General features: G+C 72.0%; 51 protein-coding genes (1 of these 51 cut by a window edge). 31 read left to right on the top strand and 20 right to left on the bottom strand.

Annotated features, from left to right (window positions below):
• The first annotated feature begins 83 nt into the window (after positions 1-83).
• Entirely contained in the window at positions 84-812 is a 729-nt protein-coding gene (locus ABZ098_RS11550) for a response regulator transcription factor (protein WP_356589661.1), read from the top strand.
• 3 nt (positions 813-815) lie between these two features.
• Complete coding sequence (locus ABZ098_RS11555) at positions 816-1928, top strand: HAMP domain-containing sensor histidine kinase (RefSeq protein WP_356589663.1); 1113 nt, start codon at positions 816-818, stop codon at positions 1926-1928.
• Between the two features lie 77 nt (positions 1929-2005).
• Here the strand turns inward: ABZ098_RS11555 and ABZ098_RS11560 are convergent, their stop codons facing one another.
• The 3 genes from ABZ098_RS11560 to ABZ098_RS11570 are packed head-to-tail and all read right to left on the bottom strand — an operon-like array spanning position 2006 to position 5194.
• A complete protein-coding gene (locus ABZ098_RS11560) occupies positions 2006-3007 on the bottom strand; it encodes an NAD-dependent epimerase/dehydratase family protein (protein ID WP_356589665.1) in 1002 nt (333 codons plus the stop codon).
• A 52-nt stretch (positions 3008-3059) separates the two neighbouring features.
• Positions 3060-4508 carry a HAMP domain-containing sensor histidine kinase gene (locus tag ABZ098_RS11565; protein WP_356589667.1) on the bottom strand — a complete coding sequence of 483 codons (1449 nt, stop codon included), beginning with the start codon at positions 4506-4508 and terminating at the stop codon, positions 3060-3062.
• Positions 4505-5194, bottom strand: coding sequence for a response regulator transcription factor (locus ABZ098_RS11570; RefSeq protein ID WP_356589669.1), 690 nt, complete (start codon positions 5192-5194; stop codon positions 4505-4507). The genes ABZ098_RS11565 and ABZ098_RS11570 overlap by 4 nt, the downstream gene beginning before the upstream one ends.
• 152 nt (positions 5195-5346) lie before the next feature.
• On the opposite strand from ABZ098_RS11570, the gene ABZ098_RS11575 reads away from it, so the two are divergent.
• From ABZ098_RS11575 to ABZ098_RS11590, 4 genes are all read left to right on the top strand, one after another.
• Positions 5347-6687 (top strand): ferredoxin reductase family protein, encoded by a 1341-nt coding sequence (locus ABZ098_RS11575; protein WP_356589671.1) that lies wholly within the window; start codon positions 5347-5349, stop codon positions 6685-6687.
• Between the two features lie 10 nt (positions 6688-6697).
• A complete protein-coding gene (locus ABZ098_RS11580; RefSeq protein WP_356589673.1) occupies positions 6698-7387 on the top strand; it encodes an FMN-binding protein in 690 nt (229 codons plus the stop codon).
• 7 nt (positions 7388-7394) lie between these two features.
• Positions 7395-8117: an FAD:protein FMN transferase gene (locus tag ABZ098_RS11585; RefSeq protein WP_356589675.1), complete on the top strand. Its 723-nt coding sequence runs from the start codon at positions 7395-7397 to the stop codon at positions 8115-8117.
• A gap of 349 nt (positions 8118-8466) precedes the next feature.
• Positions 8467-9264 (top strand): zeta toxin family protein, encoded by a 798-nt coding sequence (locus tag ABZ098_RS11590; RefSeq protein ID WP_356589677.1) that lies wholly within the window; start codon positions 8467-8469, stop codon positions 9262-9264.
• Here the strand turns inward: ABZ098_RS11590 and ABZ098_RS11595 are convergent.
• Positions 9257-9571, bottom strand: a complete 315-nt coding sequence (locus ABZ098_RS11595) for a hypothetical protein (RefSeq protein ID WP_356589679.1) — start codon at positions 9569-9571, stop codon at positions 9257-9259. The genes ABZ098_RS11590 and ABZ098_RS11595 overlap by 8 nt on opposite strands.
• Positions 9572-9957: 386 nt before the next feature.
• Here ABZ098_RS11595 and ABZ098_RS11600 point away from each other — a divergent pair, with 386 nt between their 5' ends.
• The 4 genes from ABZ098_RS11600 to ABZ098_RS11615 all read left to right on the top strand — a co-directional run bounded on the left by ABZ098_RS11600 (position 9958) and on the right by ABZ098_RS11615 (position 15255).
• Complete coding sequence (locus ABZ098_RS11600; protein WP_356589681.1) at positions 9958-12624, top strand: ATP/GTP-binding protein; 2667 nt, start codon at positions 9958-9960, stop codon at positions 12622-12624.
• A 149-nt stretch (positions 12625-12773) separates the two neighbouring features.
• Complete coding sequence (locus tag ABZ098_RS11605; RefSeq protein WP_356589683.1) at positions 12774-13904, top strand: ABC transporter ATP-binding protein; 1131 nt, start codon at positions 12774-12776, stop codon at positions 13902-13904.
• A complete protein-coding gene (locus ABZ098_RS11610) occupies positions 13901-14590 on the top strand; it encodes an ABC transporter permease subunit (RefSeq protein ID WP_356589685.1) in 690 nt (229 codons plus the stop codon). The genes ABZ098_RS11605 and ABZ098_RS11610 overlap by 4 nt, the downstream gene beginning before the upstream one ends.
• A complete protein-coding gene (locus ABZ098_RS11615) occupies positions 14587-15255 on the top strand; it encodes an ABC transporter permease (RefSeq protein WP_356589687.1) in 669 nt (222 codons plus the stop codon). The genes ABZ098_RS11610 and ABZ098_RS11615 overlap by 4 nt, the downstream gene beginning before the upstream one ends.
• 83 nt (positions 15256-15338) lie before the next feature.
• On the opposite strand, the gene ABZ098_RS11620 is transcribed toward ABZ098_RS11615, so the two are convergent.
• The 4 genes from ABZ098_RS11620 to ABZ098_RS11635 are packed head-to-tail and all read right to left on the bottom strand — an operon-like array spanning position 15339 to position 19488.
• Positions 15339-15941: an ATP/GTP-binding protein gene (locus ABZ098_RS11620; RefSeq protein WP_356589689.1), complete on the bottom strand. Its 603-nt coding sequence runs from the start codon at positions 15939-15941 to the stop codon at positions 15339-15341.
• Positions 15928-16344: a DUF742 domain-containing protein gene (locus ABZ098_RS11625; protein ID WP_356589691.1), complete on the bottom strand. Its 417-nt coding sequence runs from the start codon at positions 16342-16344 to the stop codon at positions 15928-15930. The genes ABZ098_RS11620 and ABZ098_RS11625 overlap by 14 nt, the downstream gene beginning before the upstream one ends.
• 19 nt (positions 16345-16363) lie before the next feature.
• Positions 16364-16840 (bottom strand): roadblock/LC7 domain-containing protein, encoded by a 477-nt coding sequence (locus tag ABZ098_RS11630; protein ID WP_356014048.1) that lies wholly within the window; start codon positions 16838-16840, stop codon positions 16364-16366.
• Positions 16837-19488: an ATP-binding protein gene (locus tag ABZ098_RS11635; RefSeq protein ID WP_356589693.1), complete on the bottom strand. Its 2652-nt coding sequence runs from the start codon at positions 19486-19488 to the stop codon at positions 16837-16839. Before ABZ098_RS11635 ends, ABZ098_RS11630 begins: the two co-directional genes overlap by 4 nt.
• Positions 19489-19855: 367 nt before the next feature.
• Here ABZ098_RS11635 and ABZ098_RS11640 point away from each other — a divergent pair, with 367 nt between their 5' ends.
• Entirely contained in the window at positions 19856-20821 is a 966-nt protein-coding gene (locus ABZ098_RS11640) for an ABC transporter substrate-binding protein (protein WP_356589695.1), read from the top strand.
• Positions 20822-21554: 733 nt separating this feature from the next.
• Here the strand turns inward: ABZ098_RS11640 and ABZ098_RS11645 are convergent.
• The 5 genes from ABZ098_RS11645 to ABZ098_RS11665 all read right to left on the bottom strand — a co-directional run bounded on the left by ABZ098_RS11645 (position 21555) and on the right by ABZ098_RS11665 (position 26664).
• A complete protein-coding gene (locus ABZ098_RS11645) occupies positions 21555-22148 on the bottom strand; it encodes an ATP/GTP-binding protein (protein WP_356589697.1) in 594 nt (197 codons plus the stop codon).
• Positions 22135-22494 carry a DUF742 domain-containing protein gene (locus tag ABZ098_RS11650; RefSeq protein ID WP_356589699.1) on the bottom strand — a complete coding sequence of 120 codons (360 nt, stop codon included), beginning with the start codon at positions 22492-22494 and terminating at the stop codon, positions 22135-22137. Before ABZ098_RS11650 ends, ABZ098_RS11645 begins: the two co-directional genes overlap by 14 nt.
• 1 nt (position 22495) lies before the next feature.
• The gene (locus tag ABZ098_RS11655; RefSeq protein ID WP_030313681.1) at positions 22496-22918 is read right to left on the bottom strand and encodes a roadblock/LC7 domain-containing protein; all 423 of its coding nucleotides are present in this window, start codon (positions 22916-22918) and stop codon (positions 22496-22498) included.
• A gap of 10 nt (positions 22919-22928) precedes the next feature.
• Positions 22929-25550 carry a nitrate- and nitrite sensing domain-containing protein gene (locus ABZ098_RS11660; RefSeq protein ID WP_356589701.1) on the bottom strand — a complete coding sequence of 874 codons (2622 nt, stop codon included), beginning with the start codon at positions 25548-25550 and terminating at the stop codon, positions 22929-22931.
• A 100-nt stretch (positions 25551-25650) separates the two neighbouring features.
• A complete protein-coding gene (locus tag ABZ098_RS11665) occupies positions 25651-26664 on the bottom strand; it encodes a substrate-binding domain-containing protein (protein WP_356589703.1) in 1014 nt (337 codons plus the stop codon).
• 358 nt (positions 26665-27022) lie between these two features.
• On the opposite strand from ABZ098_RS11665, the gene ABZ098_RS11670 reads away from it, so the two are divergent.
• Positions 27023-27754, top strand: a complete 732-nt coding sequence (locus ABZ098_RS11670) for a peptidase E (protein WP_356589705.1) — start codon at positions 27023-27025, stop codon at positions 27752-27754.
• A gap of 81 nt (positions 27755-27835) precedes the next feature.
• Here the strand turns inward: ABZ098_RS11670 and ABZ098_RS11675 are convergent, their stop codons facing one another.
• Positions 27836-28363 carry a DUF6114 domain-containing protein gene (locus ABZ098_RS11675; RefSeq protein ID WP_356589707.1) on the bottom strand — a complete coding sequence of 176 codons (528 nt, stop codon included), beginning with the start codon at positions 28361-28363 and terminating at the stop codon, positions 27836-27838.
• Complete coding sequence (locus ABZ098_RS11680; RefSeq protein ID WP_356589708.1) at positions 28363-29028, bottom strand: DUF6230 family protein; 666 nt, start codon at positions 29026-29028, stop codon at positions 28363-28365. The genes ABZ098_RS11675 and ABZ098_RS11680 overlap by 1 nt, the downstream gene beginning before the upstream one ends.
• 663 nt (positions 29029-29691) lie before the next feature.
• Between ABZ098_RS11680 and ABZ098_RS11685 the strand changes: the two genes are divergently transcribed.
• A complete protein-coding gene (locus ABZ098_RS11685; protein WP_356589710.1) occupies positions 29692-30354 on the top strand; it encodes a Tat pathway signal sequence domain protein in 663 nt (220 codons plus the stop codon).
• A gap of 18 nt (positions 30355-30372) precedes the next feature.
• Here the strand turns inward: ABZ098_RS11685 and ABZ098_RS11690 are convergent, their stop codons facing one another.
• On the bottom strand, positions 30373-31311 hold the full coding sequence (locus tag ABZ098_RS11690) for a lytic polysaccharide monooxygenase (RefSeq protein WP_356589712.1): 939 nt from the start codon (positions 31309-31311) through the stop codon (positions 30373-30375).
• A gap of 374 nt (positions 31312-31685) precedes the next feature.
• Between ABZ098_RS11690 and ABZ098_RS11695 the strand changes: the two genes are divergently transcribed.
• Positions 31686-33470 (top strand): S8 family serine peptidase, encoded by a 1785-nt coding sequence (locus tag ABZ098_RS11695; RefSeq protein WP_356589713.1) that lies wholly within the window; start codon positions 31686-31688, stop codon positions 33468-33470.
• Between the two features lie 93 nt (positions 33471-33563).
• Here the strand turns inward: ABZ098_RS11695 and ABZ098_RS11700 are convergent, their stop codons facing one another.
• The gene (locus tag ABZ098_RS11700) at positions 33564-34226 is read right to left on the bottom strand and encodes a ScbR family autoregulator-binding transcription factor (protein WP_356589715.1); all 663 of its coding nucleotides are present in this window, start codon (positions 34224-34226) and stop codon (positions 33564-33566) included.
• A 146-nt stretch (positions 34227-34372) separates the two neighbouring features.
• Between ABZ098_RS11700 and ABZ098_RS11705 the strand changes: the two genes are divergently transcribed.
• The 4 genes from ABZ098_RS11705 to ABZ098_RS11720 all read left to right on the top strand — a co-directional run bounded on the left by ABZ098_RS11705 (position 34373) and on the right by ABZ098_RS11720 (position 38099).
• A complete protein-coding gene (locus ABZ098_RS11705; RefSeq protein WP_356589717.1) occupies positions 34373-35299 on the top strand; it encodes a ScbA/BarX family gamma-butyrolactone biosynthesis protein in 927 nt (308 codons plus the stop codon).
• A gap of 70 nt (positions 35300-35369) precedes the next feature.
• The gene (locus ABZ098_RS11710) at positions 35370-36020 is read left to right on the top strand and encodes a ScbR family autoregulator-binding transcription factor (protein ID WP_356589718.1); all 651 of its coding nucleotides are present in this window, start codon (positions 35370-35372) and stop codon (positions 36018-36020) included.
• A 101-nt stretch (positions 36021-36121) separates the two neighbouring features.
• Complete coding sequence (locus ABZ098_RS11715; RefSeq protein ID WP_356589720.1) at positions 36122-37273, top strand: damage-control phosphatase ARMT1 family protein; 1152 nt, start codon at positions 36122-36124, stop codon at positions 37271-37273.
• 73 nt (positions 37274-37346) lie between these two features.
• Complete coding sequence (locus ABZ098_RS11720) at positions 37347-38099, top strand: class I SAM-dependent methyltransferase (RefSeq protein ID WP_356589722.1); 753 nt, start codon at positions 37347-37349, stop codon at positions 38097-38099.
• Here ABZ098_RS11720 and fxsT read toward each other — a convergent pair.
• Positions 38057-41260 carry an FxSxx-COOH system tetratricopeptide repeat protein gene (fxsT, locus tag ABZ098_RS11725; protein ID WP_356589724.1) on the bottom strand — a complete coding sequence of 1068 codons (3204 nt, stop codon included), beginning with the start codon at positions 41258-41260 and terminating at the stop codon, positions 38057-38059. The two genes, ABZ098_RS11720 and fxsT, sit on opposite strands and share 43 nt — an antisense overlap.
• A gap of 226 nt (positions 41261-41486) precedes the next feature.
• Here fxsT and ABZ098_RS11730 point away from each other — a divergent pair, with 226 nt between their 5' ends.
• The 7 genes from ABZ098_RS11730 to ABZ098_RS11760 all read left to right on the top strand — a co-directional run bounded on the left by ABZ098_RS11730 (position 41487) and on the right by ABZ098_RS11760 (position 49327).
• Positions 41487-42353: a TIGR03619 family F420-dependent LLM class oxidoreductase gene (locus ABZ098_RS11730; protein ID WP_356589726.1), complete on the top strand. Its 867-nt coding sequence runs from the start codon at positions 41487-41489 to the stop codon at positions 42351-42353.
• Positions 42354-42409: 56 nt separating this feature from the next.
• Positions 42410-43393: an ABC transporter substrate-binding protein gene (locus ABZ098_RS11735; RefSeq protein ID WP_356589728.1), complete on the top strand. Its 984-nt coding sequence runs from the start codon at positions 42410-42412 to the stop codon at positions 43391-43393.
• A gap of 53 nt (positions 43394-43446) precedes the next feature.
• Entirely contained in the window at positions 43447-44241 is a 795-nt protein-coding gene (locus tag ABZ098_RS11740) for an ABC transporter permease subunit (RefSeq protein ID WP_356589730.1), read from the top strand.
• A gap of 56 nt (positions 44242-44297) precedes the next feature.
• The gene (locus ABZ098_RS11745) at positions 44298-45254 is read left to right on the top strand and encodes an ABC transporter permease subunit (RefSeq protein WP_356589732.1); all 957 of its coding nucleotides are present in this window, start codon (positions 44298-44300) and stop codon (positions 45252-45254) included.
• A 132-nt stretch (positions 45255-45386) separates the two neighbouring features.
• Positions 45387-46256: an ABC transporter ATP-binding protein gene (locus tag ABZ098_RS11750; RefSeq protein WP_356589734.1), complete on the top strand. Its 870-nt coding sequence runs from the start codon at positions 45387-45389 to the stop codon at positions 46254-46256.
• Between the two features lie 147 nt (positions 46257-46403).
• Positions 46404-48563 (top strand): germacradienol/geosmin synthase Cyc2, encoded by a 2160-nt coding sequence (gene cyc2 / locus ABZ098_RS11755; protein WP_356589736.1) that lies wholly within the window; start codon positions 46404-46406, stop codon positions 48561-48563.
• A 173-nt stretch (positions 48564-48736) separates the two neighbouring features.
• Complete coding sequence (locus tag ABZ098_RS11760) at positions 48737-49327, top strand: PDZ domain-containing protein (RefSeq protein WP_356589738.1); 591 nt, start codon at positions 48737-48739, stop codon at positions 49325-49327.
• A gap of 15 nt (positions 49328-49342) precedes the next feature.
• On the opposite strand, the gene ABZ098_RS11765 is transcribed toward ABZ098_RS11760, so the two are convergent.
• A complete protein-coding gene (locus ABZ098_RS11765) occupies positions 49343-50098 on the bottom strand; it encodes a metallophosphoesterase (RefSeq protein WP_356589740.1) in 756 nt (251 codons plus the stop codon).
• Positions 50099-50226: 128 nt separating this feature from the next.
• Between ABZ098_RS11765 and ABZ098_RS11770 the strand changes: the two genes are divergently transcribed.
• The 4 genes from ABZ098_RS11770 to ABZ098_RS11785 all read left to right on the top strand — a co-directional run bounded on the left by ABZ098_RS11770 (position 50227) and on the right by ABZ098_RS11785 (position 53714).
• Positions 50227-50847 (top strand): LysE family translocator, encoded by a 621-nt coding sequence (locus ABZ098_RS11770; RefSeq protein WP_356589742.1) that lies wholly within the window; start codon positions 50227-50229, stop codon positions 50845-50847.
• A 115-nt stretch (positions 50848-50962) separates the two neighbouring features.
• The gene (locus tag ABZ098_RS11775) at positions 50963-52087 is read left to right on the top strand and encodes an aminopeptidase P family protein (protein WP_356589744.1); all 1125 of its coding nucleotides are present in this window, start codon (positions 50963-50965) and stop codon (positions 52085-52087) included.
• Positions 52088-52134: 47 nt separating this feature from the next.
• A complete protein-coding gene (locus tag ABZ098_RS11780) occupies positions 52135-53079 on the top strand; it encodes a phosphotransferase (RefSeq protein ID WP_356589746.1) in 945 nt (314 codons plus the stop codon).
• 101 nt (positions 53080-53180) lie between these two features.
• Positions 53181-53714 carry a hypothetical protein gene (locus ABZ098_RS11785; protein WP_356589748.1) on the top strand — a complete coding sequence of 178 codons (534 nt, stop codon included), beginning with the start codon at positions 53181-53183 and terminating at the stop codon, positions 53712-53714.
• A gap of 20 nt (positions 53715-53734) precedes the next feature.
• Here the strand turns inward: ABZ098_RS11785 and treZ are convergent, their stop codons facing one another.
• Positions 53735-55480 carry a malto-oligosyltrehalose trehalohydrolase gene (gene treZ, locus ABZ098_RS11790; RefSeq protein ID WP_356589750.1) on the bottom strand — a complete coding sequence of 582 codons (1746 nt, stop codon included), beginning with the start codon at positions 55478-55480 and terminating at the stop codon, positions 53735-53737.
• A 173-nt stretch (positions 55481-55653) separates the two neighbouring features.
• Between treZ and ABZ098_RS11795 the strand changes: the two genes are divergently transcribed.
• On the top strand, positions 55654-56205 hold the full coding sequence (locus ABZ098_RS11795; protein WP_007385491.1) for a DUF1707 and FHA domain-containing protein: 552 nt from the start codon (positions 55654-55656) through the stop codon (positions 56203-56205).
• 138 nt (positions 56206-56343) lie between these two features.
• On the top strand, positions 56344-56917 hold the beginning of the coding sequence (locus ABZ098_RS11800; protein ID WP_356589752.1) for a M14 family zinc carboxypeptidase. Its footprint extends 791 nt past the window's final position; the window shows 574 of its 1365 coding nt (coding positions 1-574); its start codon is at positions 56344-56346; its stop codon lies off the right edge, out of view.

Raw genomic sequence — 56917 nt, forward strand, 5'->3', positions numbered from 1 at the left:
AAACCGGACTCCGGCTCCTTACGAAACAAGGACGTCGGCGGCCGCCCGCGGCACATTCGCGCGCACGGTGCGAGGCTGGCGGCATGGAGCAGCAGCAGTACGCACAGACCCGGCCCCGGGTCCTCGTCGTGGACGACGACCCCACCGTCGCCGAGGTGGTCTCCGGCTACCTGGACCGGGCCGGATACCTCGTGGACCGGGCCGCCGACGGGCCCGACGCGCTCGCCCGCGCCGCCGCGCACCGCCCGGACCTCGTCGTCCTCGACCTGATGCTGCCGGGCATGGACGGCCTGGAGGTGTGCCGCCGGATGCGGGGGAGCGGGCCCGTCCCGGTCATCATGCTCACCGCCCGGGGCGACGAGGACGACCGCATCCTGGGCCTGGAGGTCGGCGCCGACGACTACGTCACCAAGCCCTTCAGCCCCCGCGAACTGGTCCTGCGCGTCGAGTCCGTGCTGCGCCGCTCCCGCCCCGCCCCGCAGACCGGCCGGCTGGGCGCCGCCGGCCTCTCGCTGGACCCGGCGGCCCGCCGCGCCCTCAAGGACGGCACCGAACTCGCCCTCACCATCCGGGAGTTCGACCTCCTCGCCTTCTTCCTGCGGCATCCGGGGCGGGTCTTCAGCCGTGAGGACCTGATGCGCGAGGTGTGGGGCTGGGACTTCGGCGACCTGTCGACCGTCACCGTCCATGTGCGCCGGCTCCGCGGCAAGGTCGAGGACGACCCGGCCAGGCCCCGCCTGATCCAGACCGTGTGGGGCGTCGGCTACCGCTTCGACGGCTCCCCGTCCTTCGGTTCACCGACGGAGGTGTGACCCGTGCGCGCCACCCTCCTCATCGCCCTGTACGCCTTCCTCGGCGCCGTCGCCGCCGGACTCCTCGGCGCCTGGGTGCTGCTGCTGGTCCGGCGCCGCTCGCTCGCCCTGCACCTCACCGTGGTCGCCGCGGTCGGCGTCACCGCGATGCTGGCCGGCACCCTCGCGGTCGCCCAGGCCATGTTCCTGTCCGGACACGACCTGCGGGTCGTCACCACCGTCGTCCTGATGGCCGCCGTCGTCTCGCTGGCCACCGCCCTGCTGCTGGGCCGCTGGGTCGCCGCCCGCAGCCGGGCCCTCGCGCTCGCCGCCCGCTCCTTCGGCGACGGCGGCGACTTCACCTCGCCCGGCGGCCCCACCACCGCCGAACTCGACGCCCTCAGCAGGGAGTTGGAGGCCACCAGCGCCAAGCTCGCCGAGTCCCGGGAGCGGGAGCGCGCCCTGGAGTCCTCCCGGCGCGAACTCGTCGCCTGGATCTCCCACGACCTGCGCACCCCGCTCGCCGGGCTGCGCGCGATGTCCGAGGCCCTGGAGGACGGCGTCGCCGCCGACCCCGCCCGCTATCTGCGGCAGATCCGCACCGAGGTCGAACGCCTCAACGACATGGTCGGCGACCTCTTCGAGCTCTCCCGCATCCACGCGGGGGCGCTGGCGCTGAGCCCGAGCCGGATCTCCCTGTACGACCTCGTCTCGGACGCCCTCGCGGGCGCCGACCCGCTGGCCCGCGAGCACGGCGTACGGCTGGTCGGCGACCGGGTGGCGGCCGTGCCGGTCGAGGTGGACGGCAAGGAGATGAGCCGCGTCCTGGGCAACCTCCTCGTCAACGCCATCCGCCGCACCCCCGCCGACGGCACGGTCGCGGTGGCCGCCGAGCACCGCGCCGAGGGCGTCGTCCTGTCCGTCACGGACGGCTGCGGCGGCATCCCCGAGGAGGACCTGCCCCGCGTCTTCGACACCGGCTGGCGCGGCACCCACGCCCGGACACCGCCCGCCGGGGCGGGACTCGGCCTCGCGATCGTCCGGGGCATCGTGGAGGCCCACGCGGGCCGGGCCACCGTACGCAACGTGCCGGGCGGCTGCCGCTTCGAGGTGGTGCTGCCGTCGGCGGCCTCTTGAGGAGCGGCTGTCGGAAACAGGGTGGTGCCGCCCGCGGCCGCTTTCCTTCACGGGCGGCACCACCGGTCCACCGCGGGCTACGCGCCCCGCATCCCGGCGCCCGCGAACTCCCGCATCCCCTCGGCGAATCCGACCTCCGCCTTCCACCCCAGCTCCGCCCGCAGCCGCGCCGAGTCCGCCGTGATGTGCCGTACGTCCCCGAGGCGGTACTCCCCGGTGACCACGGGCTCGGGACCGCCGTGCGCCCCCGCCAGCGCGCGGGCCATCTCGCCCACCGTGTGCGGCTCGCCGCTCCCGGTGTTGTACGACGTGAGCGCGCCGGGGGCCGAACCCGCCTCCAGGGCCGCCACGTTGGCCGCGGCCACGTCCCGCACATGGACGAAGTCCCGCCGCTGACCGCCGTCCTCGAAGACGCGCGGGGCCTGACCGCGGGCGAGCGCCGAGCGGAAGAAGGAGGCGACGCCGGCGTACGGGGTGTCCCGGGGCATGCCACGGCCGTACACGTTGTGGTAGCGCAGGGCCACCGCCGAACCGCCCGTGGCCCGCGCCCAGGAGGCGGCCAGGTGCTCCTGGGCGAGCTTGGTCGTCGCGTACACGTTCCGCGGGTCGACCAGGGCGTCCTCGCCGACCAGTCCGGGGGAGAGGTCCGCGCCGCACTCCGGGCACGGCGGCTCGAAGCGCCCCGCGTCCAGGTCGGCGACGGCCCGCGGGCCCGGCCGTACGGTCCCGTGCCGGGCGCAGGTGTAGCGGCCCTCGCCGTACACGACCATCGACCCGGCCAGCACCAGCCGCCGCACCCCCGCCCCGGCCATCGCGGCGAGCAGGACCGCCGTACCGACGTCGTTGTGGGAGACGTACTCCGGGGCGTCCGCGAAGTCCACGCCCAGGCCGACCATGGCCGCCTGGTGGCACACCGCGTCCACCCCGGTCAGGGCGCGGCGGACGGCGTCGGCGTCCCGTACGTCGGACGCCGGGTCGGTACGGACGTCGTACAGGAGGGGCTCGTGGCCGTGGGCCACGAGCGCGTCGACGATCTGGGACCCGATGAAGCCGGCACCGCCGGTGACCAGTACGCGCATGCCCTCACGCTAGGGCCGCGACCGGCCCGGGCGGCCGGACCGCGCCCGCACGTCACGGCTTCGTAAGACTCAGCGGCAGCGACACCGTGAACACCGTCGAGCCGGGCTCGCTGTCCAGCTCGATCCTCCCGCCGTGCGCCCGGACCAGGGAGCTGGCCACCGCGAGGCCCAGTCCGCTGCCGCCCCGGTCCCGGCTGCGGGCCTTGTCGACGCGGTAGAAGCGGTCGAAGACCCGCTCCCGGTCGGCGGCCGGGACACCGGGGCCCGCGTCCGCGATCCGCACCTGGGCGTGCCCGTCCCGCACCCGCACCGCGACCGACACCTCCGTGCCCGCCGGGGTGTGCACGGCCGCGTTGGTGAGGAGGTTGTCGAGGACCTGGCGCACCCGCTGCGGGTCCAGGCGCAGCCTCAGCGCCCGCGGGCCCTCCTCGAAGGTCAGCGGATGGTCCGGGTGGCTCGCGCGGAACGCGTCGGCCGCGTGCTCCACCAGCTCCACCAGATCCACCTCGACGGGCCGGAGCGGGGTCTCCACCTCCGCCGCGTCCAGCCGGGCGAGCAGCAGCAGGTCGTCCAGGAGGAACCCCATGCGGGCGGCCTCGGCGCGCAGCCGGGCCAGGTGCTTGTCCCGCTCCTCGGGGGCGTTGGCGGCGGCGTACTGGAAGAGGTCCGCGTAGCCCCGTACGGACATCAGGGGCGTGCGCAGCTCGTGCGAGGCGTCCGCGACGAACCGGCGCAGGCGCTGCTCGGCCTCCGCGCGGACCGCGAGCGAGTCGTCGATGTGCTCCAGCATGGTGTTGAACGCGGTTCGCAGCTCCTCGACCTCCGGGCCGCCGCCCCGCTCGTCGGCGCGCAGCGGCAGCCGGGACGCCGTCTCGGTGAGGTCGTGCGAGGCGATGCCGTGCGCGGTGGAGGCCATGTCGCTCAGCGGCTGCAACCCGCGCCGCAGCAGCTTGCGGCCGACCACCACGAGCGCCAGCAGGGCCAGCCCGAACGCCACGACCTGGACCGTGATCAGCCGCCGTACGGTGTCGTCGATGTCGTCCAGTGGCGCGGCGCTGACCAGCACCACCCCCGGCTCGACCTCACAGGCGCGCAGCCGGTAGTCGCCGACGCCCGCGAGGTGCTCGGTGCGCAGCAGCTCCGTGTGCGCGGCGGTCTGCGCCCCGGCCAGGGCGGTGAAGTCGTCGACGTCCTTCGGCAGGTCGCCGGCGTCCTCGGGCTTGCGGAGCGCGGGGGCACCGTCCTTGACGTCGTACACGGCGTAGAACCAGCTGTAGTACTTCTTGCCGGTGAGCGTGCCGTAGTCCGCGATGCTCTTGGACTGGGCGATCTGGGCCTGCGCGAGCTGGGTGTCGAGCTGGGCCGACAGATAGTCCCGCATGTAGGTGGTCAGCGCGGTGCCCACGACCGCGAACACCACCAGGGCCAGGGCTCCGAGCCCGAGGGCCAGCCGGGTCCCGAGCCGCATCCTCCGGTACGCCGACCGCAGCCGCCGGATCATTCGGCGGCCTGACGGATGACGTACCCGAAGCCCCGCACGGTGTGGATCAGCGGCTCGCCCGTGTCGTCGAGCTTGCGGCGCAGGCGGCTGACGACCAGCTCGACGACGTTGGAGCGGCCGCCGAAGCCGTACTCCCACACGTGGTCGAGGATCTGCGCCTTGGTGAGCACGGTCGGCGACTTGCGCATCAGGTACCTGAGGACCTCGTACTCGGTGGGGGTGAGCGTGAGCAGCTTGTCGCCGCGCCGCACCTCACGGGTGTCCTCGTCCATCGTGAGGTCCGCGACCTCCAGCACCGAGCGCTGGAAGCCGGGCCCGGCGCTGCGCCGCAGCACGGTCCGCAGCCGGGCCATCAGCTCCTCCACCGCGAACGGCTTGACCAGGTAGTCGTCCCCGCCCCGGGTCAGGCCCGCCACCCGGTCGGCGACCGCGTCCCGCGCCGTGAGGAACACCACGGGCACCATCGTGCCCGAGCGCCGCAGCCGGTCCAGGACGCCGAAGCCGTCGATGTCGGGCAGCATCAGATCCAGCACCACGATGTCCGGCCGGAACTCCGCGGCGCGGCTGAGCGCCTCCTCGCCGGAGTTGGCGGTGACCGCCTCCCAGCCCTCGTAGCGGGCGACCGTCGCCACGAGATCGGCGATCGGCGGGTCGTCGTCCACGACGAGGAGTCGTACTTTTTCCACCCGCTCATAGTGCGTCACAGCGACCGGAAAGCCAGGGCGGGGTGGGGCTCGCACACATATCGATAACCTCTTGAAAGTTGTACGACAGCTGATCGACAGCTCCCGCCGGAGAAGCTCGATTGTCCAGAGGCCCGATCAAGGAGCTACGACCCGTGACGACCGTCCAATCGCCCCCAGCGCCCCGCACGGCGATCAAACGCCCCAGGGCGGTGGCCCGCACCGGGCTCTACGCCATGCTGGCCGCCAACGCGGGCGTCGTCGCCTGGTTCTTCGTCCAGGCCGGCTTCGCCTCCAACGCGCTCATCGTGCTCGGCCGCCTCACCGGCCTGTACGCCGCGCTCATCATGGCGTTCCAGCTCGTCCTGGTGGCCCGCCTGCCCTGGCTCGACCGCCGCATCGGCATGGACCGGCTGACCTCCTGGCACCGCTGGACCGGCTTCGGCATCCTGTGGACGCTCCTCGCCCACGTCGTCTTCATCAGCTTCGGCTACGCCGAGGGCACCGACGTGGGCCCGGTCGGCGAGATCGTCGACCTCGCCGAGACCACCGAGGGCGTGCTCCGCGCGGTCGTCGCGTTCTTCCTGATCCTCGTGGTCGGCGCCGTCTCCGCCCGCTACGCCCGGCGCCGCCTCGCGTACGAGACCTGGCACTTCATCCACCTGTACACATACGTCGCCGTGGTGCTGGCCTTCACCCACCAGGTCTCGGTCGGCACGACGTTCACGTCCTCGTCCGCCGCCACCGCCTACTGGTACGGCGTCTGGACCGTCGCGCTCGGCTCGGTCGCGCTGGGCCGCGCGGTGCTCCCCCTGTGGCGCAACTGGCGCCACCAGTTCCGCGTCACCGCCGTCGTCCCCGAGAGCGACAACGTCGTCTCGATCTACATCAGCGGCAAGGACCTCGACCGACTCCCCGCCCGGGCGGGCCAGTTCTTCCTGTGGCGGTTCCTGACCGCCGACCGCTGGTGGCAGGCCAACCCCTTCTCCCTGTCCGCCGCCCCCGACGGCAGGACCCTGCGCCTGACCGCCAAGGCGGCCGGCGAGGGCAGCGCAGCCCTCAGGCACGTCAAGGTCGGCACCCGCGTCTTCGCCGAGGGCCCCTACGGCGCCTTCACCGCCCTGCACCGCACCCGCCCCGAGTCCGTCCTCATCGCCGGCGGTGTCGGCGTCACCCCCATCCGGGCCCTCCTGGAGGAGGTGCAGGGCCACACCGTCGTCATCTACCGCGTCGGCTCCGACCGGGACGCCGTCCTCTACGACGAGCTGCGCGACCTGGCGGACGCCAAGGGCGCCGAACTGCACCTCGTCACCGGCCCCCCGGTGCCCGACAAGCTGGCGGCGGGCGAACTGGCGCGGCTCGTGCCCGACATCGCGCAACGGGACGTCTTCCTGTGCGGACCGCCCCCGATGATGAAGGCGGTCCTGGGCAGCCTGCGCGAGCTGGACGTGCCGGGGCCGCAGATCCACTTCGAACGCTTCAGCCTGGCGGGATGAGGAACAGACCGTGAAACGAGCCATACCTGTCGTCGTCCTGAGCATCGCGGGCCTGGTCCCCGTCTGGTTGTACGAGCCCTCGGCCGGCTCCTCGACCGTCCAGGCCACGACGCCTTCCACCTCGTCCACCTCGTCCTCGGGAACCTCCGGTTCGAACGTCGTCACGAGCTCGACGATCGACACCGAGAAGGGCCCCCTCCAGCTCCAGGTGACCTTCGACGGCACGAAGATCACCGCCGTGAAGACGCTCCAGCAGCCGGACCACCCGCAGACCACGGAGGCCGTGCCGAAGCTGATCGCGGAGACCCTTCAGGCGCAGAGCGCGGACATCGACACCGTGTCCGGTGCCACCATCACCAGCGAGGCCTACAAGAAGTCCCTCCAGGCCACGATCGACGAGAACACGAGGAAGGCGGCCTCGTCGTCCCCGTCCGCGGCCTCCTCGCAGACCGTGGACGGCACCGCGGTCGACACCGAGAAGGGCACCGTCCAGGTCCAGGTGACCTTCGAGGGCGACAAGATCGCCGCCGTGAGGATGCTCCAGCAGCCGGACCACCCGCAGACCACGGCGGCCGTGCCGCAGTTGGTCGCGGAGACCCTTCAGGCGCAGAGCGCGGACATCGACACCGTCTCCGGCGCGACCATCACCAGCGGCGGCTACAAGGAGTCCCTCCAGGCCGCGATCGACGCGAAGGCATGATGGCCTGATGCACCGCGTCGAACACGTCATGGGCTTCCCCGTCTCGCTCCGGGTCGACGACGAGCACGTCCCCGAGTCCGCCGCGGACACGCTCTTCGCGTGGCTGCGCGAGGCCGACGCCCGGTTCAGCCCCTTCAAGGAGGACAGCGAGGTGTCGCGGTACGACCGCGGCGAGCTGTCCGAGGCCGACCTCAGCGCTGACCTGCGCGAGATCCTTGACCTGTGCGAGCACTACCGGGTCGCCACCGGCGGCGCCTTCGAGGTACGGCCGCCCGGTCGCCGTCTCGACCCCTGCGCGGTGGTCAAGGGCTGGTCGGTGCAGCGGGCGGCGGAACTGCTCACCGGGGCGGGCGCGACCCGGTTCGTCCTCAACGCCGGTGGTGACGTGGTCACCGCGGGCGGCCCCTGGCGGGTGGGCGTACGGCACCCCGAGCACGCCGACAAGCTGTGCACGGTGCTCTCGCTCACCGACGGCGCGGTGGCCACCTCCGCCCGCTACGAGCGCGGCGACCACATCGTCGACGCCCGCACCGGCCGCCCGGCGACGGGTCTGCTCAGTCTGACGGTCGTGGCGGCGACGCTCACGGAAGCTGACTCGGTCGCCACGGCGGCCTTCGCCCTGGGCCCCGAGGGCGTCGACTGGGCGGCGTCCCTGGACGGTTGCGAGGTGTTCGCGGTGGACGCGGAGCGACGGGTGCTGCGCACGCCCGGCTTTCCCGCGGCCGCTTGAACGGACACCTGACGAGGGCGGGCCGCCGGTGATTCACCGGCGGCCCGCCCTCTGAAACGCAATCAATTCAGTATTGGCGCAAATTTGCAGTAACGGGTGTGCGCCTGGTGGAAGGTCTTTCACTCCTGCGGATATCGCCCGGAATCCCGAAGGACCGTTGCGGTAGGGCACGGTTGGGCGGAAGATGTTCGGTGACACTGCCGAGGTCCGAGTGAACCGCGGGAATCAAGTTTCACAGAACGAGGCCCCCTTGCACATCATCGTTCGTCGGGTCGGTCCGTCTCCGCGCGAGCGGGGTTGTTCCTGCGATACCTGTTCGCACGTTCTTGTCGCACTGTCACCGGACGACATGGAGTCGATTTTCGAGCAGCGCATCAGGCCCGACTACGATCCCGTCGTGTCCCGGGAGGATCCGCGCCTCGTCTGTCTCGCGGCCCAGCCCGGCGCCGGAAAGACCGACAACCGGCACCTGGTGTCCTCCGGCCGCGAGGCGACGCGGATCTGCGGGGACGACTTCAAGATCGCCCACCCTCGGTATCTGGAACTCCTCGCGGCCGACCCGCGCACCGCCGGAGAAAGGATCCGCCCCGTGTACCAGGAGTGGCAGCGGCGGATGGAGAGCCTGGTACGTGACCTGCGCGGTGACGTGGTGATCGAGCTGAGTCCGGGACCGGACCGCAAATTCCTGGACGACGCGGCGCTGTACCGGGCCGCGGGCTACCGCGTCGAACTCGTCGTCCTGGCCGTACGCCAGGCGGACAGCCGACAGGGCATCAGTCTGCGCTACGCCCGGGCGCTGACCAGTCCGCAGGCCAGGTTCACCTCCGTGGCCGGGCACGACGTGTGCTTCACGGCCCTCGCCGAGGTCCTCGCGGCGGTCGAGCGGGAGTCCGCGGTGCACTCCCTGAAGGTCGTGCGCCGCGACGGCACCGTGCTCCATCACAGTGAGCGCGACGCCGCCGGCCACCTGGGCCGGGGGGCGGTCGAGGCCCTGCGGAGGGAGTGGGAGCGCCCCTACACCCGCGACGAGGCGGAGGTCTTCCTCGAGAACCAGGAAGAACTGCACCGCACGCTGCCTGAGTACGGCGCCGAATGGGACGACATCGCGGCACTGGCCGGCAGGCTGATGCCCCTGTCGCTCAACTGACGCCGGTCAGCAGCCGGAACCGCGTCCCGTAGTCCCGTGCCACACGTCCGATCTCGTCGGGACCGGCGTGGGAGAGGGACTTGCGGGCGGCCACGCACTCGCCCCGCTCGGCGATCAGCTTCTCCAGGCGGTCGGCGTCGGGCGGACAGGCGTGTTCCTCGTCGTAGATCGCGCTGTTGTACCAGGCGATGACGAGCTGTACGCATTCCAGCGCCACCGCGTATCCGCCGGAATCGCGGTGGCTGGAATCGCGGTGCAGTGATGGGCTCGGTGCGGGCGTTCCCTGTGGGTTTTCCGGATCGGACACGGCAGGTCCCTTGATGCCTTGTTCGGCCGGGGCGTTATCGGAAGGGCGAATTCCCAGGGCCGTCAGGGCTGTCTTCCACGGGTGGCGAATGCACGCGGAGTTTCTTTTGTCGGCGGTCTCGCCCGGGTGTCTACCCGCGTCCCTGATGGTCAACCCCACCGGCTTCTCTCCGTGGCTTGTGGTACGGGAGCGGAGCAGGGAGAGGCCTGTGTGCTTCCCCCGTTCCGTGGGCCCACAGCTTAGGGCGGTTGTGTCGCCAGTGACACTCGTACGCCATGGCGAACACGTAGAGCAGTACTGGAATGGCCGGTTCCAGTATGGGATGCCCAGCTCGGCCGCGCATAAAATCCTGGTATATCCGGGGGGTGCAGGTGGGCGGGCGCGATTTGGATCTTCGTGCGCTGTTCGGTTCGAATGATCGGGGAATCCAGGTCGAAGAACAGTTCACCAACCGTCAGGAGCAGTGGGAAGCGGTCACCACCGCCCTCGCCGAGCACGCGCGGGCCGTCGCCGCACCCGGCTTCGACGTCGAGGACCTGGAGACACCGCGTGACAACGTCCTCGTCTTCCACGGCGTCGGCGGTATCGGCAAATCCACGCTGGCGAGGAAGGTGGAGGCCGCGCTGGCCCACGAGACGCACCGGCCCGTCCAGTGGGGCGAGCCCGTCCGGTTGGACACCCGGGTCCTGCCCGTCCGGATCGATCTCGCCCGCTCGGCCGGAACCGACTTCGAGCGGGTCGTCCTCACCCTCAGGCTCGCCCTCGCCGAACTGGGCCGGCCGCTGCCCGCCTTCGACCTCGCGCTGCGCCGCTACTGGGACCACGTCCACCCGGGCGAGCCGCTGGAGGAGTTCCTGCGCGGAGGTCTCGGCCGCCGGTTCGGCAAAGCCGTACCGCAGCAGATGCAGTCCGCGCTCACCGACATCGCCCAGGCCGTCCTGCTGCCCGGCACCGTCGGCGCGGTGGTCGGGCAGGTCACCGGTGCCCTGGTGCGGGCGCTGCGGGACCACCGGGCCTCGGTCCGGGCGCTCGCGGGATGCTCCCGGCTGGCCGACCTGCTGGAGGCCGAGCCCGGTCTGGACACGCTTTCCTACTACCCGCACCTGCTGGCCTGGGAGCTCGCCCGGCTGCCCCCGGGCCGGACCGTCCTGCCGGTCGTGCTCCTGGACACGTTCGAGGACGTCGGCGACCGCGTCCACCGGGATCTGGAACGGCTGGTCCAGCGGGTCGTCTGGCTCATGCCCAACGCGTTCTTCGTCATCACCGGACGCAGCCGGCTCCAGTGGGCCGAGGAGGCCCTGCACGGGCAGCTCGACTGGACCGGCCCCTCGGCCTGGCCCGGTCTCGCCGTACCCGGTGGACCCGCGGACGCCGGCTCGCGGGGACCGGCACGCCAGATCCTCGTAGGGGACTTCTCCGCCGAAGACTGCGACGACTACCTCGCCCGGCGGCTGACCCGGGACGGCGCCCCCGTCATGGGGCCCGACGTGCGCGCCGTGATCACCGCGCGCTCCCACGGGCTGCCGCTCCACCTCGACCTGGCCGTCCAGCGGTTCCTGGCGATCCGGCGTACCGGGCGCGAGCCGCGTCCGGCCGATCTCGACCTCGACTTCCCCGCACTCATCGTCAGGACGCTCAGCGATCTCACCCCCGACGAGCGGCACGTCCTGCGCTCCGTCTCCCTCCTCGACAACTTCGACGTGGCGCTCGCCTCCCGGGCGGCGGGAATGACCTACGAGTCGGCCGCCCTGCGCATGGTCGAGCGGCCCTTCGTCCGGTTCGATCCGCACGCCGTCTGGCCGTACCACCTGCACGGGGTGATCCGCTCCACCATCCGTACGGCCGGTGACCGGGCGGACGACCGCTGGTCGGAGCGGGACTGGACGCGGGCGGCGGCACGGGCCTTCGAGGCGATCGGCGAACGCCGGGCCGCCGCGCCCGCACCCGACCGCGCGCTGCTGGTCAACTGCCTGCGCCAAGGACTGCGCCTGGCACGGGACTTCGGCCTCGACCTCGGCTGGCTCGCCGACGCGGCCTGGGCCTACGTCGGCGACTCCGTGTGGGAGCCGCTCGCCCCGCCCGCCCCCGACGAGCCCGCCCCGCCCACACTGCGCACCCCGGCCGACGCCCTGGTCGAGACGCTCAGCGCGCTCGCCCGCCGCCAGCACGAACACCGCGAACGCACCGTCGCCCGGCTCACCGCCGTCGTCGACTCCGGGCTGCTGCCCCCGGAGCTGCGCGACATGGCGCTCTACTACCGGGCCAAGGCCCACCGTGACCTGGGCCGCTCACAGGACTCGCGGGACGGGATGCGCCGGGTCGCCGAGGGCGGTGGACGGCTCGCCCCCGCGGCCCGGCGCGGCCTCGCCCACCTGGCCCGTCTCGCAGGGGACTTCCCCACCGCCCTGCGGACCGCCGACACCCTGGGCTGGGCCGGCCGCCACCACCGCGTCCTCGGCGACGTCTGGTGGGTGCAGGGCGACATGGCCCGCGCCGCCGAGGCCTACCGGGCCGCCCGCGACGAGGCCGAGGAGCACGCCGTCGCCGGCGAGCGCGCCACCGCCCAGGCACAACGGGCCTTCACCCTGGCCTTCACCGACCCCGCCGTCGCCCAGGACGAACTGGACCTCGCCCATCACCTGCTGGTGGGACTGGACCTGCGGGCCACCCGCCTCACCGCGCACATCGCCGCCCTGCTGCGGGACGCGGGCACGGGCTCGGCCCAGATCGAGGGCCGCGCCCAGGTCCTGCGTGCCGAGGCGGCCACCGCCGGGATCACCGCCGCCCGCCCGGCGATCGAGCTCGCGCTCGCCTTCCACCACGCCGTCCTCGCCGACCGGGCCGGGCTGGAGGCGTGTCTCGCCCGCCTGCGGGAGACGGTCGACGGCGGCGACTACGCCTACTACGGCGACCTCGTGTGCTTCATGGCCGGGCGGCCCCTCCCCGACGACGGGCCGCCGCGGGCGCGATGGCTCGACGGGCCGGAGCCCACCCGCGCCCGCTGGCGGGCCCTGGTCACCGCCCGACGCGCGCTGTACGGCGGCGCGCCGTGACGAGCCGCACGGACCGGTACCCACGACCGCGGTCCGGGCTGCCCACCGTTCGATTGTCTGCAACACAAGCCGTCTAGACTCTGCCGGACGGCCTGCTGGACCGGCCGAATGCGGACAACTTCTGCCAGACCCGAAGGGTATTCGGCGCTTTGATACGGATAGATTCAGTCACCAAGCGGTACCCGGACGGCACGGTGGCGGTCGACCGGCTCTCGTTGGAGATACCCGACCGCTCGATCACGGTCCTCGTCGGCCCCTCGGGCTGCGGCAAGACGACGACCCTGCGCATGATCAACCGGATGGTCGAACCCAGCGAGGGAACCATCCTGATCGACGGCAAGGACAGCCGGCAGCAGCCGGTCAACACACTGCGCCGGTCCATGGGTTACGTCATCCAGAACGCCGGGCTGTTCCAGCACCGCACGATCGTCGACAACATCGCCACCGTGCCCCGCATGCTGGGCTGGGGCAAGGAGAAGGCGCGGGCCCGGGCCCGGGAGCTGATGGAGCGGGTCGGGCTCGACGGCTCCCTCGCCAAGCGCTACCCCTACCAGTTGTCCGGTGGACAGCAGCAGCGCGTCGGTGTGGCCCGGGCGCTCGCCGCCGATCCGCCGGTGCTCCTGATGGACGAGCCGTTCTCGGCCGTCGACCCCATCGTCCGCAAAGGCCTCCAGGACGAACTCCTGCGCATCCAGGACGAGTTGGGCAAGACCATCGTCTTCGTCACCCATGACATCGACGAGGCCGTCAAGATCGGCACGATGGTCGCCGTGCTGCGCACCGGCGGCAAGCTCGCCCAGTACGCGCCGCCCGCCGAGCTGCTCTCCCACCCCGCCGACGCGTTCGTCGAGGACTTCCTCGGCGCCGACCGCGGCATCCGGCGGCTGTCCTTCTTCCCTTCCTCCGGACTGCGGTTGCGCACCGCACCCGTCGTCGCGGTCGACGCCACCGCCGAGCGGATCGCCGCCGCCGGCACGGCCGAGGCCCCCTACCTCCTCGTCACGGACGTGGACGGCAGGCCCCTCGGCTGGAGCGAGCCGCGGGACCTGACGGCGGGGAGCGTCGACGTCGGGCAACTGCTGCCGTACGGGCGGCCGTTCGTCGCCGGCACCGACTCGCTGCGGGCCGCGCTCGACTGTGCCGTGCTCTCGCCCACCGGGTGGGCGGTCGGGGTCGACGCCGAGGGACGGGTGGCCGGGGTGGTCTCCCAGCAGGCCATCGGCGAGGCGATCCGCGGGGCGCACGCACAGGGCCGTACGGACGCCAAGGCCGCCCGGTGAACGGCTTCTTCGACATCCCCAGCGACCTCCAGCACAGCTGGCTCGGTCTCGTCGGCCTGCACGTCCGGGAGGCCGGGCTGCCGGTCCTCGCCGGGCTGCTGATCGCCCTGCCGCTGTCCCAGCTCTGCGTGCGCTTCCGGTGGCTGTACCCGCCCGTGCTGTGGGTGACGACCGTGCTGTACGCGATCCCGTCGCTGGCCTTCTTCGTGGTGCTCATCGACTACACCGGCCAGACCGAACTCACGGTGATGATCCCGCTCACCGTCTACACCCTCGTGATCCTGGTCCCGGCGATCGTCGACGGCGTCCGCTCGGTGCCGCAGGAGACCCTCGCGGCCGCGACGGCGATGGGCTTCGGACCCGTACGCCGGTACCTCCAGGTCCAGTTGCCGATCGCCGTGCCCGCCATCATCGCGGGGCTGCGGGTGGCGACCGTGTCGAGCATCTCCCTCGTCAGCGTCGGCGCGCTCATCGGCAACCAGGGCGCGCTCGGCAACCTCATCAACGACGCCAACATCTACAACCGGCCCGAACTCGCCGTGAACGCCGTGCTGACCATGGCGGTCCTCGCGATCCTCGCCGACGGGCTGCTGGTCGCCGTACGACTGCTCCTGACGCCGTGGATGCCGAGCGGCGCGCGTGCGCGGCGCGCGCAGCGGCCCGAACCGGAGGTCGCCGCCCGGTGAACGTCCTCAACTTCATCAACGCCTTCTTCAGCGACAGCGCCCACTGGCAGGGCTACGACGGGATTCCCACGCGGCTGGGGGAGCACGTCCAGTACACCCTTCAGGCCCTCGCCATCGCCGCGGCGATCGGACTGCCGGTGGGGCTCGTCACCGGGCACTACGGTCGGGGCGGCAACGCGCTGGCCTTCATCGCCGTCGCCGGACGGGCCCTGCCCACCTTCGGCCTGCTGGTGCTGATGACCCTCTCGCTCGGGTTCGGGCTGATCAACGTGATGACCCCGCTGGTCGTCCTCGCCGTGCCGCCGATCCTCGTCACCACCTACGAGGCGATGCGGTCGGTGGATCCCGCCCCGGTGGACGCGGCCCGGGGAATGGGCATGCACGAGGTGGAGGTGCTCTTCCGGGTCGAGCTGCCGGTCGCCCTTCCGCTGATCCTCGGCGGGCTGCGGTCGGCGGCCATCCAGATCGTGTCGACGGCCACGATCGCCGCGTATGTGTCTTTGGGCGGGCTCGGGCGGTACATCGTGGACGGGCTCTATCAGCGGAACTACGAGAAGGTCGTGGGTGGGGCGACGCTGGTCGCTGCGCTGGCGTTGGTGACGTTGGCGGTGTTCTGGGGAGTTGGTCGGTTCACCGTTTCCCGCGGGGTGCGTAGGAGCGCCTGACGGGGTGCCGCAGTCTGCTGCTTGGCGGCCGCGGCACCGTTGTGGCTTGTCGCGCAGTTCCCCGCGCCCCTGAGGGGCGCTCCTCAGCCCTCTGTACGAGCCAAGGCCTGTTCCAGGACCACCAGCAGCGCGTCCCGCACTGAACCCCGCTCCCTCGCGTCGAACACGATCACCGGGACGCGGTCGTTGACGTCGAGGGCCCAGCGGACCTCGTCCAGGGTGTGGTCGACCCTGCCGTCGAAGGCGTTGACGGCGACGGCGAACGGGATCTGCTTGTGCTCGAAGTAGTCGACCGCGGCGTAGCAGTCGTCGAGGCGCCGGGTGTCGACGATGACGAGCCCGCCGACCGCGCCCTCGACGATGTCGTCCCACATGAACCCGAAGCGCTCCTGGCCCGGCGTGCCGAACAGGTACAGCTTCAGGGTCGGGTCGACCGTGATGCAGCCGAAATCCATCGCGACCGTGGTCGTGGTCTTGCGCGGGGTGTGGCTCAGGTCGTCCACCCCCGCGGCGACCTCGGTGATGGCGGCCTCCGTGGTCAGCGGCTCGATCTCGGAGATGGAGCCGACCGCGGTGGTCTTGCCCACCCCGAAGCCGCCCGCGATCACCATTTTGACCGGCAGCGGCGGTCGTACGGCGGCGGAGGGCGCGGCCGAGGGCCGGGAGGCCGGTTCAGTCGGTGTCACGGAGTACCCCTCGGGAGTCGGGGATGGCGCGCAGGCCGTCGATGAGCCTGCGCAGGACGGAGGCGTCGTGCGTGACGCCGGAGTCGGGCACGTGCACCGTCAGCTGCCCCGCCGAGCGCAGGTCCTCGGCGAGGATCCGCACCACGTTCAGGTGCAGCCGCAGCCGGGCCGCGATCTCCGCGATGGACTGCGGGATCCGGCACGCGGCGACGATGTCGTGCTCTTCGAAGGCCAGCCGGTCGAGCACGGCGAGCCCCTCGGCGGTGGCCACCACCTGGGTCTCCACGGGCATCGTCCGGCCGGACGGATCGGGTGCCACCCGCCCGGCGGTGACGAGGAACGGCCGTACGGCGGGTACGGGACCGCCCGGCTCCGGGTCCGGAGGCGTGCTGCCGTCCGCCATGACTGCGCTTCCTCCTCGGTCAGCGCTTCGACGCGGCGCCGACGCTGTTCTTCAGTTCGAGTACGAGCTGGGGGCTGAGCGCGGCACCGGCGCGGTTCGCGAACAGCGTCATCTCGTACGCGATGTTGCCGAGCTTGGCCTCCTTGTCGGTGACGACGCCGAGCACGGCGCCGCTGCCGATCGCCGAGACCAGGACGTGGCCGCCCTCCAGGTCGATGATGACCTTGTTGAGGCCGCCGAGGCCGTAGTTGCCGGAGGCTCCGGCGGCCAGGCTCGTGATGCCGGAGACGATCGCGGCGAGGCGCTCGGAGTCCGCGTGCTCACGCAGCTCCGAGACGGCGATGAGCAGCCCGTCCGAGGACACGGCGATGGCGTCGACGACGCCCGCGGTCTCCGTCGCGAAACGGTTCAGCAGCCAGGTGAAGTCGGCTGCGGCGGCCTGCAGGTCGGCGGGCGTGGTGCCTTCCGTAGGCGTGTCACCTGTGGACGTGCTCACTGCTCCGCTCCTTCCGGGGAGTGGTTCTGATCGTGCGGGGGGTTGGATGCGCTCTGCTGGGTTTCCACGTCGTGCCTGAGGACGGGTCTGGGGTGGCTGCCGGTCTCGCTGTCCCGGTGGGCGCGCTCCACGGCCGCCTCGAACTCGTCGAGCGCCTCGCGAACGGCCTCCGCGTCGGCGGGCTGGAGCGGAGCGGTCTTCGGTACGGCGTCGGCACCGAGGGTGGTGCGCAGCGTGGCACCGCGGACCCGGCGCCTCAGGGGGCGGGAACCGTCGTTCTCGGCCCCGGTTGCGGATGCCTCGCCGGTGCGGGCCTTCGGGATGAACGGGGTTGTGGAGGAGGAGGGTTCGGTGTCGCGCTGCGGGATCCGGCGGGGGAGGGGTGCGTGCTCGCCGTCGCCGTCGCTGGAAGCCGTTCCCGTGGCGCCGGGCCCGGTGGCCGCGGTACCCCGGGTCGGCGGGCTCGCGGCGGCCTCCTGGCCGGAGTCGGGCCGTACGGCCGTAGGACCTGTGGCCCGGACCGGATCCGGGGCCGGTGTCGTGTCCGGGCCGGTGTCCGAAGCCCAGGCGGGTGCCGGGCGTGCTCCCGGGGCCGCCGCCGGGACCGCAGGGGAGGCCGCCGCCGGGCCCGGTACCGCGCCGGCGGCGACCGCGACCGGGCTCGTCGTCAGCAGGAGGGAGGAGGGGATGGTCACCTCGGCCGTGACACCGCCGCCGGGGGTGCGGGAGAGGACCACGCCCACCTCCCAGCGGCGGGCCAGGGTGCCGACCACGAACAGGCCGAGCACCTTCGTCGGGACGAGGTCGAGGCGTTCGCGGCGGACGAGGCGGGAGTTCTCCTCCTCCAGGCGCTCGGGGCTCATGCCGAGACCGTGGTCGGAGATCACGACCAGCGCGCCCTCGCGGCTGTCCTTGACGATGACCTCGACGGGGCTGCCGGCGGGCGAGAAGGACACCGCGTTCTCGACGAGTTCGGCCACCATCAGGGTGAGGTCGCCGATGATGTCCGGCTCGACCATGACCTCCGTGCCGGCCTGGAGGGAGACCCGCTGGAAGCCCTCGATCTGGCCGAGCGCGGCACGGACCACGTTGGTGAGGGCGAGCGGCCCCGAGTCGAGGACGGTCTCGCGGATGCCGGCGAGCAGCATCAGGCTGTCGGCGTTGCGGCGCAGGCGGACCGCGATGTGGTCGATGCTGTAGAGGCGTTCCAGGAGCGCCGGGTCGGTCTCGCCGCGCTCGACCGCGTCGATCAGGGCCAGCTGCCGGGTGGTCAGGTTGCTGACCCGGCGGCCCACGTTGCCGAACATCTCGGCGACGTTGCGGCGGCTGAGCACCTGGCGCTCCAGCAGCGCGACCGCGGTGGTCTGCACCTGGTTGAACACGTCGGCGAGGTCACCGATCTCGTCCTTCGCGGTGACCGGCATCTCCTGGAGCAGCGGTGTCCCGGTGTCCTCGGTGTCGTCGTCGGCCACCCGGGCGAGCTCACGGCCCGCCACCTCGGCGACCTGCTTGGCGGCACCGGTGAGCGCCTGCACCGGGCGCACCACCGAGCGCCGTACGGCGACCGAGAAGGCGAGCCAGAGCACGAAACCGAGCAGGGCCGATCCGAGCAGCCAGGCCGCGTTCGAGCGCGCGTTGCGGGAGGCGGTGTCGGCGCGGTCGGCGATCTGGTCGATGAGCGAGGTGGTGGTCTTCAGCCGGGTCCGGGCCTGGCTGCGGTAGTCCGGGTAGGAGTCGAGCGCCGTCTGGAAGGCGTCCTTGATCTCGGCCGGGGTCTGCGCCTGGAGCGAGCCGGGGTCGATCTGGAGCTCGGCGTACTGCCGGGCGATCGTCGCCTGCGCCCTGTTGTGCTCGATGTCGCCCAGTGCCTCGGCCTGTTCCGCCGTGGCGAACCGGCCGAAGCGTTCGACCTGGTGGGTGTACTCGTCGTAGGAGCCGATCGCGCCGATCAGCTCGATGAGGGCGTTGGAGTCGCCGGTCGTCGCGGAGAAGACGCCGGTCTCGAAGGCACCGTGCGCGGCGTCGGCGCGCAGCAGCGAGTCGAGCAGGTTGCCGGTGAAGGTGGCGGCGAGGGCCGGGTTGCGGTCGAGCCCGAGGCCGTCGATCAGGCCCTTGGCGGCGTCGCTGTAGGCCGGGTCGATGTTGTCGGCGGGCAGGTAGGCCTTCTCGATGGTCTCGCGCAGGTCCTCCAGGCCCTTGACCTCGCGAAGGGCCTGCGCCTCCTCCTGCGGCAGCCGGTCGCCGAAGACCTCGTGGACCTTCTCGACCTGGTTGTCCACGCGGATCTGCGCCTCGCGGTAGGCGGTCCGCGAGGGCGTGTTGCCGTCCCAGGTGGACTGGTGGCGCACGGAAAGCAGGACCGCCTGCTGGTGCTCGGCCTCCAACTGCCCGACGAGCTTGGCCACTTGGGCGCTGTCCCGCACGAGCTGGGCCGCGTCCGAGGCGTCCTGGGACTGGCCGACCTGGTCGGCGAAGAGATACGCCAGCAGGACGGCGACCACCGCGAGGGGCACCCCGACCAGGATGTTCAGCTTGCGCCGGAACGGCCAGCGCTCGGCGAAGTCCCGCAAGCCCCGGTCGCCGCGTGCGCCGTCCCGGTTGGGCGGCGGTGCCGACCGGGTGGACGCGTCCACCTCGTTCGTGGACACCAGCCCTCCTTCGTGGGTGTCTCGGCCGGCGCGTGTGAGCGCTTCTGACCGATTCTGATCGCTACGGGACGGTGCGTAGGGACACTTGAGTGGCTCCTGCACGCCTGTGTGACCGGCGCCAACTGCGGCGAGACTACAGCCTCTTCGGACAGCGCTTGTTGCCGCCCTGAGTCAAGAATCCGTTACAACCCGAGTCGCACCCCGCGTGCCGGTTTCGCGCTTCCTTCACAACCGACCACGGACCGACGCCAATTGTGACCAGGCCGGTCTTGACTGAGGAAGAACTGGCTGGATTGGATCAGTACGAGGGCTTCCCCGCACGAACGCCCTGACCACTGTGCATCCCCAGAGTTCCGGAACGGGAATCGTGACTTCTACCGCCGCACACCGCAGGTCCCTCAGGAAGAACCCCGGCGTGGCCGCCGTCGCGCTCGCCGCCGCCACGGTGCTGCTGGCCGGGTGCGGGTCCTCCGACGACACCTCCGACCCGCTGAACGAGGACACGGGCGCCGCCGGCAGCGGCGACACCGTCGTCGTCGGCTCGAACAACTTCGCCGAGAGCATCCTGCTCGCCGACATCTACGGCGAGGCCCTGAAGGCGAAGGGCATCAAGGTCACCTACAAGCCCAACATCGGCAGCCGCGAGACCACTTACGGGCTGCTGAAGAACGGCTCCATCACCGTCCTGCCCGAGTACAACGGCTCCCTGCTGGCCTACCTCGACAAGGACGCGGCGCAGGAGTCCGCCGAGGCCGTGAACGCCGCGGTCAAGGCCAAGCTCGACCCCAAGCTGACGCTGCTCGACTCGGCGCCCGCGGAGGACAAGGACTCGGTCAGCGTCAACGCGGCCACCGCGAAGAAGTACGACCTGACCTCCTCCTCCACGCTCGCCGACCTCAAGGACATCGCCCCGGACCTGGTCATCGGCGGTTCGCCGGAGTTCCAGACCCGGCAGCAGGGCCTGCTGGGCCTGGAGTCCCAGTACGGCCTGAAGTTCAAGTCCTTCAAGGCTCTCGACGCGGGCGGTCCGCTGACCCAGGCGGCCCTGAAGAAGAACACCGTCCAGGCCGCGGACATCTTCACGACCGACCCGACCATCACCAAGGAGAAGTTCGTCGTCCTCCAGGACCCGAAGAACCTCTTCGGCTTCGCGAACGTGACCCCGCTGGTCTACAAGTCCGGCCTCACCCAGGAGGGCGTGGCCGCCCTGAACGCGGTCTCGGCCAAGCTGGACACGAAGGCGCTCCTCGACATGGACACCAAGGTCCAGCTCGAGAACGAGGACCCGCTGGACGTGGCGAAGTCCTGGCTGAAGTCCAACGGCCTCGGCTGACGACCCCGCCAGGTGGCGAAGGCCTGGCTGAAGTCCAACGGCCTCGGCTGACGACCCCGCCAGGCCGACACGGCCCGGCCACCGACGCGGAGCGGTTCCCGCGCCGGGGCCGGGCGTCGGTGGTTGCGTGCCGGTGGGTCGTTGCCGGTTCGGGGCGTGCGGGACCACTTGTGTGGTTGTGGCGTTGGGGGCGAGGACCGGTGTTTTCTTCGCCGGGTCGCGCGGACGTCGATGCGGGGGCGTGGCGTCCGATGGTGCTGCCACGGGCCGGTGTGCCGCGCCTCTCATGACACTGGCCCTGGTCGACCGCCGCCGTGCGGTTTCCGCGCCGGTGGCTGTTCGTAGGTGGTTGAGTTCCTGTTGGTCAAGTTCGGTGCGTGCAGGGTCACTTGTGTGGCCGTGGCGTCCGACGGCCAAGCCACCGGCCGGTGTGCCGTGGCACGGGCCCTGGTCGACCGGCGCGTGTGGTTTCCGCGCCGGGGTCGGGCGTCGGTGGTTGCGTGCCGGTTGGTCGTTGCCGGTTCGGGGCGTGCGGGGCCACTTGTGTGGTCGTGGCGTTGAGGGCGAGGACCGGTGTTTCCTTCGCCGGGTCGCGCAGGCGTCGATGCGGGGGTGCGACGTCCGATGGCCGTGGCACGGGCCCTGGTCGACCGGCGCGTGTGGTTTCCGCGCCGGGGCTGGGCGTCGGTGGTTGAGCGACGGGCTGTGCGGGCCCGGTCGGTCGTTGCCGGACCTAGTCGACCGCCGCGGCGATCAGCAGGTCCAGGAGGGCGATCAGTACGTCCCGGGACGACTCGCGTCGGCGGGCGTCGCACAGCACCACCGGGACGTCCTCCGGGAGCGCGAGGGACTCCCTGATGTCCTCGGCCGGGTACGGGTGCCGGCCGTCGAAGCCGTTCACGGCGACGACGAAGGGGATGCGCCGGCGTTCGAAGAAGTCCACGGCGGCGAAGCTCGACTCGGGGCGGCGGACGTCGATCAGGACGACCGCGCCCAGGGCACCGACGGCGAGGTCGTTCCACATGAACCAGAACCGCTGCTGGCCCGGCGTGCCGAAGAGGTAGAGCACGAGTTCGTCGCTGATGGTGATGCGGCCGAAGTCCATGGCCACGGTGGTGGCCCGCTTCTCCTCGATCCCCGCGAGGTCGTCGACGCCCAGGCCCGCGACGGTGAGGGGCTCCTCCGTGCGCAGCGGGGTGATCTCGCTGACCGACCCCACCATCGTGGTCTTGCCGACGCCGAAGCCCCCCGCGATGAGGATCTTGACGGTGTCGGGGGCGGCGGGAGTACCGGCTGTCCCGGCGGCGAGCGTGTCAGAGCCGGCCAAGGCCTTCCCTCACTTTCTGCAACAGGTCCAGGTCCGGGGAGCGGGGCGAGACGAGGCGCGGCGGGTGCGCGGTGATCAGACCCGCCTCCAGCAGATCGCACAGCATGATCACGACCACGCTGACCGGGAGGTCGAGCAGCGCGGCCAGCTCCGCCACGGCGACCGGGCGGACGCACCGGCGCAGGATGCGGGTCTGCTCGGCCTGCGGGCGCGGGGCACCCTCCGGTGGCGGGTCCACCGCGGTCACCGTCGTGATGAGGGTGAAGTCGGCCCGGCTGGGCCGGGTCCGCCCCCCGGTCAGGGCGAACGGTCGCACCAGCCGGCCGGGCGCGTCACTGTCGGTCACCTCACCCGCCGGTGGGGCCGATGCCGGCCCGTGGTGCCGCGCTGAGGTGCTCGCCGATCTTCTTCACCAGCATGTTCATCTGGTACGCCACCACCCCGACATCGGCGTTCGGTCCGGTGAGGACGACGAGGTGGGCGCCGGGTCCCGCGGAGGTGAGGATCAGGAAACTGTTGGCCATCTCGATGAGCGCCTGGCGCACCGGGCCGCCCCGGAAGTCCATGCTGACGCCCTTGCTCAGGCTCATCAGACCGGACGCGGTCGCCGCCAGCCGCTCGGCGTCGTCGCGCAGGAACCCGGTGGACTTGCTGACGACCAGCCCGTCCTCGGAGAGCACGACCGCCTGCGTCACGTCGGCGACCCGCTCCACGAGTCCGGTGAGCAACTGGTCGAGCTGGGTGTGCGTGGCAGGGGTGGGGCGTGTCATGGCGTGTCCTTCATGAGCGATCGGTGTGGGGAGCACGGGCGGCGACGGGCCGGTCCTGCGGGACGTGGATCCCGGCGGGGGCCGGGGCTTCCGGGGCGCCGGGCGGGCCGTTCGGGTCGGCGGTGCCCACTTCCCCGGGGGTGTCGAGCGGGTCGGTCCCATGAGCGGGCACCTTCTCCGGCTCGGCGGTGGGGGCCGGCCGCGCGGACGGGTCCTTGGGGGTGTCGAGGAGGTCGTCCTCGTCCCGGGCGCGGAGTGTGCCGCGCTGGAACCCGGCGAGCGAGGAGGCCGCGTGGTCCGCGGTGAACTCGTCGGCGTCCTCCTCCGGGGTGGCCGCGGCCTCCTCGCGCAGTTCGACGGCGAGGCTCGTCTGCGGCACCCGCCGGGGGAGCGGGGTGAGGCCGTCGGGGCGGGGGGTGACGGTGGCACGCGCCCCGGAGAGCGGCCGGGGCTGCGCCCGATCGGACGCCGACTCCGGCCCGGCCGCCGACTCCGCGTCCGGCACAGCCACCGCTGCGGCCGGGTCTGCGGATCCCGGGGCGTCGGCCGAGTCCGCCGTACCTTCCGTACCGGTGGGGGCCTCGACCCCGGCCGGGTCCTTCCTGCGGCTCGGCTCCGTCTCCTCGCCGGTCACGCCACCGGTCTTCCCGGCCGTCACGCCCGCCGTCTCCGCTGCCGTCACCCCGTGCCGGCCCTCCGCCCCGTCCTCGTCCCGTACGACGATCTCGTGCGGGATCAGGACGATGGCCGTCGTTCCGCCGTACGGCGAGGAGCGCAGGGTCACCTGGATGCCGTGGCGGTTGGCGAGGCGGGCGATGACGAACATGCCGAGGCGCAGATCGTCGGCGAGGGCGACCACGTCGAACTTGGGTGCCTCGGCCAGGTGGGCGTTGAAGGCGGCGTACTCGTCCTCCGACATGCCAAGGCCCCGGTCCTCGACCTCGACGGCCAGCCCCTTGGCGACCAGCCCGGCCCGCACCCCGACGGGACTCGGCGCGGGGGAGTACAGCGTCGCGTTCTCGATCAGTTCGGCCAGCAGGTGGATCACGTCCGCGACCGCGGGCGGGGCCAGGCAGACCTCCTCCTCGGTGCGCACCTCCACCCGCTGGTACTCGGCGACCTCGCCCACCGCGCTGCGCAGGATGTCGATCAGCGCGACCGGCTCGGTCCAGCTGCGCCGCGGCTGTCCGCCGCTGATGATGACCAGGTTCTCCTCGTACCGCCGCAACTGGCTGGCCGTGGAGTCGAGTTCGTACAGTCCCGACAGGACGTCCGGGTCCTGGTGCTCGCGCTCCAGTGTGTCCAGCCGGCTGAGCTGGAGGTTGACCAGGTTCTGGCTCTGCCGGGCGATCCCGAGGATCACCTTCTGGAACCCGCGCCGGGTGTCGGCGAGTTCGACGGCGGTCACCACGGCCGTGCGCTGCGCCGTGTTGAACGCCTTGGCCACCTGCCCGAGTTCGTCGGAGCCGTAGTCCAGCTCCGGCGCGGCCCGGTCCACATCGACCTTCTCGCCGCGCTCCAGCCGCGCCACCACGTCAGGCAGCCGCTCCTGGGCGAGGCCCAGCGTGGCCTCCCGCAGACCCCGCAGTCGCCGGGACAGCGAGCGGGTGATCCGCCAGGACATGACGAGGCAGACCAGCAGCGCGATCAGTCCGCCCGCGCTGAGCGAGGCCGCGGTCAGGAGCTGCTCGTAGGCCTTGTCCGCGCTCCGGGTCAGCAGCCCCGAGGTCTGCTGCCGGATCAGGTCGGTGTAGCGGACGGAGACCTGCTGCATGGCCGCGGCCCACCGCTTGCCCGCGTCCGGCAGGGCCACCCGCCCCGTGCCGTCGGCCGGCCGCGCGGCGAGGACCTGGTCCTCGACCGTCGTGAGGGTCCGCCAGTCCGCGCTCGCCAGGATCCGCTGGGTCTGCGTCTTCGCGTCGCCGCTCAACGCGGGCACGATCTGGTCCTCGACGAGCCAGCGGCGCGTGTTCACCAGCTGGACGAAGTGCTCCCAGGCCTTCTCGTCGAGATGCCCGGACGGCCAGGCCAGGGTGAGGGCCACGTCCTCCTGTGACATCAGCTCCGCCGCGTGTTCGAGGGCGACGAGCGGCTCGGCCTGCGAGGTGAGGTCGCCGTCGTCGACCTGCGAGAGCTGCTGGAAGGCGTGGATCTGGTCGTCGATGATCGACGTGTACTGGTCGAGGGCCTGTTGGGCGGTGATGTCGGTGGGCCGGTCCACCTGGTCGCGGTAGTACTCCAGGCTGCCCACGGAGCCGAGGACCGAGTAGAGCTGGTCGGCGATGCGCGAGGGGGCCCGCTGGATCTCGTCGGACCGCCGCAGGAGCTTGGCGACCGCCGCGTCGGTGGCCGCCCGCTTCTCGTCCAGGGCGGCGCGGGAACCGGGCACCTTGGCCAGCCAGGCGGCGGACACCGCGCGTTCCCCCTGCAACGCGAGCGTGGCCTCGGTGCCCATCGCGCCGGTCGACCTGCTCAGCTCGGTCTGGGAGCGCAGCCGTAGGCCTTCCGAGAACAACTGCGTGGTCGTCACACCCCACATCGTGGCGAGCGTGACGCTCGGCACCAGCGCCAGCATGATGAGGGAGAGACGTATGGAGCCGAGGCGGCGCCGGGCGCCTTTCCGGTCGGGCATGGTCGTCCTTGGGCGGTCAGGGGGAGTGGGTTTTCCTGCGGTCGGTTCCTGCGGTCGTCTGCTGCGGTGGTCGGTTCCCGCCGTGCTCGCGGCGGGAGGGTCAACGGGTGCCGGCGGCGGCGAACCTCGCGACCGCGGCGACGTTCGTCCGGGTGACGAACGCGGGCCCGGTGAGCACGGGAGCCACACCGCCCCCGCTGATGTTGCCGTTGGTCCGGTACAGCCACAGCGAGTCCACCGCGAGGTAGCCCTGGAGATACGGCTGCTGGTCCACCGCGAACTGCACGGTCCCGGCGCGGATCGCCTTGACCAGGTCGTTGTTGAGGTCGAAGGTGGCGACCCGGGCCGTGCTGCCCGCGGCCTTCACCGAGTCCACGGCGTCCAGCGCGAACTGCGCGCCGAGCGTGACGACCGCGTCGATACCGGGATCCTGCCGCAGCCTGGCCGTGAGGACGGCGTCCACGGCCTCGGGATCGGTGCCCTCCACGTACACGTTCTCGGTCTCGCCGCCGAACGTCTTCCGTACACCGGCGCAGCGCGCCTCCAGGGCGACGTTGCCCCGCTCGTGGATGACGCACAGCACGTGTTTGGCCCTCAGGCCGTTCAGCTTGTCCCCGACGGCCGCGCCGGCCACGATCTCGTCCTGGCCGAAGTACTCCAGCAGTCCCTGCGACTTCCAGGCGTCGATACCGGAGTTGAGGCCCACCACCGGGATGCCGGCCGCCCGTGCCGCGGCCACCGGGGCCTTCATCGCGGCCGGCTTCGCCAGGGTCACCGCGATGCCGTCGACCCGGTCACCGATCGCGTCGCGCACCAGCCGGGCCTGTCCCGTCGGATCGGAGTCGTTGGCGTACGTCAGGTCGACGCCGTCCTTGGCGGCGGCGGCCTCGGCGCCCTTCCGCACGAGCTCCCAGAAGGCGTCCCCCTCGCCGCCATGGGTGATCAGGGCGATCTTCAGCCCGGCGGCGTCCGCCCCGTTCGCCGCGCCCGTGCCCGCGCCGAGCCGGTCGCCGCCGGCGCCGGAGCAGCCGGCGAGCAGCAGGAGAGCGACGGAGAGGAGGGCGGCCACGCGCAGGGATCTCAAGGAAGTCCGAGGTGGGGGAGGAGTGTTCATGGGGTGCGGCACCTCGCTGTGCGGCCTGGCAGGCGGAACGAGAAAGTGTGGCCGGAACGCGGGCGCGGCGGCCGTTGAACTTTCACTGGCCAGGAGCCAACCGCGTGTGACCGCCGGTAGTCAAGTGATCAGCCCCTTGTAATGACTTCTCGGTTCCGCATCGTAATGATCTTCACATCGGTGTGCAGGAGAATGCCCACACCCTGTCCGCGTCCCCGATCGCCCCGGCCGGTGTGCGTTTTCCTCCACCTGCCCCCCTCCCGAGGGCTCGCGCTCGTCGCGCCGCTGCTCGGCGAGGCCGTGAACCTGCTGGACGCGACCGTCGTCCAGGTCGCCGGGCCTGACTAGGATCATGTGAATGGCCGTAGAACCGACGATCGTCGCCACCTCCGGAGGGCACCGCACCGGCGGTCGCACCATGGTGTCGTTCCACGCACTGGTGCACCACGCCGTCGACCTCTCGGGCGCCCACGGCCGCAGGCCGCGCGTGATGTACGTCGGCACGGCCGTCGGGGACGCCGAACACTTCACGGCACGGATGCACGAGGCGGCACGGGTGGCCGGTTTCGACCTCACGCCGCTCCAGCTCTTCCCCATGCCCAACCTGGACGACGTCGAGGGCACCGTCCTGGAGCAGGACGTGGTGTGGGTGATGGGCGGCTCGGTGGCGAACCTGCTCGCCGTGTGGCGGGTGCACGGCCTCGACCGGATCATGCGCCGGGCCTGGGAGTCCGGCGTGGTGCTCAGCGGGGTCAGCGCGGGATCGCTGTGCTGGTTCGAGGGCGGCACCACCGACTCGTACGGCCCCGAACTCCGCCCGCTCACCGACGCGTTGGGCTTCCTGCCGTACGGCAACGGGGTGCACTACGACAGCGATCCGGGCCGCCGTCCCCTGGTCCACCGGCTCGTGGCCGACGGCACCCTGCCCGTCACCCACTGCACGGACGACGGTGTGGGACTGGTCTACCGCGGCACCGAACTCGTCGAGGCGGTGACCGAGGTGCCCGGCAAGGGCGCATACGTCGTCACGCGCGACGGCGACACGGCGGTGGAGGAACGCGTCGAACCGCGCGGGCTGCCCGGCGTGTGACGGGCGTGCCCGCGCGGTCGGGCCCCGGGAGGGGAAGGCGGACGCGCGATCCGGCTGCGGGAGCGGCCCCCGCGTCCGGGACTACTGGGCGGCCCTCGGCAGACCGGTGGCCGGCACGGCCTGAGCCGTGCGGGTGTCGGTACCGGCCTGGTCCGTTCCGGTCGCCGGCCCGTCCTCGGACGCCCGCTGGGCCGGTCCGTGCCGGTCGCGGCGGCTCACCCGCGGCTCCTGGTCGGGCAGCCAGCCGAAGGTCAGCACGCTGCCCACGACCCCCAGCAGCAGGCCCACCATGAACCCGCCCAGGTTCGAGGTGACCCAGGTGCCCAGGGAGATCAGGACGCCGGTGATCGAGTAGAACAGGCGCTGGGCGGGGCTGAAGAGGATCAGCAGCCCCAGCAGCACCATCAGGGTCGGCAGGAGGTAGCCCGCCACTCCCTGCATCCCGACATGGAGGACGACCTTCAACGAGGCCTTCATGGTGAGCAGGATCCATGCCCCGCCCAGCGTGAGCCACAGCCCGCCGAAGAAGGGGCGTCCGTACACCCAGCGGGTGAACGCGTCCTGGCTGACCGCGGGCTGCTGGACGCCCTGCGGCTGCTGGCCCTCCATCAGCAACCCGTGCTGCTGAAGCTGAGCTTGAGGCCGGGCAGCTTGAACACGCCTGCCGTGGTGGCGTAGTTGGTCTGCCGCAGGTCGTCGATGTGCACGGTGTCGGCCTGCTGGCTGAAGACGCCGAGGGGTCCCTTCACACCCGCCTTGGTGAGGGTGCTGGCGTCGTTGCCGATCTCGATGTTGTTGAAGGAGGCGTTGCCGGACATCTCGGTCGAGTCCGTGGTGAGGTCGGTCGCCTCGACCTTCCGGCTCCCGGCGCCCGCCTTGATGAGCAGGTTGGTGCCGCCCAGGTCGACGCTCTGGCACAGCTTGGTGAGGGTGGCGCTCTTGATGGCGGAGGTCACGACCAGCACCTGGCCGCCGGTGTCGCCGGCGTTCGGGCTGTTGTCCGCCATGTTGTCGAGGCCGCCGAACTGCTCGAAGCCGGTGCCGTTGAGCTCCGTCGCGGTGACCGTGAAGGGCATGCCGGAGATGGCGAACTGGACGCCCAGGGCGCCCTGGGCGGTCACGACCGCCAGGCCCGCGGTGATCACGACGGCCGGCACGGCCATGATCGCGGCTCGGCGGCCCCGGACCCGCCCGCGTCTCGCGGGGCTGTCGGGGGCTTCGGGGGCGGAACCGCTTTCGGGGGTCTCGGAGGTGGTGCCGACGGACGAGGCCATGTGCTGCTCCCAGGGGCATAGTCAACGCAAGTGGGGCTCACGTGCGGATGTGCGGCTTCAGTGGCTTGTTGTCCTGGCGCGGACAGCGGCTGCGGTGTACGTCTCCTCCCAACCCCCGGCGGCTGCAAGGGCTTACCCGTACTCCGCAGTAACGCCTCGGAAGTTACCGGCGGTTACGCCCGTGGGTCAAGCAAGTTGTGAGTAAAGGGTGTCGATTATGTGCCACCCGTGATCAACAACGTCGTCGGCGGTGATGAATAACCGTCGATCAAAGATCAACTCCCTTGCAACACCTTGACGTTGACGATTGATCAGGTCTACAACTCTCGTGGCTTCCCCGGATCCGTGGCGCCGGATCCGAGCCGTCGGGCGGCACCTGCCCGCATTCCCGGACCATCTGTCCCTCACGGGCTCTTCACCGCCCGAGTCCCACCCTCCACGGCACCCGAAACGGCCGTTTCCCCCCTGGGCCGCACCGGGCTCGCCATCTCTCGCCCGGCCCGACCGGAGCCCTCCCCCATGGGGCAACCGGCCGGTCGCCGGCCTGATGCCGCTGCCGGTCCGTCACGTACGGAGAAGGCGTGACGGGCCGGCAACGGTGGACGCCGACGCGCGTCCGCGCCCCCCACACCCACCCTCACCTCACGAAAGAGGCAATCCCCCATGCGTATGCGTTCTCTGCTCTCCCTCACCGCCGCTGCCGCCGCCTTCGCGCTCCCCGTCGCGGTGGCCGCGTCCGCGCCCGCCGCGGCGGCCGATGTCGCGGTCCTCACCACCGGCTCGGTCGGCGGCGCCAACGTCGCCGAGGGCACGGCCATCAGCGCCTCCCTGGCCACCGGCACCACCGCCACCCTCTACTCCAGCTCGACCGGCACCAGCGGGATCACCTGCTCGGCGTCCACCTTCAGCGCCACGGTCGGCAGCAACCCCACCGCGCCGGGCACCGCCACCGAGTCCCTGACCGGGCAGACCTTCAGCAACTGCACCTCGAACGTGGTCGGCGTCCTCGGCGTCACCAGCATCACCGTGAACAACCTGCCGTACACCACCGCCGTCTCCTCCGACGGCACCGTCACCGTGACCCCGGCGAGCGGTTCCGCCATCCAGACCACCGTCGTGCTGCGCACCCTGCTGGGCAGCGTGAGCTGTGTCTACCAGGCGGCGTCCGGCCTGTCCGGCACGGCCGACAACTCCGACAACAGCATCAAGTTCGCCAACCAGCAGTTCAGCCGGACGTCCGGTTCCTCGCTCTGCCCCGCCAGCGGTTTCTGGACCGCGAAGTACAGCCCGGTGACCGCGGACGGCGAGCCGGTCTACGTCAACTGAACTCCGTAACCGCGTAGTTCAGCGTCGGCGCAGACGAAGCGCCAGGGCGGCGCCCCCGGTGAGCACCAGCACCGCGGCGGCGCCGCCCGCCATCATGGGAGCGGACGGACCGGAGCCGGGATCCGCGTCGGCCGCCACCGGAGTGGAGTCAGGCACCGCACCGCCCGCCGAACGGGCCACGGAAGGTGTCGGCGAGACAACGGCGGCGGCGGTGGTCGGCGCCGGACTCCTCACGGGCTCCTTCTTCGCGGTCCTCGACGGGGCCGGGGAAGCGGCGGCCCCCGTCCCGGCACCGCTGTCCTCGGCCGCCGCCGCCGGGAACACCACGTCCGAGCACGAGTAGTACGTGTCCGGCGTACTGCTGTTCTGCCAGATCGTGTACAGCACCTGCCGGCCCGTCCGGTCCTTCGGCAGCGTCATCCTGATCCGGTACGCGCCGTCCGTCAGCGCCGGGTCCTTCACCTCGGCGAACGGCCGCTCCGGGAGATCGGACCACTTCAGCGGCTTCGACGGGTCGTAGCCCGGCTCGGTGAGGTACATGCGGAACGTGCCGGTGTGCGGGATCGTCGAGACGTACTTCATGGTCAGGGTCGCGCCGGGGGACAGGCGCGTGGACGGCCAGTCGGAGCGGGCCAGGTCGAGCCCCTTGTAGGCGGGCAGGCCGCCGCTGCACAGCTTTCCGTCCGGGATCGTCTGCCGGTCCCGGCCGTTCACGTTCGGGACCCTCAGGTTGTCCCACGCCGTGAAGGGCGAGCCGTTCGCCGCCACGGCCGCCCGACACGCGGCCGTGCCCGAGGAGTCGCCGTCGGGGGAGCAGCCGAAGACCCGGCTGACCGGATCCGTGGGAGCGCCGTGGGCCTGCGCGGGCGCCGCCGCGAACACGGTCAGCAGGAACGGGGACAGGGCGGCGATCGCCGCACTCGTACGGCGAGTTGATGTCCAGGGCATCCGGGCCATCCGGAACGCCTCCTCGGGCGGCGCGGGAACGACGGGCTTCCGTGCAGTACGGGGCGCGGCCCCCTCGCGTTCACCGGCGCACCGGGATCGACCCCCTCCGCCTTCGCGCAGACGCGGGCAAAGAGGCCATCCCCGGTCAACCGGCCACCGTAGAGGGTGGCTTTCCGGCCGGGTCAAGGGTTTCCCCTGTATCCGCATGACCTGCTCTTTGCCTATCGTTCGACCACAGCTGACCCACAGGCAACCCCGAACGGGTCACGCTTCCCCCTCTTGGCCGGCCCCGCGCTCCTGGCTTCACCCCCCGCCGCTTCATCGACGAAGCGATTCGACTGCTGCTCCGCGCTGCCCGGAGCACGGCCCCGAAAGGCAAGCCCTTGCGTACCTCCCCGTCCCTCCGGCGGAAGCTGATATCCGCCGCCGCCGTCTCCGCGGCCCTCCTCTCCGTCGGCACGGCCTCCGTCGCCGTCGCCCAGGACGCCCCCGCACAGGAGGCCGCCGTCCCGGCCGCGCTCACCGAGGCCGCCCCCGGCGTCCAGGCCGAGCGCCTGATCGTCGGCTACAAGTCCGGCGCGGCCGAGGCCACCTCGAACAAGGCCGCCGAGGCCGACGCCGCCGCCAAGGACGCCGACTTCCAGCGCAGACTCGGCACCGGCGCCGCCCTCGTCGACCTGGGCGCCGACCCCAGCAAGGCCGAAGTGGCGGACGCCGTCGCCGAGTTCAAGGCCGACCCGCAGGTCGCCTACGTCGTGCCGGACCGCCTCAACAAGCCGCAGGCCGACCCGAACGACACCGAGTACGCCAAGCAGTGGGACCTGTTCGAGTCCACGGCCGGCATGAACGTGCCGGGTGCCTGGGCGAAGTCCACCGGCACCGGCGTCACCGTCGCCGTCATCGACACCGGCTACGTCGCCCACAGCGACCTCGCCGCGAACATCGTCGGCGGCTACGACTTTATCTCCGACACCGCGGTCTCCGTCGACGGCAACGGCCGCGACAGCAACCCCGCCGACCCGGGCGACTACTACGCGGCCAACGAGTGCGGCGCCGGCATCCCGGCCTCCACCTCCTCCTGGCACGGCACGCACGTCGCCGGCACCATCGCCGCGGTCACCAACAACGGCAAGGGCGTCGCGGGCATCGCGTACGGCGCGAAGATCTCCCCGGTGCGCGTGCTCGGCAAGTGCGGCGGCTACGACTCCGACATCATCGACGGCATCACCTGGGCGTCCGGCGGCACCGTCTCCGGCGTGCCCGCCAACACCAACGTCGCCAAGGTCATCAACATGAGCCTCGGCGGCGACGGCGCCTGCACCTCGGCGACCCAGACCGCCATCAACAACGCCGTCAGCCGCGGCACGACCGTCGTGGTGGCCGCCGGCAACGACAACGAGAACGTCTCCGGCCACTCGCCGGGCAACTGCAACAACATCATCTCGGTCGCCGCGACCAACCGCTCCGGCGCCAAGGCCTCGTACTCCAACTACGGCTCCCTCGTGGACATCTCGGCGCCCGGCGGCCAGACCAGCACCGGAACCGCCAACGGCATCCTGTCCACGCTCAACTCCGGTTCCTCGACGCCGTCCTCGGAGTCGTACGACTACTACCAGGGCACCAGCATGGCCACCCCGCACATCGCGGGCCTGGTCGCGCTGGTGAAGTCGGCGAACTCCGCGCTGACCCCGGCGCAGATCGAGACCGCCATCAAGAACAACGCCCGTCCGCTGCCCGGCGCCTGCTCCGGCGGCTGCGGCGCGGGCCTGGCCGACGCGGCGAAGACGGTGGCGGCCGTCAGCGGCGGCGGTACGACCACGGGGACGACCTTCTCCAGCACCACCGCCGTCTCCATCCCGGACAACGGCTCGGCGATCGAGTCCCCCATCGCCGTCAGCGGCCGCACCGGCAACGCCCCCTCGGCCCTCCAGGTCGGCGTCGACATCACCCACACCTACCGCGGTGACCTGGCGATCAGCCTCGTCGCCCCGGACGGCACGGTGTACAGCCTGAAGCCGGCGAGCTCCTCGGACTCCGCGGACAACGTCAACACCACCTACACCGTGAACGCCTCCTCCGAGACGGCCAACGGCACCTGGAAGCTCCGCGTCCAGGACACGGCCGCGCAGGACACGGGCACGCTCAACGGCTGGAAGCTGACCTTCTGAGCGAACTCCCGGGAACGAGTGGGCCGGCCGGTGCGGATGGGGCACCGGCCGGCCCCTCTCGTATGTCGTCCGTCCGTCACCGGCCGTCCCCGATCACGCCTCGGCGCCCACCAGTTCACCGCTCCCGAGGGACGCCAGCACCCGTGTCCCGCGGTCGGGTCGGCTGTCGAGTCCGACCAGCAGCCCCGGCACCGCGATGCTCGGCAGCAGATGGGCCCACATCACGGAGATCCGGTGCCCGAGATCCTCCCGCCCGTGCAGCGCCCGTGACATCAACTGCACCCCGGCGAACGCCCCGACCAGCAGATCCGCCGTGTCCCGCGGCTCGACCGTGGGCAGCAACTCGCCCTGGTCCCGGGCCCCTTGCAGCATCGCCACCAGGTGCTCGCTCCACTGCCGGAACGGCCCCGTGTGATCGACGCCGGGCGGTGCGCACTGGTCCACCGTCAGCCGCACGCTCCCCTTCAGCAGGGAGTTGGTCCGCAGCCGCTCTCCGAAGACGAACGTCATGTCGACGATCTCCTGCACCTTGCACGGATGCGGCGGTACGGCACCCAGCGACAACTGCTCGTCGAGCACCGCCTGCGCCAGGGACTCCTTGGAGGCGAAGTGGAAGTAGAGGGCCCCTTTGGTGACTTCGGCCCGCTCCAGCACCATCGCGATGGTGCTCGCCGCGTACCCGTGTTCGTCGAAGACGGCGCCGGCGGCCTCCACGATCGTCCTGCGTGTCCTGATGGCGCGCTCCTGTCTCGCCATAAGAACCCCTCCCATGCGCCGAGTTCGGATCCCGTCCGGTCTCGATCAGGTCACATTGAAAACAGACCGGAGTCCCTCGTACTCTATCGCTCACCGGCACGGGCACCTCACCGTCCGTCATCGCTTCGGAGGAACGAGGGGGAAACATGCCAGAGTTACGGCAGTCCACACGGGCCCGGGCCGGATCCGGGCCGCTGACCGCGACCGTACCCCGCGAGTTCGTGCACCGCGTGGCCGTCGCGGAGATCCTCCTCACCGGCTGGACCAGGACGGACGCCGAGCGGTTCACCATCACCGCCCAGTGGCCGCGCGCCCATCAGTTACACGTGTCCCCGGACCGTTCGGCGTACGAGCCGCTGCTGATTGCAGAAACGGTCCGCCAGTGCGGGGCGCTACTCGCCCACGCGGCCTACGAGGTCCCCCTCGGGCACCAGTTCGTCCTCCAGGAACTGCGTGTCGACACGCGCCCGGAACACCTGGCCGTCGGTGCCGCCCCCGCCGAACCCGTTATCGACATCACCGTCACGGAGGTCCGCCGCCGCGCCGGCCGCGCGGCCGCCCTGCGCTACGACGCCGCCGTACGTCTGGGCGGTGAACGGGTCGCGACCGGCCACATCGCCGTGACCTGGACCAACGAGTCGGTCTACCGCCGACTGCGCGGAGGGCGCACCGCCGACGTCGGCACCCTGCGGCTGCCCCGGCCGCTGCCGGCGCCGCTGCCCGCCGAGACGGTGGGACGGGCCCTCGCCGCCGACGTCCTCCTCTCGCCCACGGCCCGCCCCGGCCGCTGGCGGCTCCGCGTCGATACCGCGCATCCTGTTTTCTTCGACCACCCCCTGGACCACGTCCCCGGCATGCTCCTCCTGGAGGCCGCCCGGCAGACCGTACGGGCGCACGGAGGACGAAAGGGCCGGGTGCCGGTGTCGTTCCACGCGGTGTTTCGCCAGTTCGCGGAGCTCGACGAGCCGGTCTGGACGGAAGTGAGCGAGGAGGGCGGCACAGACGTACAAGTCATCGCGCTGCAAAGAGAATCGGTGGTCTTCGAGTGCCGGGTGGGTGCCGTCGCAGGGTGAGATATCGTGTACAGGGAGTAAGAAACAAACGGCATGACCCGTTCTTTTCCGTAACAGGAGTGTGCAGTCGATGCCGAGGCAGTTACGCGCTGAACAGACCCGAGCGACGATCATCTCCGCCGCCGCCGATCTGTTCGACCGTCGCGGCTATGAATCGACCAGTCTGAGCGACATCGTCGCGCACGCCCAAGTCACCAAAGGGGCGCTCTACTTCCACTTCGCGGCGAAGGGCGATCTCGCGCACGCGATCATGGAGATCCAGTCGCGGGCGTCCCGCCAGCTCACGGGCGACGTGGACGCCCGCGGGTACACCTCGCTGGAGGCGCTGGTCCGCATCACCTTCGGGATAGCGCGGTTGTCCGTCGAGGGACCGGTGCTCCGGGCCGGGCTCCGGCTCGCGACCGGGGGCGTCGAGGTGCGGCCGCCGCTGCGGCATCCGTTCACGGAGTGGCTGGACCTGGCCACGGGCAAGCTGCTGGGGGCGGTCAAGGAGGCCGACCTCCACCCGGACACCGATGTGGACGCGGTGGCTCACTCGCTGGTGTGCTTCTTCGTCGGGACGCGGGTGGTGGGACGGCATCTGGAACCACTGGGGCGCCAGCCGCGGAGGCTCGCGGAGATGTGGCACGTGATGATCCGGGGCCTAGTCCCGGTGCCTCGGCGGGCGCGGTACCTGGCACTGGTCAGCCAGCTGGAGCAGGAGTCCCGCGGCGGCGGGTGAGCGTGCCGTCGCGTGCACCGGTGCGCTCCGCCCGGCCGCGCCCACGCGGGGGAGCCACACCGTGACGCGGCCCCGTCCGCCGCGCTGGCTACAGTCGGTGCATGTCTATCGGCGCGGCCGTCATCCTCGGCAATGAACCCGGCTCCTTCCCGCACAGCGTGCTCGCCGAGCGGCACCCCGCGATCATCGGGCAGGTGCGGGAGAGCTTTCCGTACGGCCCCACGCAGCACCGCGCCCTGGACGCCCTGCTCGAAAGCTGCACCAAGGGTGTCATCGAGCCGCTCCCCGGCGGGGCGTGGGCCGAGTGGGGGATCGACGCCTGCGTGGGGCGGTCCTGGTTCGACGTGCCGTGGCTCTGGTCCGAGAGCTACTTCTACCGGCGGCTCCTCGACGCCGTCGGGTACTTCGGGAACGGCCCCTGGCGCGGTATCGACCCCTTCCGGCCCTCCAAGCTCGCCGAACTCGACTCCCGCGAGACCGACGAGGAGCTGGCGGCCCTGGACGAACTCGCCGCCCTGCCCGTCGAGGAGCAGCAGAGGGCCCTGCTGCACGGCTCGTTGTGGGGGAACCGGGCCGACCTCGGCTTCCGGCTCTCCGACGGGGCGGCCGAGGGCCGGGCCGCGGTGCCGGACCTGGTCGCCGACGACAGCGACCGGCTGCGGGCGCTGCTCGACGGTGCCGGCACCCTCTGTCTGATCGCCGACAACGCCGGGCGCGAACTGATCCCCGACCTCCTGCTGGTGGCCCACCTCCTCGAACACGGCCGGGTCGAGCGGGCGGTGCTGCACGTGAAGCCGTACCCCTACTACGTGTCCGACGCGACCACCGCCGACGTGGTCGACGCGCTGCGCCGGCTCGTGCGGGCGCCTGGGGAGGCCGCCGGGTACGGGCGCCGGCTGTGGGACGCCATGGCCGACGGGCGGCTCGACGTCCGTGCCCACGCGTTCTCCTGCGCTCCGCTGCCGTACGCGGACATGCCCGCCGATCTGCGGGCCGAGATCGGCGGGGCCTCGGTCACCGTCCTGAAGGGCGACCTCAACTACCGCCGTCTGGTGGGCGACCGGTGGTGGACGCCGACCACGCCGTTCGCCGAGGTGACCGCGCACTTCCCGGGACCGGTCGCCGCCCTGCGCACCCTGAAGTCCGATGTGATCACCGGTCTCGACGGGCGCACGGAGACCGCGCTGGACGAGGCGGAGGGGCCGCGCTGGCGGACGAGCGGGACCCACGCGCTCATCCAGGTCCGGCCCTGAGGGGAGCTATGCTGCCGACTTGTACCGGTGGGCCGCCGCACCTCCCGCCGGCGGGCAGCGAAAGAGGACGTCATTGACCCCGCGGTACCTGCGCAATCCTGGGGAGCCCGTCTACGACGTGGACGCACGGCGCTACCTCGACGTCTCGGACGCCCGTGACGAGGCCGACCTGCACGACGTGTTCACGGACATCTACCGCACCAACCGCTGGGGTTCCGACGAGACCCGCTCCGGACCGGGCTCGGAGCTCCAGCGCATGAAGCGCGTGATCACTCAACTCGGCGCACTCATCAAGGACTTGGGTGTCCGCTCGGTGCTGGACGCGCCGTGCGGGGACCTGAACTGGATGCGGCACGTCGACCTGCACGGCGCCTCCTACCTCGGCGGGGACGTCGTCGCGGACCTCGTCTCGGCGAACCGCGCCGAACACCCCGCCCCGGGGTGGGAGTTCCAGCTCCTCGACTTCACCGCTCAGCCCGTGCCCCGCGTCGATCTCATCGTGTGCCGGGACGCCCTCGTGCACTTCTCCTACCAGCATGTGGTGGAGGCGCTGACCCGCTTCCGGGAGAGCGGCTCGCGCTATCTGCTCACCACGACCTTCTCCCGGACGGCCGCCAACACCGACATCGTCACGGGCTGGTGGCGGCCCATCAACCTCCGGCTGGCCCCCTTCGGACTGCCCGAACCGCTGCGGGTCATCGGCGACGACGAGTCCGACGACTTCTACGACGACAAGACGCTCGCCCTGTGGGACCTCGCGCAGATCCCGGCACACTTCCCGGGCTACGAGCCGGTGGTCGCCGAGTCGGGATCGCGGGGCGCCTGATCCTCGGAACGCAGCCGGGCCAGGGCCTCCCGGGCGGCCAGTGTCCGCGGATGCCGTGACCCCAGCACCTCCTCGCAGGCCTCCCGCACCTCCGAGAACTCACCCTCGGCCGCGTCCAGTTCACCCTTGAGACACAACAGGTCGGCCAGGTTGTGCCGTACCGACAGGGTCCCCGGGTGCCGGGGCCCGAGCGTCTCCACACAGTCCGCGAGCACCGTCCGGTACTCCGCCTCCGCCTGCTCGACGTGCCCGCGCAGGTGCAGGACGTGCGCGGCGCCGTGCCGTACGGACAGGGTGAGCAGGTGCTGTTCGCCGAGCACGGTCCGCCGGGCCTCGTAGACCTCCCTGAACTCCTGTTCCGCCGCGGCGAGCCGGCCCTGGTCCTTGAGCAGGTCGGCGAGGTTGTGGCGGACCGCGAGCGTGCCCGGGTGACGGGGGCCCAGGGTCTGCACGCAGTCGGCCAGGACCGTGCGGTACTCGGTCTCGGCCCGGTCGGTCCGGCCCCGCAGGTGCAGGACGTGCGCGGCACCGTGCCGTACCGAGAGGGTGAGCAGGTGCTGTTCGCCGAGCACCTCCCGGCGGGCCGCGTACACCTCCCTGAACTCCGCCTCGGCCGCCTCCAGTTGGCCCCGCTCCATCAGCAGGTCGGCCAGGTTGTGCCGGACCACCAGGGTGTGCGGATGCATGTCGCCGAGCAGCCTGCGCTGGACCTCGAACACCTCCCGGAACTCCGTCTCCGCGTCGCCGGGCCAGCCCCGGTCGCGGAGCACCGTGGCCAGGCCGTGCCGGGCGGCCACGGTCTCGGGGTGGTCCTCGCCGTAGGCGTCCGCGCGCAGCCCGAGGACCGCGCGGAACTCGTGCTCGGCCTCCACGAGCAGGCCCCGGTCACGCAGGACGTCCGCGAGGTCGTGGCGCACCGCGAGGGTGATCGGGTGCCGTTCGCCCAGTACGTCCGCGCACACCCCGAGCGTCTCCCGCAGCTCCTGCTCGGCCTGCCGGAACATGCCGCGCTCGTGCAGCACCTGGGCCATCTCGTGCCGGGTGACCAGGGTGTCGGGGTGGTTCGTGCCGAGCGTCTCCCGGTAGGCGTCCAGGAGCAGGCGGTACTCCTCCTCGGCCGCCGCGAGCAGCCCCCGGTACCGGGCCATCCAGGCGACACCCTTGCGGGCCGCGAGGGTCCGGGGGTCGCGCTCGCCCAGCAGGGCCCGGCGCGTGGCGTGGACCGCGCGGTACTCGGTCTCCGCCTCGACCGGGCGGCCCCGGCCACCCAGCAGGTTCGCGAGCGCGTACCGGGCGTCGGCGGTCTCGCACGCCGCGTCGCCGAACAGGGCCCGGGTGTCCTCCAGCACCGTGCGCAGCAGTGACTCGGCCGCCGCCAGCCGGCCGCGCAGATGCAGCAAGTGGGCGGCGGCCGACCGTACTTCGAGCGCGTCCGGGTCACGCGGACCGCACGCCAGCACGACCGGCTCGCACGCCCCGAGCACCTCCTCCGCCCGGTCAAGCCAGCCCCGCCGGATCAGGTGCCGGGCCCCGGCCGCGGCCGCCCGCAGCGCCTTGGAGACCAGCTCGTCCTCGGCCTCGTACGGGTCGCCGATCAGGGCCAGCGGGGCGTCGCAGTGCGGGAGCAGCAGCCGCCAGCGCGGCCAGTCGCGCGGGTCGTCCTCGCTGAGCTCGGCGGTGGCGCAGACGACGAGGTCGGCGACGACGGCCGCGTACTCCCGCATGTGCTCGGCGAGGTCCCGCTGGAGCCGGCCGGCGTCCCGGACCAACGGGTGCATCAGCAGGGTGCGGGTGTGGTCGTCGCCGCCGGGCGGGGTGTGCAGCTCGACCAGACCGAAGTCGGCCAGCGAGGTGAGCGCGGTGTACAGCTCCTGGGGTGTGACACCGGGCAGCAGCGAGGAATCCGCCAGCCGGTCGGGGCGCAGCAGGCCCACCAGCGGCACCGGTGCCTCGCCGAGGCAGCACAGGAGCCGCATCAGGGGCCGGGCCTGGGCGATGCCCCGCCGCTCCAGGAGGTCCAGCGACAGCTCCCAGGTGCCGGTCACCGGCACGGAGTAGTTGCTGCCCTGCTGCCCGGGCGGGTGCTCGTCGAGGAGTTCGGTGAAGCGCTCGTCGAGGGCCGCGCGGTAGTCGGCGTACGTCCGCACGGTCGTCGTGCCCGGCCAGGCGGGGAACGCCGAGGCCGCCGCGAGATGCGAGCCAGCGATGCGCAGCGCCAGCGGCAGCCCGCCGAGCCGCCGGGTCAGCAGCCGGGCGTCCTCACGGGAACCGGCCCGCTCCCCGGCCAGGTCCCACAGCACCTCGGTGGCGTCGTCCTCCTCCAGGGCGTCGACCGAGTGCAGCGTGGCCCACGGCCCCCAGGTCGTCGGGCTGCTGTCCCGGCTGGTGATCAGCACCAGGCCGGGCAGCTCCGCGGCGGGCCGGATCCAGCCCCTGCCCTCCGCCAACCGCCCGTAGGGCGCGAGGTGTTCGGGCTCGTCGGCGTTGTCCACCACCAGCAGCCAGGGGCTCGCGGTGTCGCACAGCCGCCGCCACAGCAGGTCCGTCGCGCTCGAACGGCCCGACCAGGCGCGGTCGATGAGGTCCGGTGGGGTGCCCAGCGCGGCCACCACCTCGCGCATCCCGGCGCTCAGGGTGGCGGGGTTCTTCGCCGTCACCCACCACACGTCGACGTTGAGCGCGGCGGCGTAGGCGGCGATCTCCAGGGCGACCGTCGTCTTGCCGCTCCCGCCCATGCCGTGCAGCACCCGCACACCCGAAGTCGGCTTGCCCACCAGCTGTTTGAGCGTGTCCAGGAGCGGTTCGCGGCCCCGCACACGGCGGTCGAGCCGGCCCAGCGGAGGCGCGACGGTCAGCGCGCCCGGGGCCCGGACCGGCTCCAGCGGGGCCTGCGCCTGCTGAACCTGGATGAAGACCGGGCGCGCGATGCCGGAGAACTCCTGGACGAACTCGGCCAGCAGACCGGACAGATCGGGATTCCGGGCCAGCAGACCGCGCAAGGTGGTGTCCCACTCCTGCCGCTGCTCCCGCAGCATGATCTCCTGGCGGGCCGGCGGTGCCGCGTCGAGCTCCGCCCGTGCCCGGTCCAGCCGCTCGACGTCCTCCCGCCGCAGGAACCGCGCCATCCGCTGCCGGGCCACCTGCCAGGCATCCGTGGTCATCAGCCCGACCATCGTGCCCGCTGCGGCGGCAGCGGTCTGGGTGAACAACTCTGCCCCGAACACCGAGGACCCCCTGTCGGCACACACCTCGACGGCTACGTCCGAACCCCTCTCCCGTCCTCAGGTTCTCATGTCACGCGCCCCGGCAAGGGATGAACGGCGGCTGCCACCTTGTTGGCCCGGGTGCACCACCCCCTGTCGCCTCATCCCGAGGGAGTCGCACCGCATGCGTCTGGGAGTCGCACCGCACCGTCTGTGGCCCGCACACGAGGACGAACTCGACGGCGTCCTCGAAACCGCCCGTACCGCCGAGGAGTTGGGCTTCGACCACCTCATCGCGAGCAGCCACCTGCTGGCGGGGGATACGGGCGTGACCCCGGACCCGCTGGTCCTGCTGTCCGCCGTGGCCGGGGCGACCACCCGGATCGGGCTGGTGACCAGCGTCCTGATCCTGCCCCTGTACAACCCGGTCGTCGTCGCCCACCAGACCGCCACGCTCGACCGGCTGTCCGCGGGCCGGTTCACCCTCGGAGTCGGCACCGGATGGGACGCCACGGAGTTCGACGCAGCCGGAGTGCCGTTCGCCGGACGGGGCCGCCGCGCCGACGAACAGCTCGACGTCGTACGGAAGTTGTGGCGCGACGAGGCCGAGGTACGGCTCGGGGTGCGGCCGCGCACGCCCGGAGGACCGCCCGTGTGGGTCGGCGGCCACAGCGACGCGGCCCTGCGCCGGGCGCTGCGGTACGGCGACGCGTGGCACGGGTCCGGGCTGGACACGGCCGGACTCACCGAGGTACGGGCCCGGCTGACGGAGCTCGGCAAGGAGGTGGGGCGGGATCCGGCCACGCCGTTGGAGCTGACGGCGGGGCAGGTGCTCGTACCGCCGGGCTTCGAGGCGGCCGTACACCTGCCCGGGCGGCGCCCGTTGGGCGGGGCGGACCCGTCCGCCGAGCGGGTGCGCGAGGAGCTCGGGCAGCTCGCCGAAGCCGGGCTCGCCGCCTGCTCGCTGTGGCTGCCGGTCGCCACCGAGGCGCTGCCCGACGCGCTCGGCTGGGTCGCGGAGGAGGTCCTTGCGCGTTTCTCCGAAGAGTGACGATTCGGCTGACCTTGATGTAGTGATCATGTCAATCTATCGGTCATCATGCCCGGATGACGGTGGGACTGGCGTTACGACCTCGGCGTTCGGGAAGCGGGAAGGTGGCCGCCGCCACGGCCGCCCTCCTGCTGGTGCTCACGGGCTGCGGCGGTGACGGGGACTCCTCGTCCTCGGGCGGCGGGCGCACGGCGGTCAGGGTGGCCGCGCTGCCCCTCAGCGACTGCGCCATGCTCTACATCGCCCAGAACCGCGGCCTGTTCGAGAAGGAGGGCCTCGACGTCCGCGTCCAGCAGATCCAGCAGAGCCTCCAGGCGCTGCCCGCCCTGTCCAAGGGGCAGATCGACATGGTCGCGAGCGCGAACTACGTCACCTACCTCCAGGCCCAGGACCAGGGCACCCTCGACATCCGTATCGTCGCCGAGGCGATCAGGGCGGCGCCGCGCATGATGGAGGTGCTGGTGCCCAAGGACTCCGACATCAAGACCGTCGCCGACCTCGCGGGCAGGAAGCTCGCCGTCAACGTCCTCAACAACGTCCAGTCGCTGACGTTCAACGAGATCCTGGCGAAACAGGGCGTCGGCCGTCCCGTCTACCGCCAGATCCCCTTCCCGCAGATGGGCGTCGCCCTGGACAAGGGACAGGTCGACGCCGTGCACGTGGTCGAGCCCTACGACAGCTCCGTCCAGGACGAGTTGGGGGCGAGGGTGCTGGTGGACGGGGCGTCCGCGCCCGTCGAGTCGATCCCGCTCAGCGGATACATCACGACGGAGAAGTACGCCGGGAGGAACGCCGACGCGCTCGCGCGATTCCAGCGGGCCCTGAAGGCGGCCGTGAAGCTCGCCGACGCCGATCCGTCCCTGGTGCGTGAGGTGCTGCCGACGTACACCAAGGTCAGCAGGGAGCAGGCGGAGAAGATCGACCTGCCGGTGTATCCGGAGACCATGGACGGGACGCAACTCGCCCGGCTCACCACGCTGATGGAGAAGCAGAAGATGCTGAGGAAACCGGTCGACCCTTCGACGCTGCTGGTGAAGTGAGGGGCGTTCGCCGGTTCGGGCGCGAAATCGAGCTATATGTACGACATCTGAGCTTGCGTCAGGAGCTATGGCTCGGCCTCCTCGGCGTGCTGCTCGCCTTCGGTGTCTGCGAGGCGGTGAGCCGGGTCGGCCTGGTGCGCCGCAGCTATCTGCCACCCGCCTCCGAAGTCCTTGTCCGAGCCGCCGAGTTGGCGGGCGACCCAGCCTTCCTCGACGGCATCGGCGTCACCCTGCGCGCCTGGGCGCTGGGCCTCGTCCTCGCCTGTGCGATCGCCGTACCGCTCGGGCTGCTGCTCGGCAGCGTCCCGCTCGTCGACGCGGCCGCCCGGGCGATCGTGGAGCTGTTGCGGCCCCTGCCGTCCGTCGCCCTGATCCCCCTGGTCTCCCTGCTCCTCGGCTCCGGCACCGGGACCGAGGTCGCGCTGATCACCTACGCCTCGGTGTGGCCGATCCTCTTCAACACCGTCTACGGCCTGGGCGAGACCGACCCCCTCGCCAAGGACACCCTGCGCGCCTTCGGCTTCGGCCGCCTCGCGGTCCTCCTGCGCGCCGAACTCCCCGCCACGGCCCCCTTCATCGCCGCCGGCGTCCGCATCTCCGCCGCCGTCGCCCTCATCCTCGCCGTGGCCACGGAGATCCTCTCCGGCTTCGGCGAGGGCCTCGGCATCTTCATCGCCCAGGCGGGCCTGGCCACGGACGGCACGAGGGATGTCCTGGCGGGTGTGGTGTGGGCTGGACTCCTGGGCCTCGTCATCAACGGAGCGCTGGTGTGGGCGGAACGCCGACTGTTCCCCTGGACACCGGAACACCGGGAGACGGCGACGGCCGGGAGGGGGGTGAGCCGATGAGGGGGGCGGGTGAGCGTGGGGGTGACGAGGGGTGGGGGGAGGAAGTGGGGAAGGGGATGGGGCAGGCAGCGGGGGAGGTGTCTGGGCTGGGGTCGTCGGGCTCGTCGGTGTCCTCGGCGTCGGCGTCGGCGGGGGAGTCGGCGGCGGCGCAGTTGCCCGGGTGGCACCCTCCCTCCCCGCCGCAGACGCACCTGTCATCGTCCTCGAAGGCACCCACACACGGCCCCCGTGCCGCAGTCGCGCACCCCGCCCTCCTGCGCCGGCTGGTCCTCGTCCTGGCCGTGGGGGTGTGGGAGGTGGCCACCCGGGCTCGCGGCAGCGTCTACTTCCCGCCCCCGCACCGCATCGCGCGCCACGTGCACGAGCTGTGGTTCGACGGGCCCGCCCGGCACCTCTTCCTCAGCCCGGCCGCCGTGGACGACATCCTGCCCAGCCTCGGCCGGATGGCCGCCGGGTTCGCGCTGGCGGCCGTCGCCGGGGTCGTACTGGGCGTCGCGGTGGGCCGGTCGCGGCGGGCGTACGCGCTGGCTAACCCCGTCCTCCAGTTCGCCCGGGCCGTGCCGCCTCCCGCCCTGGTCCCCGTCTTCGTCGTGGTCTTCGCCTTCGGCACCCCGATGCAGATCGCCTCGATCACCTTCAGTGCCGTCTGGCCGGTGCTGATCAACACCGCGGCCGGCGTCCGCAACACCGACCCGCTGCGCCTCGACGTCGCCGCGGTCCTGCGCCTGAACACCGCCGAACGCCTGTGGTTCCTCGTCCTGCCCTCGGCGCTGCCCCGCATCTTCGCCGGGCTGCGCCTGAGCCTTTCGCTCTCCCTCATCCTCATGGTGTTCTCGGAACTGCTGCCGGGCACCGCGAACGGCATCGGCTTCACGCTCACCGAGGCCCAGACCCGCTCGGACCTGCTCACCGTATGGGCGGCCCTGGTCCTGGTCGGCGCCCTCGGCTTCGTGCTCAACACGGCCCTGCTGGCGGTCGAGAAACGGTTGGCCGGCAGGGAGAGGGCCACGTGAGTCACATGGGTTATATGGGTCATGTAGGGCACATGGGTCACGTGGGTCACATCGTCCCGCCACACCAACCACATCAGTCACAGAAGTCACCCTGGCCACGCGATCCGTACGCGGGAAGAGGGAACCGATCGCATGCTCCAGCTCTCCGAGGTCGGCCAGCACTACGGCGACCACCAGGTCCTGCACGACATCACCCTCACCGTCCCCGCCGGCCAACTCCTCTGCGTCGTCGGCCCGTCCGGCTGCGGCAAGTCCACCCTGCTGCGGACCATCGCCGGTCTGCTCCCCGCCCGCGAGGGCACGATCGCCATCGACGGCGCCCCGGTGGCCGGCGTCCCCGACAACCTGGCCGTCGTCTTCCAGGACTACGGCCGCTCCCTCTTCCCCTGGCTCACGGTCCGCGACAACGTCGCCCTGCCCCTGCGTCGCCGCGGCCTCGCCCGCACCGAACGGCGCGACCAGGCCGACCGCATCCTCGAGCGCGTCGGCCTGTCCGGCGCCGCCCGCCGCCGTCCCTGGCAGCTCTCCGGCGGTATGCAGCAGCGCGTCGCCATCGCCCGCGCCCTCGTCTGCCGCCCCACTCTCCTCCTCATGGACGAGCCCTTCGGTTCCCTCGACGCCCAGACCCGCGAAGACCTGGAGGACCTGCTCCTGGAGGTCCACCGCACCGACGGCACGACCATCGTGTTCGTCACCCACGACATCGACGAGAGCGTCTACGTCGGCGACCGCGTCGTCGTCCTCTCCCCGGGCCCCGGCTCCCGGATCGTCCTGGATCTGCCGGTCCGGCTCCCCGGCCACCGGGACCAGATCGCCACCCGGGGACTGCCGGAGTTCGTCGCACTGAGGGCGGAGGTGGGACGGGCGGTCCGCAACCGGAGGGTTCAGCACACCGGCGGAGGAGTGCAGAGCAGCCGCGGAGAAGCAGAGAACAGCGACGGAGGAGCAGAGAACAGCGACGGAGGAGCAGAGAACGGCGACGGAGAAGCTCAAGCCACCTGAACGTCCCGCCGCCCACCCGCCCACACCCACTCACCGCACGCCACAAGTCCGCCCGAGAACGCCGGAGTTCAACCCGGATTCACGCGATGGTGTGATCATGTGTGCCGTGGCGGATGCCCGGGGAGGGCCCTGGGTAGGGCCCGGCTCATGACGCAGCAGCCCTTCGAACTCCCGCACTTCTACATGCCGTATCCCGCGCGGCTGAACCCGCACGTCGACGAGGCCCGCGCCCACTCGACCGTGTGGGCGCGCGAGATGGGCATGCTGGAGGGTTCCGGGATCTGGGAGCAGTCCGACCTCGACGCGCACGACTACGGCCTGCTCTGCGCCTACACACACCCCGACTGCGACGGCCCCGCCCTCTCGCTCATCACCGACTGGTACGTGTGGGTGTTCTTCTTCGACGACCACTTCCTGGAGACCTTCAAGCGCACCCAGGACCGCGCCGGCGGCAAGGCCTACCTCGACCGGCTGCCCCTGTTCATGCCGATGGACCTGTCGACCCCGATGCCCGAGCCGCAGAACCCGGTCGAGGCGGGCCTCGCCGACCTGTGGAAGCGGACCGTGCCGTCGATGTCCGCCGGCTGGCGCCGCCGCTTCGCCGTCGCCACCGAGCATCTGCTCAACGAGTCCCTGTGGGAGCTGTCAAACATCAACGAGGGGCGGATCGCCAACCCCGTCGAGTACATCGAGATGCGCCGCAAGGTCGGCGGCGCCCCCTGGTCGGCCGGTCTGGTGGAGTACGCGACGGCCGAGGTACCGGCGGCCGTCGCCGGATCACGGCCCCTGCGCGTGCTGATGGAGACCTTCTCCGACGCCGTCCACCTGCGCAACGACCTGTTCTCCTACCAGCGCGAGGTCGAGGACGAGGGCGAACTCAGCAACGGCGTCCTCGTCCTGGAGACCTTCTTCGGCTGCACCACCCAGGAGGCCGCCGACACCGTCAACGACGTCCTCACCTCCCGCCTCCACCAGTTCGAGCACACCGCCCTCACCGAGGTCCCCGCGCTCGCCCTGGAGAACGGTCTGTCCCCGGCCGAGGTGACCGCGGTCGCCAAGTACACGCAGGGCCTCCAGGACTGGCAGTCCGGTGGCCACGAATGGCACATGCGCTCCAGCCGTTACATGAACGCCCGCGCCGACACCACCTCCCCCTGGCAGGCCCTGACCGGCCCCGGCACCTCGGCCGCCGACGTCGGCGCCCTGCTCGCCGCGGCCGGCGCCGAGCGGCTGCGCGCCCACACGCACGTGCCGTTCCAGAAGGTCGGGCCGTCCCTGCTGCCCGACTTCTACATGCCGTTCCAGGTGGAGCACAGCCCCCATCTGCCCGGCGCCCGCCCGCGTCTCGTCGAGTGGACACGCCGCATGGGCATGCTCCAGGAGGGCGTGTGGGACGAGGACAAGCTCGCCGCGGCCGACCTCCCCCTGTGCTCCGCGGGCATCGACCCGGACGCGAGCCCCGAGGCACTGGACCTGAGCTCGGACTGGCTGGCCTGGGGCACCTACGGCGACGACTACTACCCGCTCGTCTACGGCGGCCGCCGCGACCTCGCCGCAGCCCGCCTGACCACCCAGCGGCTGTCGGACTGCATGCCCCTCGACGGCGAGCAGACCCTCGTCCCCGTCAACGCCATGGAACGCGGCCTGACCGACCTGTGGGCCCGCACCACGGCGCAGATGACCCCGGACCAGCGGCGCACCCTCAAGGACGCCGTGAACGTGATGACCGAGAGCTGGGTCTGGGAGCTGGCCAACCAGATCCAGCACCGCGTCCCCGACCCGGTCGACTACCTGGAGATGCGGCGCGCCACCTTCGGCTCCGACCTCACCATGAGCATGTGCCGCATGGGCCACGGCCCCGCCGTCCCCCCGGAGGTCTACCGCAGCGGCCCCGTGCGCTCCCTGGAGAACGCCGCGGTCGACTACGCGTGCCTGCTCAACGACGTCTTCTCGTACCAGAAGGAGATCGAGTACGAGGGTGAGATCCACAACTCGATCCTCGTCGTGCAGAACTTCTTCGGCATCGACTACCCGAGCGCGCTGCGCGTCGTCCACGACCTGATGACCCAGCGGATGCAGCAGTTCGAGCACGTCGCGGCGCACGAACTGCCCGTCGTGTACGACGACTTCGGGCTCTCGGAGGAGGCACGCGAGGTCATGCGCGGTTACGTCACCGACCTCCAGCACTGGATGGCGGGCATCCTGCACTGGCACCGCACGGTCGACCGCTACAAGGCCGAACACCTGGCCGCCCGCACCCACGGCTTCCTCCCGGACCGCCCCCCGGCGCTCCCCTTGGCTGGCTGACCCGACGGCTGCGGGAGCGTTCCGCGCGTGGAACTTTGCAGACCGGTTGGTTCGGTCGCCGCTACCCGCTCCTGACCACCGTCAGTTCCCGTCAGTCTCACTCGTTCGTGGCTCGTCGCGCGCCGGTACGACGGGTAGACACCAGCCGGTGGTGATCCAGCCGGAGGCGATCCATGGAACAGACTGCGTTGCGCCCCAAGCCGATGCCCGGTCAGGAGTCCGGCGGGGGCGGGAAGTCGGGACCCGCGCGGCGCCCGCACGCCGCGCGCCGGCGTGGGCGCCGGCTCACGACCCTGCTGTTCGGTCTGTTCGTCGCGGCCGTCCTGGTGCTGTCGGGGGTGGGACTCGGGGCGGTCGGCGCCACGGTGATCGGCATGAGCAAACTCGCGGAACTGCGCCGGCAGGAGGGGCCTCACCAGGGTGGCCCGTCCGCCTCGGCGCATCCTGACCCCTCCCTGCCGTCCGCGGGGCCGACCACAGCCCCCGCGCCCGCGCCCGCCGCGCCGACCCTCGGTCTGGAGGCCGTGGACGCCGAGAAGTCGGGTGCGCTGGTGGTCGGAGTCCACGTCCCCGGGCCGGGCTTCGCGGCCGGCCTGGTCCGCGGCGACGTACTCCTCGCCTTCGGCCGGACCCGTATCGACACGGCGGACGACCTCGCGCGTGCCGTCGCGGGCGCCCGGGCCGGCCGCGAGGTGGTACTGACGGTCCGCCACCGCAGCGGCGGCTACCAGCAGCTCACGGCCGTACCCGGAGTCGTCGTCTGACCCCTCGGCACGTGTTCAAGTGACCACCCGGAAGTGCGTGGTCAGCCGTCCCTCGTCGTCCAGCACATGAAAGGCCAGGCCGACCGGCGCGTCCCGGTCCGCGATCTGCTCGCCCTCCCAGGGCAGCCGCAGCGTCCAGGTCACCCCGGGCCCGACGACCAGGGGCCGCCCCGCGAACGCGGTCGCCGCGGGTGTGTGCGCGTGCCCCGTGATCAGTCCGGCGATCTCGGGCCGCCGTTGCAGCAGTGCGGCCAGCCGCGCGCGGTCTCGCAGCTGGTAGGAGTCGGGCAGGGGGTGGTGCACCGCCACCGGAGGATGGTGGAAGGCCAGCAGCGCCGGACGACTCCCGTCCAGTTCGTCGAGCGTGGCCTCGATCCAGTCGTACGTCTCCTCGTCCAGGGCCCCCTCGTCGCTCCCGGGGATGCTGGAATCGCACATCAGTACCGCACCGCCGTCGAAGACGCGCACGCTGTTCACCGGCCCGTCGGCCGCCGGTTGCCGCAACAGGGCCTTGCGGTACGGGGCGCGGCTGTCGTGGTTGCCGGGGCAGGTGAGCACCGGGAACGGCGGGTCGGCCTCGTGCAGTCCCAGGATCCGCGCGGCCTCCTCGTACTCCGCCTCGGCGCCGTGATCCGCGATGTCGCCGGTCACCAGCAGGGCGTCCACCTCTCCTGGCAACCGCCACAGCCGGTCGCGCACCCGTTCGGCGCGCTCCGTCGACCGTGCGGTCCCGTCGAGATGCAGATCGCTGATGTGTGCGAGCACGAGCACGACGTTCCCCCTCGTCTAATGTTTTGAATTGATCCAAGCATTAGAAGTGATTCCCGATCAAGCTCCTTCCGTCGGCCGGGGCGGAAAACGACTGGTCCGCATCCGGCCACCGACGGCACGATGAGCCCATGCCGACCACGCTCATCGCCTTCCTGGGGGCCTGCACCCTCGTCGCCGCGTCACCCGGGCCGAGCACCGTGCTGATCATCAAGCAGTCCCTGCACAGCAGGCGCGCCGGCTTCCTGACCGTGCTCGGCAACGAGACCGGCGTGTTCATCTGGGGCGTCGTCGCCGCGCTCGGCCTGACCGCCCTGCTGACGGCCTCCGAGATCGCCTACGACGTGATGCGGATCGTCGGAGCCGTCGTGCTGGTCGCGTTCGGCGTCCAGGCGCTGCGGCAGGCACGCCGCGCCAAGGGGGCCGCAGACGACGGCTGGGAGAGCACCGGCAGGACCGGCTGGGCCGCCTACCGCGCGGGACTGCTCCTCAACCTCGCGAACCCCAAGGCGGCCGTCTTCGCCATGTCCTTCCTGCCGCAGTTCGTGCCCCGGGGCGCCCCGCACCTGCCCACCATGGTCGGGCTCGCCGCGCTCTGGGCGGTCTACGAGATCGGCTACTACGGCCTCTACGTGTGGTTCGTCGGCCGGTTGCGGGCCGTGCTGTCCCGCGCGGGCGTGCGCCGACGGCTGGAACAGGTCTCCGGGGGCGTCCTGCTGCTCCTCGGCGTCCGCATGGCCCTCGAGAGCTGACGTACGACCGGCGACCCGTGCGGGCCCTGCGAAAGACGGTGTCGACCGGCTCGCGCGCCCCTCGCCGTCCGGGCAGGATGCTGCCCAAAGACCATCACCGCCCAGGGAGGCCCGGATGACCGGCACCGCAGCGCCCTTCGCCGCCGACGACTACAGGGCCCGCATGGAGCGCGCGGCACGGTCGGCCGCCGAGGCCGGGCTCGCCGGACTCCTCGTGGCCCCCGGCCCGGACCTGGTGTGGCTCACCGGCTACGCGCCCACCGCCGTCACCGAACGGCTCACCCTGCTGGTCCTCGCCCCCGGACAGGACCCCGTCCTTGTCGTGCCCACCCTGGAGGCCCCGGACGCCGCCAAGGCCGCCGGCGCGAGCGCCCTGACCCTGCGGGACTGGACCGACGGCAAGGACCCCTACGCCGCCACCGCCGCCCTCCTGGACGCCGGCGGCCGGTTCGGCATCAGTGACAACGCCTGGGCCATGCACCTGCTGGGCCTCCAGAGGGCCCTGCCCGGCACGTCGTACGCCTCCCTGACCGACGCCCTGCCGATGCTCCGCGCCGTCAAGGACGCGGCGGAGCTGGAGCTGCTTGCGGCCGCGGGAGCCGCCGCCGACGCGACGTTCGAGGAGATCCGGACGGTCCGCTTCGGCGGCCGCAGGGAGTCGGAGGTGGCCGCCGACCTCGCCGGCCTGCTGCGCCGCTTCGGCCACTCCCAGGTCGACTTCACCATCGTCGCCTCGGGACCGAACGGCGCCAACCCGCACCACGAGGTGGGGGACCGGGTCATCGAACACGGCGACATGGTCGTCCTCGACTTCGGCGGCCTCAAGGACGGCTACGGCTCCGACACCTCCCGCACCGTCCACGTCGGCGAACCGACCGACGAGGAGCGCCGGGTGCACGACCTCGTGCGCGCGGCGCAGGAGGCCGGCTTCCGGGCGGTACGGCCCGGTGTGGCCTGCCAGGAGGTCGACCGGGCCGCCCGCGCGGTCATCGCCGACGCCGGGTACGGCGAGTACTTCATCCACCGCACCGGGCACGGCATCGGCGTCACCACGCACGAACCGCCCTACATGATCGAGGGCGAGGAACAGCCCCTGGTCCCCGGCATGTGCTTCTCCGTGGAGCCCGGCGTCTATCTGCCCGGCCGTTTCGGGGTGCGCATCGAGGACATCGTCACGGTCACCGAGAACGGCGGCCGCAGGCTCAACGACACCACCCGCGAGATGGTCATAGTGGACTGAACAGACACCAGGAGCCCCTCCACCCCTCGAGCGAGTACGGCGCGACCATGACCCAGGCACCGACACCCACCGCGGACACGGTCCGCCGACTGGTCCGTTCCCTGCTCAAGGACAACCCTCCCGACACGGGCGGGCCCGAGGTCCGGCCCGTCGCCGAGGGCGGGCACTCCACCTGGTGGATCGGCACCCGCCATGTCCTGCGCCTCGCCGCCGACCGCGAGGCCGCCACCCGCAGACGCCGTGAACTGCGGCTGCGCGACCTGGTCCGCCCGCACGTGCCGGTCGCGGTGCCGACCAGCGTGGCGCAGGGCGAGTGGGCGCCCGGCCTCACCTACACGCTCGACACCAAGGTGCCCGGCGGCTCGGCGGAGGAGCACGACGTGTCCGCCGTCGGCGAGGCCGACCTGGCGGGCCTGCTCACCGGGCTGCGCGAGGTGCCGGTACGGCAGGCCGAGGCGCTCGGCGTGCCACGCGTCGCCCCGCGATCCCTGGAGGCACTGCGCCGCGAGGCCGGCCGGGCCGCCGAACTCCTGCGCGCGGCCGACGAGTTCGACGCCGCCCGGCTCCAGCAGCTCACCTCGCCGGCCGCGGTCCAGCTCGCCGCGCAGCCCGGCAGCGCGGTCCTGGTGCACCACGCCCTGACCGGCGAACACCTCGTGATCAGTGCCGACGGCCGGGTGCGCGGCGTCCTCGACTGGACCGACACGGTCGTCGGCGACCCGGCCGAGGACATCGCGGGCCTCGCGCTCGCCGTCGGTTCACCGGCCGCCGTCCGCGCCGCGACCCTCGCCGGGTACGGCGCCCGTCCCTGCCTGCGCGGACTGTGGCTCGCCCGCTGCGACACCTTGATCCGCCTCGCCGCGGGGCTGGAGGGCCGTGCCCCCGAGCCCCTGCCCCTCCTGCGGACCCGGGTGCGGCGGGCCTGGGAGGCGATCCTGCTGGAACGCGTCACCGAGCTCCGGGACGAGGAGACGGACGACGCGGGGTTGTAGGCGTCTCCACGGGGTTGTAGTCGTCTCCACCTGCTTTTTTCCACCCTCGCTCCACCCGTGGGCCGAGGCGCGCGACCGGGTCGGTGCCGGATGGTCGAGGCATGACGATCTCCGACTGGCTCATCGACGTGGCGCTCATCCTCGTGGTCTTCCGGCAGCTGCGGGAGGAGAGGCTGAGGCTCCGCACGATCCTGCTGCCCCTGGCGCTGATCGGCTGGGTCGCCGTCACCTACCTGCACGACATCCCCACCGCGGGCAACGACCCGGTGCTGATCGGCGCGTTCGCCGGGACCGGCGTCGCCTTCGGCCTGGCCGGAGGCCTGATCACCCGGGTCCGGTGCGTGGACGGGCACATACGGGTCAGGGCCACCCCGGGCGCGGCGGCGCTGTGGGTGATCAGCATGGGCTTCCGCCTCGGATTCGCGGTCTGGTCCTCCCACCCCTCCGGCATGGAGCACGTGGCCCGTTTCTCCGTCGACCACGACATCACCGGCGGGCAGGCGTGGGTGGCCGCCCTGGTCCTCATGGCCCTCGGCGAGGTCGTCGTCCGGCTCGCGCTCGTCGTCGTCCGCGGTCGCGCCCTCCAGGCCCACGTCCGCCACCAGGGGCGCGGCGCCCTGCCCGTCGCCCCGTGAACCGGAGGTGAGCGATGAGGTCACGCCTGCAGCAGCACCACGCACGACTCCCCGGGCACATGCAGCACCCCGTCCGCGCCCGGCGCGTCCACCGGCTCCCAGGCCGCCAGGACGCGGGCCTCGCGCGGTCCCAGAGGGATGGCCGCCGGCGACTTCGCGAGGTTCACGGCCACCCGGACGTCCCCGCGGCGGAAGGCGAGCCAGCGCTGGTCCGCGTCGTACGCGACCTTGGTGTCGGCGAGGTCGGGGTCGGTGAGGTCCGGCTGCTCGTGTCGCAGCGCGAGGAGCCGGCGGTACCAGGCCAGCACCCGCGCGTGGGGCTCTCGTTCGAGCTCGGACCAGTCCAGGCAGGAGCGGTCGCGGGTCGCCGGGTCCTGAGGGTCGGGCACGTCCTTCTCGGCCCAGCCGTGCTCCGCGAACTCCCGCCGCCTGCCCCGGCGTACGGCCTCGGCGAGCTCGGGGTCGGTGTGGTCGGTGAAGAACTGCCAGGGCGTGCTCGCCGCCCACTCCTCACCCATGAACAGCATGGGGGTGAAGGGCGCGGTCAGCACGAGCGCCGCCGCACAGGCCACCAGGCCGGGGGAGAGGGACGCCGCCAGCCGGTCGCCCTGGGCGCGGTTGCCGACCTGGTCGTGGGTCTGGGAGTAGCCGAGCAGCCGGTGCGCCGCCGCGCGCGTACGGTCCAGCGGGCGCCCGTGGCTGCGGCCGCGGAAGCTGGACCAGGTGCCGTCGTGGAAGTAGCCGCCGGTGAGGGTCTTGGCGAGCGAGGCCAGGGGCGCGCGGGCGAAGTCGGCGTAGTAGCCCTGGGACTCGCCGGTCAGCGCGGTGTGCAGGGCGTGATGGAAGTCATCGTTCCACTGCGCGTGCAGCCCGAGCCCGCCCTGGGCGCGGGGCGTGATGAAGCGCGGGTCGTTCAGGTCGGACTCGGCGATGAGGAACAGCGGTCGTTCCAGTTCGGCGGCGAGAGCGTCGACAGCGGTCGACAGCTCCTCCAGGAAGTGGCACGCGCGCGTGTCGACGAGCGCGTGCACGGCGTCCAGGCGCAGTCCGTCGATCCGGTAGTCCCGCAGCCAGGACAGCGCGCTGCCCAGCAGATACGCGCGCACCTCGTCGGAGCCGGGGGCGTCCAGGTTGACGGCGGAGCCCCAGGGTGTGTGGTGCGTGTCCGTGAAGTACGGGCCGAAGGCGGGCAGGTAGTTGCCCGACGGGCCCAGGTGGTTGTGGACCACGTCCAGGACGACCCCGAGGCCCACCTCGTGCGCCCGGTCGACGAAACGCTTCAGGGCCTCGGGACCGCCGTAGGGCTCGTGCACCGCCCACAGGGAGACGCCCTCGTAACCCCAGCCGTGCCGGCCCGGGAAGGGACACAGGGGCATCAACTCGACGTGGGTGACGCCCAGTTCGACGAGATGGCCGAGACGGGCCGCGGCCGCGTCCAGGGTGCCCTCGGGGGTGTAGGTGCCCACGTGCAGCTCGTAGAGGACCGCTCCCGGCAGCGGGCGGCCCGCCCACGGGGCACGCCAGGCGTACCGCTCGTGCTCGACGACGGCGCTGAGTCCGTCCGGGCCGTCCGGCTGCCGGCGCGAGCGCGGGTCGGGCAGCACGGGGCCGTCGTCCAGCGCGAAGCCGTACCGGGTGCCGTCCCCGGCCTCCGCCTCGCCCCACCACCATCCCGAGCGCTCCGGATCACGCTCCAACGCGTGTGTGGCGCCCTCGCAATGGAGCGTCACACGGCCGGCCTGCGGTGCCCACACCTCGAACTGCACGGACGGTTCCCCTTCGTCTGCTCACCGTGATGTAGCCCGTCCATGGTGCTTCAAACGAGATCAATCCGCTTTGTAACCCTCCCCTTTGCGGCAGGTGTCGTCGGACACGCGTGGGGGGCGGCCGTCGTCTCGTTTTCTGGACACCCGGGGTTCACTGCCCGACAATCACCAACGTGACGTCGTCCTTCGAGTTCAACACGTACCCCGCGCGGCTGTCCGACGCGGAGCGCGACAAGGTGCTGAAGGTGCTCCGTGACGGCGTCGCCATGGGCCGCCTGTCGCACGACACGTTCGTGCGCCGCATGGAACTGGCCCTCATCGCGCGCCGGTCCGACGAACTCGCCGTGCTCACCGCGGACCTGCCCCAGGAGAGCCGCGTCTCCCGGCTGGTGTTCGGCACCGTCGAGGCCGTCTCCGGCTTCACCGTGCGGCTGCGCAGGGCGTGGCAGGCCGAGCGTCTGCCCAAGCTGCTGCTGCCACACCCCGGCAGCGGCCACGCGCTGCGCATCGGCCGCGACCCGGCGAACGGGCTGCGGCTGACCCACGAGACGGTCTCCCGCGTACACGCCGAACTCAGCCGTCAGGGCGGCATGTGGGTCCTGCGCGACCTCGGCTCCACGAACGGCACCACGGTCAACGGTCGGCGGGTCATCGGCGCGGCCGTCGTCCGCGAGGGCGATCAGGTCGGGTTCGGCCGGATGGCCTTCCGGCTCGCGGTCAACTGAGCCCAACCTCACCTCTGGCCTGGGCTTTACGTGTTGTCGCGGTGCAAAACCCTTTCCGCCGCACGGTGTTGACGTACCCCTCAAGTCGTGACTGACTGTGCGTACACCATGCACACCAGGTGAACCGACGGCACCACATTGTGGAGGTGTGCCCTGCCGCCCCTCCTCCGCTACCCGACCGTCGACGAGCTCGGCGCACGGGCCGCGGCGCTCGTCGCCCGCCATCCCGAGGACGCCCGACTGCGCCGCGCCGGCACCTCCCGCGCGGGCCACCCCCTGTGGCTGCTCTCCGTCGGCCACGGCAGCCGCCAGGCCCTCGTCGTCGCAGGGCCGCACGCCAACGAACCCGTGGGCGGCGGCACCGTCCTCAGACTGGCCGAGCGCGCCCTGGCCGACCCCCGGCTCACCGTCGGGGCCGACGCCACCTGGAACCTGCTGCTCTGCCTCGACCCCGACGGCCTGCGCCGCAACGAGGGCTGGCTGCGCGGCCCGTACTCCCTCGGCCGCTACTTCCGCAACTTCTTCCGGCCCGGATTCGGCGAACAGCCCGAGTGGCTGCCCGACGGCGCGGACGCCGCCGCACTGCCGGAGACCCGCACCCTGCTCGCCCTCCAGGACGAACTGCGGCCCTTCCTCCAGTGCTCCCTGCACGGGGTCGACGTCGGCGGCGGCTTCGTCGAACTCACCCGCGACCTGCCCGGCCTCGCCCGGC

This window comes from Streptomyces sp. NPDC006335 (assembly GCF_040612795.1).
Taxonomy (GTDB): Bacteria; Actinomycetota; Actinomycetes; order Streptomycetales; family Streptomycetaceae; genus Streptomyces.

Bases quoted from the DNA above. Each gene is read 5' to 3' on its own strand.
- ABZ098_RS11550 (WP_356589661.1), top strand. From the start codon at position 84: ATGGAGCAGCAGCAGTACGCACAGACCCGGCCCCGGGTCCTCGTCGTG.
- ABZ098_RS11560 (WP_356589665.1), bottom strand. From the start codon at position 3,007: ATGCGCGTACTGGTCACCGGCGGTGCCGGCTTCATCGGGTCCCAGATC.
- ABZ098_RS11565 (WP_356589667.1), bottom strand. From the start codon at position 4,508: ATGATCCGGCGGCTGCGGTCGGCGTACCGGAGGATGCGGCTCGGGACC.
- ABZ098_RS11585 (WP_356589675.1), top strand. From the start codon at position 7,395: ATGCACCGCGTCGAACACGTCATGGGCTTCCCCGTCTCGCTCCGGGTC.
- ABZ098_RS11590 (WP_356589677.1), top strand. From the start codon at position 8,467: ATGGAGTCGATTTTCGAGCAGCGCATCAGGCCCGACTACGATCCCGTC.
- ABZ098_RS11625 (WP_356589691.1), bottom strand. From the start codon at position 16,344: ATGGCGGACGGCAGCACGCCTCCGGACCCGGAGCCGGGCGGTCCCGTA.
- ABZ098_RS11655 (WP_030313681.1), bottom strand. From the start codon at position 22,918: ATGACACGCCCCACCCCTGCCACGCACACCCAGCTCGACCAGTTGCTC.
- ABZ098_RS11660 (WP_356589701.1), bottom strand. From the start codon at position 25,550: ATGCCCGACCGGAAAGGCGCCCGGCGCCGCCTCGGCTCCATACGTCTC.
- ABZ098_RS11665 (WP_356589703.1), bottom strand. From the start codon at position 26,664: ATGAACACTCCTCCCCCACCTCGGACTTCCTTGAGATCCCTGCGCGTG.
- ABZ098_RS11670 (WP_356589705.1), top strand. From the start codon at position 27,023: ATGGCCGTAGAACCGACGATCGTCGCCACCTCCGGAGGGCACCGCACC.
- ABZ098_RS11675 (WP_356589707.1), bottom strand. From the start codon at position 28,363: ATGGAGGGCCAGCAGCCGCAGGGCGTCCAGCAGCCCGCGGTCAGCCAG.
- ABZ098_RS11680 (WP_356589708.1), bottom strand. From the start codon at position 29,028: ATGGCCTCGTCCGTCGGCACCACCTCCGAGACCCCCGAAAGCGGTTCC.
- ABZ098_RS11685 (WP_356589710.1), top strand. From the start codon at position 29,692: ATGCGTATGCGTTCTCTGCTCTCCCTCACCGCCGCTGCCGCCGCCTTC.
- ABZ098_RS11690 (WP_356589712.1), bottom strand. From the start codon at position 31,311: ATGGCCCGGATGCCCTGGACATCAACTCGCCGTACGAGTGCGGCGATC.
- ABZ098_RS11700 (WP_356589715.1), bottom strand. From the start codon at position 34,226: ATGGCGAGACAGGAGCGCGCCATCAGGACACGCAGGACGATCGTGGAG.
- ABZ098_RS11705 (WP_356589717.1), top strand. From the start codon at position 34,373: ATGCCAGAGTTACGGCAGTCCACACGGGCCCGGGCCGGATCCGGGCCG.
- ABZ098_RS11710 (WP_356589718.1), top strand. From the start codon at position 35,370: ATGCCGAGGCAGTTACGCGCTGAACAGACCCGAGCGACGATCATCTCC.
- ABZ098_RS11715 (WP_356589720.1), top strand. From the start codon at position 36,122: ATGTCTATCGGCGCGGCCGTCATCCTCGGCAATGAACCCGGCTCCTTC.
- fxsT (WP_356589724.1), bottom strand. From the start codon at position 41,260: ATGACCACGGATGCCTGGCAGGTGGCCCGGCAGCGGATGGCGCGGTTC.
- ABZ098_RS11730 (WP_356589726.1), top strand. From the start codon at position 41,487: ATGCGTCTGGGAGTCGCACCGCACCGTCTGTGGCCCGCACACGAGGAC.
- ABZ098_RS11735 (WP_356589728.1), top strand. From the start codon at position 42,410: ATGACGGTGGGACTGGCGTTACGACCTCGGCGTTCGGGAAGCGGGAAG.
- ABZ098_RS11745 (WP_356589732.1), top strand. From the start codon at position 44,298: ATGGGGCAGGCAGCGGGGGAGGTGTCTGGGCTGGGGTCGTCGGGCTCG.
- ABZ098_RS11750 (WP_356589734.1), top strand. From the start codon at position 45,387: ATGCTCCAGCTCTCCGAGGTCGGCCAGCACTACGGCGACCACCAGGTC.
- cyc2 (WP_356589736.1), top strand. From the start codon at position 46,404: ATGACGCAGCAGCCCTTCGAACTCCCGCACTTCTACATGCCGTATCCC.
- ABZ098_RS11760 (WP_356589738.1), top strand. From the start codon at position 48,737: ATGGAACAGACTGCGTTGCGCCCCAAGCCGATGCCCGGTCAGGAGTCC.
- ABZ098_RS11770 (WP_356589742.1), top strand. From the start codon at position 50,227: ATGCCGACCACGCTCATCGCCTTCCTGGGGGCCTGCACCCTCGTCGCC.
- ABZ098_RS11775 (WP_356589744.1), top strand. From the start codon at position 50,963: ATGACCGGCACCGCAGCGCCCTTCGCCGCCGACGACTACAGGGCCCGC.
- ABZ098_RS11780 (WP_356589746.1), top strand. From the start codon at position 52,135: ATGACCCAGGCACCGACACCCACCGCGGACACGGTCCGCCGACTGGTC.
- ABZ098_RS11785 (WP_356589748.1), top strand. From the start codon at position 53,181: ATGACGATCTCCGACTGGCTCATCGACGTGGCGCTCATCCTCGTGGTC.